Origin of the sequence: Mucilaginibacter rigui (assembly GCF_014773275.1) — a bacterium.
Taxonomy (GTDB): domain Bacteria; phylum Bacteroidota; class Bacteroidia; order Sphingobacteriales; family Sphingobacteriaceae; genus Mucilaginibacter; species Mucilaginibacter rigui_A.
Genome location: NZ_JACWMW010000002.1, coordinates 115,344 through 171,256, shown reverse-complemented (window position 1 = coordinate 171,256; position 55,913 = coordinate 115,344). Strand labels below are relative to the sequence as shown.

Sequence of the window (55,913 nt, the reverse complement as noted above, 5' to 3'; positions counted from 1 at the left end):
ACCAGTTACCGGTTGCCGCTTCGCGATCAATGACAATTCTACTTGGTGCTAATAATAAAGTGGAATGGTTTATAGGAGAGCCCGGTAAATCGGCCCCCGAAACTATTAATTACGGTAAGGATGGGTTACGCAAAATCCTGATCGAAAAAGGTAAGGAAATACAAGCAAGTACAGGTAAATATATGGTTGTGCTGATTAAGCCAAGCGATAAATCAAACTATAAAAATTTGGTTGACGCGCTTGATGAAATGGCTATAACCAAAATAGAATCTTTCGCGATTGTAGATATTTTACCCGCTGAGGTTGAGTTGCTTAAACGTGACGGGAATTATTAAGAACTATTAAAGTAAAAAATTAACGTTATAAGATAATGTTTGGATCAAAATTAGACATACTTAACCAGCAATGGATTGACGTTGTTTTTTCAGGCCGTAACAAAAATTATGGTGCGTACGAATTAAGAAAAAATAACCCTCGTAATACAAACAGGGCACTTTTAATTGGTGTAGCAGCATTTGTTTTACTTATATCCTTTAAAACAATACTCAATGCAATAGATGGGTTTATACCCAAAGCTGATGAGAAAGTAAAAGTAACCGAAGTGGTTTTACCACCACCACCGGTGAACGAAGAGGTAAAACCACCGCCACCGCCACCAGAGCCGCCTAAACCAAAGGTAGATCAGGTACGTTTCCCACCTCCGGTTGTAAAACCCGATAACGAGGTGCGCGAAAAAGAACCGCCAACCGTAAAAGAGTTGGAAGTTGCCGATCCGGGCCCTAAAGACCAGAAAGGTGACCCTAACGCCGCTATCACAATTGATGAGCCGGTAGGTAATGCGGATGTTAAACAGGTAGTTGAAGAAAACCCTAACCAGATCTTCACGGCGGTTGAGCAAGTGCCAACCTTCCCGGGTGGTGAGTCAGGTTTCAACAAATACCTTCAAAAGGCAATCCACTACCCTGCTATTGCAAGGGAAAACAACGTACAGGGACGTGTAATTGTACAGTTCGTAGTTGAAAGAGACGGTTCTTTAACAGATATTAAAGTTGTTAGAGGTATTGGTAGCGGTTGTGATGAAGAAGCAATGCGCGCTTTAAAAGCGTCTCCGAAATGGAAACCAGGTATCCAGAATGGCCGCCCGGTACGTGTACAATACAGTGTACCAGTAGCCTTCGCTTTGGCGCAAGAATAAAAATTAATGTTATCAAATAACAATGAGAAGCAAAAATCGCCCAAAAGGCGGTTTTTGCTTATTTTAGGAGTTACTGCATTTGTTGGCCTGTTGGTATTTGGCCTGCTCATCATATTCCGGGATAGTTTCCTGGAGCAATTACCAAAGCCACAAAAAACCATATTTGGTTGTGTTGTAATTGTTTATGCAGTTTTACGCTTTGCGCGTTATTTAAGAAAGGACCCTAATGAAAATGAAGTTTAAACAGTTGTTATTAGGGGTTACTGTTTTAGCGGCTTTACAAAGCTGCCAGCAAAACACCAAAAAAAATGCACCGCTTGATGGTTTTACATCGGGCACAGCTAATTTTGTGGGCGATGAATCGTTTTCGCCTATAATAGAGGAAGAGTTGTATGTTTTTAAGGCTATTTATCCCGAAGCTAAACCGGTAATTACTTACAAGCCCGAAGCTGAGGTGGTAAACAGTTTAATGAATGATAAAACAAGGCTAATTATACTATCGCGTAATTTAGATACTGCCGAGCTTGGCGTATTAAAAAGGCGCGCCCTGGTTCCCGACGTGAATAAATTTGCAATAGATGCGGTAGCAATAATTGTAAACCAGGCATCGAACGACACCACAATTTCGGTGGGGGAAATTAAAAAGATGCTGATCGGGCAGTCAAAAACAGATAAAAATATTGTATTTGACAACCCCAACTCAAGTTTGGTAAGGTATTTGAAGGCCTTAACCGGAAGCAAAGAGTTTAAGCAAAAAAATATTTATGCGTTAAGTTCAAGTAAAGAGGTTATAAAGTACGTTAGCACGCACCCCAATGCTATAGGAATAACCGGCTTTAACTGGCTAAACGACCCGGATAAGGACTACGCTGAGGCTGTTGATAAGGTTAAAATTGTAGGCGTTAAGGATGAGGGCAGTAAAACCAGCCCTAATGAATACTTTAAACCTTCGCAGACTACGCTTGTCCAACATACGTATCCGTTAAGCAGGTCGTTATATGTAATAGACTGCACAGGCAGGAAAGGGTTAGCTGCAGGCTTTGCATCATTTTTAGCCAGCGAACGCGGACAAAGAATAATACTAAAATCGGGCTTATTACCTGATTCTATCCCCTCAAGGGAAATAAACATAACACACTAACTATACATAATTTAGAAACTAAGATGAAAATGATCAGTAAGATAAGTAAGATAGTACTGGCTCTGACGCTTGTAGGCTCATCATCGGTTTTTGCGCAGAGTTTAGCCGATGCCAAGAAAGCGATTGATGCGGAGCAGTTTCAGAAAGCTAAATCAATGCTTAAAAATTTAACAGTAACACAGGCTAATAAGGATGAAAACTTCTTTTACTTGGGTTGGGTGTACATTCTTCAGGAATACCCGGATTCTGCAAAAGCAGTGTTTCAAAAGGGTATTGCTGTAAACCCAAAATCGGCCTTAAACTATGCGGGTTTAGGCGCGGCCGCTTTTGTTGATAAAGACAAGGCAACCGCTACTACTAACTTTAACCAGGCGGTATCTTTAGCAGGTAAAGACAGTAAGCCATATCTATATGTGGGCGAGGCTTACCTGTTAAATGATGTTGATGGTAAAGTACCTGCGGCAGATGCAAACGCTGCTATAGCGGTATTAACGAAGGGTAAAACCGTTAACCCTAAGGATGCCGAGATATTGGTTGCTTTAGGTGATGCTTTACGTACGCAAAGCAAAAATACCGAGGCGCTGGGTAACTATCAGGCTGCTTTGGATATCGACCCTAAGCTGGCACACGCTAAAGTGGCAACCGGTGTTATCTGGAAATATGCCAACAACTTTGAAAGCTCAGAAACTGAGTTTAAAGCAGCTTTGGCTATCGACCCTAATTATGGCCCTGCTTACCGCGAGTGGGCTGAAACAGATGTACGCTGGGCGTTTGCCGACCCTAAAATGGCATCAGCTAAGATCAAGGAAGCAACAGACCAGTATAAAAAATACCTGTCGCTAACAGACCTGTCTATTGAGTCGCGTATGCGTTATGCCGACTTCTTGCTACTGTCTGGCGATTTTAAAACCCTGCAAACAGAAGCTGCTGCATTAGCAGGCGCTGCAAATGGTAACCTAAAAGTTTACCGTTACCTGGCTTATGCTGCTTATGAGAATAAAGATTATCCTGCTGCGTTAACAGCCATGAATACCTGGATAACTAAAGCAGATCCAAAACGTATCATCCCACGTGACTATGTTTACCTGGGCCGTATACAGATCGAATCAAAACAGGATTCATTAGGTATTGGGTCATTACGTAAAGCAATAGAATTAGATACCACCAACGTGGCTGTTTATTCTGAAATTGGTAAGGCACTTTATGGTCAAGGAAAGTACATGGAAGCAGCCAATGCTTACAATATTTATACACAAAAATCATCTAAAGCTACTTTAAATGATTATTTATCAAAAGGCTTGAGTTACTATAAAGCATTTACAGACCAATATTATAGTAAAGCAACACCAAAACCAATACCCGACACCACATTATTAGTTAAAGCTGATTCTGCATTTGCTCACATTCAGCAAAAGGCAAGTGCACCTGTACCAATAGTTGCATTATATCAAGCTCGTGCTAATGATTTTAAAGAGCCAGATAGAAATACATCAAAAGGTTTAGCAAAACCTTTTTACGAGCAATACATTCAGTTACAAACTGCTAAAGGCGTAAAAGATACCGATAAGGCTTTTATGGCAGAAGCCTATGCATATTTGGGCGTATATTATGAGTATAAAGAAAAGGACGATGCTAAAGCATTAGAAAACTACTCTAAAGCCAGAGAATTTGATCCAACAAATAAAACTGCTGCAGCTTACTTCTCACGTAAAGGTGGAGCAGTAAAGGGTAAATAGCCTTAAGCTGATAATAATAAAAGAGCCCCTTTAAAAAGGGGCTCTTTTATTTTATAAAGGTTCTGGTATCTCAACATATCGTGATTCGCAATGTGACCGGCTGTGGTCAAAAGCAGGAATAACGCACTCGCAAGCATCCGGGCATGTTCCCATTGAGCAAGGTCCATCAATTGATGAACATTCATCATTCTTTGGCCTTAATCCACCAGTTACACTTTTCATCTCTTCTCTGCTAAGTCGGTTAAATTTTTTCATATAAATAAAGATTAATTGGTTAACATGATTACACCCATGCATTTAGGCGGCATTTATAAAGTGTATGCTCCTTTAATACAAGTTGGAGAATATTTTTTAAACTTGTATTAAGGTGCCTGAAAATGAACAGAATGAATAAATAACTCATTGCCATTTAACATAAAAAAGCCCCTTCAAAAAAGGGGCTTTTTTATTATGCACTCATTTGTATATTTGCAGCATGGAATTACAAAGTTTACCGGTTAATTATTTGCCAATCATATTCCAGATGCTGGTAGCCCTGGGGTTTGTTGTTACAACCATGTTTGTAACCCACAAAATAGGCCCTAAACGCGTAACAAAAGATAAGCTCACCCCGTTCGAGTCGGGTATTGAGGTTATTGGTAACGCCCGAACGCCAATGTCAATTAAATACTTCCTGGTAGCAATACTTTTTGTGTTGTTTGATGTGGAGGTTATTTTTATGTACCCGTGGGCGGTAAACTTCCGCGATCTGGGCAGAGACGGCATGATAGAGATGTTTATCTTTATGGCTACGCTGCTTGCAGGTTTTATCTACATCATCAAAAAAGGCGCTTTAAACTGGGATTAGTTTAGATTGATTCTAAATATATTTCAGAAACCTTCATAGTGTATTTGTTACAACGTATTTATTGTAAATTTGCCTATCGGTTTTAACCGATGAGTTAATTTTATTTGATAAGAATTAATGAGTGATATTCAAATAGTTGATGCTCCGGCCGGTGTAGAAGGAGTTGGGTTTTTTGCCACATCGCTTGATAAGGCAATAGGCGTAGCTCGTGCAAATTCATTATGGCCACTGCCATTTGCAACTTCATGCTGTGGTATCGAATTTATGGCTACCATGGGTTCGCATTACGATCTGAGCAGGTTTGGTGCCGAGCGTTTAAGCTTTTCGCCACGCCAGGCCGATCTGTTGATGGTAATGGGCACTATATCTAAAAAAATGGGTCCGGTTTTACGCCAGGTTTATTTGCAAATGGCCGAGCCCCGTTGGGTAATGGCTGTAGGTGCCTGTGCATCAAGCGGTGGTATATTTGATACATATTCTGTTTTGCAGGGTATTGACGAGGTTATACCGGTTGATGTCTACGTGCCCGGCTGCCCGCCACGCCCCGAGGCAATTATTGATGGTTTTATGGCAATACAGGAATTGGTACGTACCGAAACATTGCGCAGGCGCAGTGAGCCGAAGTACCAGGCATTACTGGCTAAATACGGAATTCAATAATGGGCAAAATATCAAACGAAGAACTTGTACAAAAGCTGACGGATAAATTTGCCGGCCAGGTTACACAAACAGGTGCCGATTACGGCCTGCTTACTGTTGAAACCAGTAAAGAACTGATACATGATGTGCTTGCTTATCTGAAAACAGATGCAGCTTTACAGTTCATCTATTTAACAGATATTACCGCCATCCATTATCCCGAACAGGAAAAGCAGATAGGTGTAATATATCACCTGCATAGCTTAACAACCAATACACGTATCCGTATAAAGGTTTACCTTACTTTAGAAGACCTGCACATCCCTACAGCAACAACCCTGTGGGATGGCGCCAACTGGATGGAGCGTGAAACATACGACTTTTTTGGGGTGATATTTGACGGGCACCCCGACCTGCGCCGGATACTGAATGTTGATGACATGACGGTATTCCCGATGAGGAAGGAATTCCCGCTGGAAGATCCAAACCGTATTGATAAAAAAGATTACTTTTTCGGGAGATAACATACATGCAGAACCACCCGGTATATACTGATAACGATCCGCAAACGGAATACTCCACGCTAAACCTGGGGCCAACTCACCCTGCAACACATGGCGTGTTCCAGAATGTATTGCAGTTGGATGGCGAACGTATTGTTAGCGGCGTATCAACCATAGGCTACATTCACCGCGCATTCGAAAAAATTGCCGAACACCGCCCGTTCTACCAGATAACACCACTTACCGACCGCCTTAATTATTGCTCATCGCCCATAAACAACATGGGCTGGCATATGACGGTTGAAAAAATGCTGAATATACAAATGCCAAAACGTGTTGATTACATGCGTGTAATTATCATGGAACTGGCCCGTATTGCAGATCATATTGTGTGTAACGGCGTATTGGGTGTTGATACAGGTGCCTTCACGGGTTTCCTTTACATGATGGAGTACCGCGAGGAGATCTACGAAATTTATGAAGAGATATGCGGCTCGCGTTTAACAACAAACATTGGCCGCATTGGTGGTTTCGAGCGTAATTTCAATACCATCGCCTTTAACAAGATCCGTAAGTTCATTCAGAAATTCCCGCCGGTATTGCGTGAGTTTGAAGCTCTTTTTAACCGTAACAGGATATTTATTGACCGTACAAGGGATGTAGCGGCGGTTACCCAGGAGCAAGCCTTAAGCTACAGTTGGAGCGGCCCGATATTGCGTGCTACAGGTGTTGATTATGATGTAAGGGCCATGGAGCCGTATTCATCATACGAAGATTTTGATTTTGAAGTGCCGGTTGGCGAGAACGGCGACGTTTACAACCGCTTTTTGGTACGTAACGAAGAAATGTGGCAGAGCCTCCGCATTATTGAGCAGGCGCTGAACAAGATAGAAAAAGAACCGTCGGATATATTCCACGCGGATGTGCCGGCCTTTTACCTGCCTCCAAAAGAGGAAGTATATAATAACATGGAAGCTTTGATCTATCACTTTAAAATAGTGATGGGCGAGGTAGAAACCCCCAATGCCGAGGTTTACCACGCGGTTGAAGGAGCAAATGGTGAGTTAGGATTTTACTTGGTTAATGATGGTGGCCGCTCGCCATATCGTTTGCATTTCCGCAGGCCAAGCTTTATCAACTACCAGATGTATGCGCCAATGAGCCGGGGGATGTTATTATCTGATGCTATTATTAACATGAGTAGTTTAAACGTTATAGCCGGAGAGTTAGATGCTTAGTGTACAGGATACCAATACACCGGTAACATTTTCGCCGGAATTGCTCAGCAAATTTGCTGATGTGGTGAGCCGTTACCCCGAGGGAAAACAAAAATCGGCCTTGCTGCCTATACTGCATTTGGTACAGGCCGAGTTTGGCTGGGTAAGTGCACCCGCAATGGATAAAGTTGCCGAATATCTTTCTATCCAGCCGATAGAGGTTTACGAGGTAGCATCGTTTTACACCATGTACTTTTTAAAGCCCCAGGGCAAGTACATGCTTGAAGTTTGCCGTACAGGTCCCTGCGAAATTGTTGGCGCAACCCCAATAATGGAGCATATAGAAAAAACGCTTGGTGTTAAAGAAGGTGATGTTACCCCCGATGGTTTATTTAGCTGGAGAGGTGTTGAATGCCTTGCTGCCTGTGGCTATGGCCCGGTACTGCAAATTGGCCCCGAGTACACTTTTTACGAGAACTTAACCACTGAGTCGGTTGACAAACTGATTAGTGACCTAAAAGGAAAGGCGAACAACTAATGGCACGTAAATTACTTTTAGAACATATAAACGTACCCGGCATCAATACATTTGATGTTTACCGCTCAAAAGGCGGTTACGCTGCTGTTGAAAAAGCCCTGAAAACCCTCACCCCTGATGAAGTGGTGGAAGAGGTTAAAAAATCGGGCTTGCGCGGCCGTGGTGGCGCAGGTTTCCCTACCGGAATGAAATGGAGCTTTTTGGCTAAACCGGAGGGTGTTGCCCGTTACCTGGTTTGTAATGCTGATGAATCTGAACCCGGTACTTTTAAAGACCGTTATTTGATGACCTACATCCCTCACTTATTAATTGAGGGGATGATAGTAGCCAGTTTTGCGCTGGGTGCAAAAACATCATTCATATACGTGCGCGGCGAAATGATGCCGCAGATCCGCATCCTTGAAAAAGCCATTGCCGAAGCAAAAGCAAAAGGCTTTTTGGGTAAAAATATTTTAGGCAGCGGTTACGACCTGGAGCTTTACGTACAACCAGGCGGTGGCGCTTACATCTGTGGCGAAGAAACCGCTTTGTTAGAATCACTGGAAGGTAAACGTGGTAACCCGAGGATAAAACCCCCGTTCCCGGCTATTGCAGGTTTGTATGGCTGCCCAACGGTGGTAAACAATGTTGAATCAATAGCGGCAGTTGTGCCTATCATTAACGAAGGTGGCGACGAGTACGCAAAAGTTGGTATTGGCCGCAGTACCGGTACAAAACTGATCTCGGCAGGTGGTAACCTGAAAAAACCGGGTGTTTACGAAATTGACCTTGGCCTGCCTGTTGAAGAATTTTTATATAGCGATGAATATTGCGGAGGCATTGCCAACGGCAAACGCTTAAAAGCAGTTGTTGCGGGTGGTTCGTCTGTACCGATCTTACCGGCTAACCTGTTCATGAAAACTATTAACGGCGAAGGCCGCCTGATGAGCTACGAATCATTGGCTGATGGTGGTTTCGTGAGCGGTACCATGATGGGATCAGGTGGTTTTATAGCTTATGATGAAGACCAGTGTATTGTACGCAACACCTGGAACTTTGCAAGGTTCTATCACCATGAAAGCTGCGGACAATGTTCGCCTTGCCGCGAAGGTACCGGCTGGATGGAAAAAGTTTTACACCGCCTGGAATACGGCCACGGTAAAATGAGCGACATGGACCTGCTGGTTGATGTATCCAAAAAAATTGAAGGTAATACAATTTGCCCGCTGGGCGACGCGGCAGCATGGCCGGTGGCCAGTGCTATCCGCCACTTCAGGGACGAGTTTGAATGGCATGTAACGCATCCGCATGAAGCAACAACCCGTAATTTTGGGTTAGCGCATTATGCAGACCCGTTGCCTAAATTGGAAGAAGCGGCGAGTTAAATAAAGTATCTAATAAACTATGTCATTGCGAGGAACGAAGCAATCTCATAGAATAGTAGGATATGCTAAGATTGCCGCGCTACGCTCGCAATGACATACAAGAATAATAATCGCCGGTAACGGTGATAGAAAATATAAAAAGGACGATAAGTCAATGAAAGTAACAATAGACGGATTTCCTATTGAAGTAGAAGCCGGGACAACCATCCTGAACGCCGCAAGGATGATAGGTGGTGACATTGTCCCGCCGGCTATGTGCTATTACTCAAAGCTAGAAGGCAGCGGCGGTAAATGCCGTACCTGTTTGGTGCAGGTAACAAAGGGTTCTGAAAAAGACCCGCGCCCTATGCCAAAGCTGGTAGCCAGCTGCCGTACAACGGTAATGGATGGCATGGAAGTGAAAAACATCACTTCGCCGGAGGTTATTGAGGCGCGTAAAGGTGTGGTAGAAATGTTATTGATTAACCACCCGCTGGATTGCCCGGTTTGCGACCAGGCTGGCGAGTGCCATTTACAGGATTTAGGCTACGAGCACGGCGCTGCTAAAACCCGTTATGAGTTTGACCGCCGTACATTCGAGAAGATAGATATTGGTGATAAGATACAACTGCACATGACGCGCTGTATTCTGTGCTACCGTTGTGTTTTTGTTGCCGACCAGATAACCGATCACCGTATCCACGGCATCTTAAACCGCGGCGATCATTCAGAAATTTCAACCTACATCCAAAAGGCTGTTGATAACGATTTCTCAGGCAACGTAATTGATGTTTGCCCGGTAGGCGCATTAACCGATAAAACCTTCCGCTTTAAAAACCGTGTTTGGTTCACCAAACCTGTTGAGGCGCATCGCGAATGCGAGAACCCTAAATGCTGCGGTAAAGTAACCTTATGGTATAAGGGCGAGGATGTTATCCGTGTAACCGCGCGTAAAGATGAGTACGGCGAGGCAGAAGAATTTATTTGCAACACCTGCCGTTTTGATAAAAAGAAAACCAGTGACTGGGTGATAGAAGGCCCGCGTAAAGTATCGCATAAATCTGTTATCAGCTCAAACCACTATGATACGCTGCACCCACTGCCGGTTGTAAAAACCAACCCGGTATTGATAGAAGCGAATAAAGAACAATTTGAAAGGGAGACACGCCTGTAATGGAATTAGCAGACATTGCCATAAAATTTGGCCTCATCATTATTATATTTCTGATAAGCCTGGTAATAGCCATGTATTCTACCTATGCCGAGCGCAAGATAGCGGCATTTTTTCAGGATAGGGTTGGCCCTAACCGTGCTGGCCCATGGGGTATTTTACAGCCACTGGCCGATGGTGGCAAGATGTTTTTGAAAGAAGAGATCATCCCAACTAATGCAACGCCGTTCCTGTTCATCGTTGGCCCTTCGTTAGCTATCCTTACCGCATGTATTGGTTCGGCAGTTATACCATGGGGGCAAAATATGGTGATAGGCGGCAAGGTTATCCCCCTGCAGGTTACAGATATTAACGTAGGCATCCTGTACATTTTCGGCGTGGTATCGCTGGGTGTATACGGTGTAATGATAGGTGGCTGGGCATCAAACAATAAATACTCTTTATTAGGTGCTATCCGTGCGGCATCGCAAAACATCAGTTACGAAATTTCAATGGGGCTTTCTATCATCGCCCTGTTATTGGTTACGGGTACTTTAAGCCTTGGCGAAATTGCCCAGCAGCAACACGGCTGGCACTGGAACGTGCTTTACCAGCCAGTAGGGTTTATCCTGTTCCTGGTTTGTGCCTTTGCCGAAACCAACCGTACACCATTTGATTTACCTGAGTGCGAAACCGAGCTTGTTGGTGGTTACCACACCGAATACTCGTCAATGAAACTTGGTTTTTACCTGTTTGCCGAATATATAAACATGTTCATCTCATCGGCAGTAATGGCCACCTTATATTTTGGTGGCTATAATTACCCGGGGATGGATTGGGTTGCCGCACACGTTGGCCCTATTGCAGGCCCGCTTATTGGTACCGCGGTGTTCTTCGCAAAAATATTCCTGTTCATCTTCTTCTTTATGTGGGTACGCTGGACAATCCCGCGTTTCCGTTACGATCAGTTGATGGACCTGGGCTGGAAAATATTGATACCATTGGCTATAGCAAATATTGTTGTTACCGGTGTAGTAATCACTTTACTTAATTAGTTTGAGAGGTAGTAAATGGAATCATTAAGTAATAAAAAGAAACAATTAACAGTTAAACCGCTCAACTTTTTAGAGCGTGCTTACCTGCCTGCTATTGTGAGCGGCCTGGCCATCACAATGAAGCACTTCTTCAAAAAACCGGTTACTATACAGTACCCCGAGCAAAAGCGCGAGTTTTCTGAAAACTTTCGTGGCATGCACTCGCTAAAACGCGATGAGAATGGTGCGGAGCGTTGTACTGCCTGTGGCCTTTGCGCACTATCGTGCCCGGCCGAGGCTATTACCATGCAGGCTGCCGAGCGCCAGAAAGGCGAAGAAAACTTATATCGTGAAGAAAAATACGCAGCAGTTTACGAGATAAACATGTTGCGCTGTATTTTTTGCGGCTTATGCGAAGAGGCTTGCCCTAAAGAAGCAATATACCTGGATGGCGATATCGTTCCTTCGGATTACCTGAGGAAAGATTTTATATATGGTAAAGACAAATTAGTAGAGGCACCTTTAAATCAATAACCAAAGTTTTATACCTTTGCCCAACTCTTTTTAGTAGGGCAAAAGTATTTTGTAAAATATAAACATGAGTACATTTTACTTCATCGCGTTTTTATCCATATTCTTTTCAATACTGGTTATTTCTGCAAAAAACCCGGTGCATAGCATACTGTACCTTATACTTACCTTCTTTACTTTCACCATTCACTATATATTAATGAATGCCCAGTTTTTGGCCATTGTAAACTTTATTGTTTACATGGGTGCTATACTGGTGCTGTTTTTATATACGCTGATGCTGATAAACCTGAATAAGGAAAGCGAGCCGGTTAAGCCGTTTATGGTGAAGATAGCCGCGGTGTTTGGTGGTGGTATACTGGCGGTAGCGCTGGTATCGTCATTGAAATCGTTAGGCGTGTCTGATCCGGTAGTGTTAAAGAACCCCGAGCTTGGCCTGGTAAAAAACCTGGGTAAAGTATTATTCAACGAATTTTTATTGCCGTTTGAGGTATCGTCGGTATTGCTGTTATCAGCAATGGTTGGTGCGGTACTATTGGCTACAAAAGATAAAGAAACTAAAGCAACCATCTGATGGAAAGTTTAACCCATACCATTCAAGCGGTGCCGCTTAACCATTACATTTTATTAAGCGCTATCATATTTTCGATAGGCGTAATGGGCGTTTTGTTACGCCGTAACGCTATCGTAATATTCATGTCGGTTGAGCTGATGCTTAACTCGGTTAACCTGTTGCTTACTGCATTTTCGGTTTACCGTGGCGATGCAGCCGGGCAGGTTTTTGTGTTTTTTATTATGGCACTGGCCGCCGCAGAAGTTGCAGTAGGCCTGGCTATTATAGTAATGATATACCGCAACACCAATTCAATCGATATTAACGTATTGAACAGGTTGAAGTGGTAAGCTGATTTCGAATTTCGTCCCGATAGCTACGGGATTTGATTTCGGATTTATAATGAACTAAAAACAAAGCGTCATTGCGAGGAACCAAGTAATCTCCTGATAAGCATACGACGTAAGAAATAACAACATAAATGGACAATTTGATCTGGCTTATTCCTGTACTACCCTTAGCCGGTTTTGTTATAAACGGACTTGGGCGTAATACCCTGTCTAAAGGTATTATTGGCGCTATCGGCAGTTTACTGGTATTGGTTGCATTTGGTTTAAGTGTGGCTACATTCTTCCAGATAAAACAATCGGGCGTACCTGTTAACGTAACCATATTCGATTGGATAAGCGTAGGCAATTTCCATATCCCGTTCGCATTTTTGATAGATCAGCTGAGCTCTATTATGCTGTTGATCATCACGGGCGTAGGTTTCCTTATCCACCTGTACTCTATTGGCTATATGCACGATGATAAAGGCTTCGGTAAGTTCTTTGCTTACTTAAACCTGTTCGTTTTCTTCATGCTGCTGCTGGTAATGGGTAGCAACTATGTGGTGATGTTCATTGGCTGGGAAGGCGTGGGCTTATGCTCATATTTGCTTATCGGTTTCTGGTACAGCAACCCAAGTTATGCCGATGCTGCGAAGAAGGCTTTTGTGATGAACCGTATTGGTGACCTTGGCTTTTTGCTGGGCATCTTCCTTTTAGTAAATTCATTTGGCAGCGTTGCTTTCGCGGATATCTTCCCTAAGGCGGTTAGCGTAGTAGGCGGCGGTGCACCTATAGTATTGATCACATTGTTGCTATTTGTTGGCGCGGTTGGTAAATCGGCACAGTTGCCATTATTTACCTGGCTGCCCGATGCGATGGCCGGCCCAACCCCGGTGTCGGCACTGATCCACGCGGCAACGATGGTTACAGCAGGTATTTATATGATAGCGCGCTCAAACATCCTGTTTACGCTTGCGCCGGATACGATGGAAGTAATTGCCATTGTTGGTTTAGCTACCGCGGCGTTTGCAGCATTGATAGCGCTTACCCAAACAGATATTAAAAAAGTACTGGCCTATTCAACCGTATCGCAGTTGGGGTATATGTTTTTAGGTTTAGGCGTTGGCGCTTACACAGGCGCTTTCTTCCATGTATTAACACATGCCTTCTTTAAAGCGTTATTATTCCTGGGTGCGGGTTCTGTTATACACGCTATGGGCGGCGAGCAGAATATGCGTAAAATGGGCGGATTGAAAGGCAAGATCAAAGTAACCTTCATCACCATGCTGGTGGGTACCATCGCCATTGCGGGTATCCCTCCGTTCTCGGGTTTCTTTTCAAAAGACGAAATTTTGGCCGCGGCCTTTGCGCATAGCACAACATTTTATGTAGTGGGTGTTATTACCGCAGGTTTAACATCTTTCTATATGTTCCGGATGATGTACCTTACCTTTTGGGGGAAATTCCGCGGAACGCATGAGCAGGAACACCATCTGCATGAGTCGCCTGCTAACATGACCATCCCTTTGATCATCCTGGCTATATTATCGGCCATTGCAGGTATGATAGGCGTACCGGCAGTATTAGGTGGCCACCACGAACTTGGCGCTTACCTTGCGCCGGTGTTTGAGCAATCAACAAAATTGCTGGGCGAGCATGAGCTTAGCCATAACACCGAATGGATATTAATGGGTACATCAGTACTGATAGCATTCTTAGCCTTAGGGTATGCTTATAGTAAATACGTTAGCAATAGCCATGTGCCTGTTTCTGATCAGGAAGAACGCCCGGCTTTGGCCAACCTGTCATACCATAAATTTTATATTGATGAGTTGTATGATAAGGTGATCCGCAAGCCGCTGGATGCTATATCGGTATTCTTCTACAAAGTGGTAGAGCAATTAGGTATTGATGGTTTTGTGAACGGCCTTGGTAAAGGTGCTTTAGATACAAGTAAAGGCTTGCGCCTGTTGCAAACAGGTAATGTAGGTTTCTACATATTTATGATGGTGGTAGGCATTATTGCCATTTTGGTGTACAGTTTAATTAAAATAGGCGCTTAAGCGTTAACATATAAAATGACGGTTAGCATTTTACTTTTATTACCGGTAGTAGCAGCCCTTTTAGTGCTGTTGTTTAAGAACGAGGCAGCCAAGCACGCGGCCCTGTTATTCTCGCTTATTGAGCTTGGGATAGTTGTGTATTTCCTTATAGGTTTTCTACCAGATGCATCTGTGCAATATGGTATTGATGTGCCCTGGATAGCACAAATGGGCATTTACTTCAAAGCCGGTATTGATGGCATCAGTATGGTGATGGTATTGTTGACCACGGTGCTTGTGCCGCTTATTATACTAACCACTTACAAACACGAGTATAAAAATGCGAAAGCCTTTTATGCGCTGATATTGTTTATGCAGGCCGGTTTGTTAACCGTGTTTACAGCTTTGGATGGTTTCCTTTTCTACGTAGGTTGGGAAGCTGCGCTGATACCTATTTACTTTATCTGTGCGCTTTGGGGCGGCGAAAACCGCATCCGCATCAATATTAAATTTTTCATTTACACGTTTGCCGGCTCGTTATTTATGCTGGTGGGTATTATTTACCTATACCTGCAAACCCCGGGTAAGATCTACGATCTTCACTCATTTTATGACCTTAGCCTAAGCTTAACACAACAAAACTGGGTGTTTTGGGCGTTCTTTATAGCTTTTGCTATTAAGATGCCGTTATTCCCTTTTCATACCTGGCAGCCGGATACTTATACCGAAGCCCCATCGGCAGGTACCATGATGTTATCGGGTATTATGCTAAAAATGGGTATTTATGGTGTTATCCGCTGGCTTATACCAAATGCGCCTGCGGGTTTCCTGCAATGGCAAAACCTGGTGATGATATTATCGGTAATTGGTGTTGTTTACGCTTCTCTTATTGCCTTTAATCAAAAGGATGGTAAACGCCTGGTGGCTTATTCATCTATTGCTCACGTAGGCCTTATAGCTGCCGGTATATTTGCCTGGACGGTACAAGGCGTACAGGGTGCTATGATACAAATGCTGAGCCACGGTATAAATGTGGTGGGTATGTTCTTTATCTGGGATATTATTAGCCGCCGTTTAAATACCCGCGATATCAGCCAGATGGGTGGTATTGCCAAAGTAGCGCCAAATTTCTCAATCGCATTTCTGATCATCGTTTTAGGTACAGTGGCCCTGCCGTTAACCAATGGGTTTGTAGGCGAGTTCCTGTTGCTGAAAGGTGTATTTAATTATAACATTTGGTTTGCCGCAGTTGCGGGTTTAACCATCATATTTGGCGCAGTATATATGCTACGTATGTACAAAAACGTAATGCAGGGCGAAACCAACGAACTAACGGCACTATTTGCCGATATAAGCGGTTCAGAGAAACTGGTACTTGGGATTATTTGCGTGCTGATCATCGGCATCGGTGTTTATCCGCAGCCTATACTGCACCTGTCTGAAGCGGCAGTTACCAATTTGGTAAATACCGTGAGTGCCAAATTTGTAAATGCAGGCTATTAAAATTCTAATCTCTAATTTCTAAATCCTAAAAAGAAAAGAAAATGGAGGTTGATAAAGCAAATAGTAAGCGGTATGATCTTGAAGAAAGAACATACTTGTTTGCAAACAGTACAAAGGAGTTTTTGAAAGGCATAGATAAAAATATTCATAATGTTGAATATTACAAGCAGTTAATACGTTCTTCGGGATCAGTAGCTGCCAATTTAATAGAAGCTATAGAGAGCTTCAGCAGAAATGATTATTCGCATAGAATTAAGATTTGCAGGAAGGAAGCCAAGGAAAGTATATTATGGCTTAAACTGATAGACGTTACACAAGCAACAGAAGCATTCAGAGATGCACAAATACAGGAGGCTACTGAATTAATGAGAATATTTGGAGCCATACTTGAAAAGATGAAAGCAAATAATCTGTAGATTTTGAACAACTTAAGTTTGGGATTTGGTTCTTAAAGTTTTAGAGTTTAGAAATTAGGATTTAGAATTTATATGAAATGATTACTCTAATAATTATATCTGTTTTACCCATTGTGCTTTTGTACCTGGGTTTATATAAAGCCCAAAAAGCTTTATTGCCTGTAACTATTGTTGGCTTACTGGCTGCTTTAGCCGCAGCCGTTATGCAATGGAATACCAACGCACTGCCAATTTATCATGGCATGATGTTGTTTAACAACTTCTCGGTTGCGTTTTCTGTAATAAGCATTATATCTACTATACTTATCCTGTTACTTTCTAAAGGATATTTTGAAAAGATAAGTAGTCATATAGCCGAGTATTACGCTATTATATTGTTCTCGCTTGCCGGTATTATTGTGATGGTATCGTACCATAATTTAACCATGCTGTTTATCGGTATAGAGATCATGTCGGTTAGTTTGTATATCCTGGCCGGGATCCGTAAAAGCGATTTCGCATCAAATGAGGCGGCTTTAAAATACTTTTTGATGGGTGCTTTTTCAACAGGCTTCCTGTTGTTTGGTATCACGCTGATCTATGGTGCATCCGGCTCATTCGATCTGGATGTTATCCGCGACTGGGTGGTTACCCATCCCCGCAATATCGACCCATTGTTTTATACGGGCATTATGCTGATCATCGTTGGCCTTTGCTTTAAGGTTGGTGCCGCGCCATTCCATTTCTGGACACCGGATGTTTACGAAGGTGCGCCTTCGCTCATTACCCTGTTCATGTCAACAGTGGTTAAGGTAGCAGGTTTCGCGGCATTCCTGCGTTTATTCTCTGCCTGCTTCTCATCAATCGCCGATTTTTGGACACCGGTATTATTGGTTATCACCATCATTACATTGTTTATCGGTAACATAACTGCACTGTACCAGCAAAGCTTTAAGCGTATGATGGCTTTCTCCAGCATATCACACGCAGGCTATTTGTTATTTGCTATTGTGGCATTAGGCGCGGGTTCTGCAAATTCAATATTTGTATATGCTACGGCTTACTCAATCGCATCTATTATTGCATTTGGCGGGTTAATATTAGTAAGGCAGCAAAGTGGCAGTGACAATTTTGAAGGCTTTAACGGACTGGCGAAGAACAACCCATTCCTGGCATTGGTATTAACTATCAGTATGCTATCATTAGCAGGTATACCGCTTACGGCAGGCTTTATTGGCAAATTCTTCATGTTCAGTGGGGCATTGGCACACTATAATGTGTGGCTGGTAATAATTGCGGTGGTAAACGCCATCATCAGTATATTTTATTATTTCCGCATTATTATTGCCATGTATTTCCGCAGTGCAGAGCGTGCCGAAGTTGAAGTGCCAGCTTACTATAAGTTTGTTTTGGGTTTCTCGGCAATCGTAACTGTCGTTATTGGTGTTTACCCTGCATTGATATCCACCCTTATTTAATAAAAAAGAGTTTTGCTTAAACCTTTACGTATGGCGTTAAGCAAAACTCTTAAAATAGCTATAAAGCATTTTTTAGCTACGATAATTATGAATTATTCGCTACACAAACTTGTCCTTCGCGGCCATTACAACTAACTGTTGCGCAATAGCCGTATATGGTGTTACCCTCATTGCTATATAAAGCGCATCGATTTGCTGCATCTGCCAGGCAGATTGGGCATGGTACACCACCACCCATAACACTTTTCATTTCGGTTCTGTTTAATTTCTTTAGCTTCAACATAACTTTTATTTAAATTGTGAAATTAAAGTTAATAAATAATACATTCAATAGTAGGTATTTATACATTTTATAAAGGATACATCGTTATACTTAAATATTGAGTATATCCTTATTGTTTACAGTGCACTAACTACAATTTGATTTAATATTTGTAGTTTTACGGATATAGTTAATGGAAAACTTTTGGGAATACCTTCAAAATTTAACCGACGCACAGTCTATTTTAAGCAGTGGTGGGTTTTACCTGTTGCTTATTGTAGTATTTGCCGAAACCGGTTTGTTTTTCGGCTTCTTCTTACCCGGCGATTATTTGCTGTTCCTGGCTGGCTTATTAAGCGCCGCTGGAATAATCCATGTACCTATTTATACACTTGTACTTTCGCTGATAGCGGCAGGTATTTTGGGTAATTATACAGGCTATTGGTTTGGGTACCGAACGGGGCCGGTACTATTCAGTAAAAACGATTCCTTCTTTTTTAAAAAGCGCTATATAACCGTTGCCGAAGAGTTTTATGCGAAATACGGAGGCATGGCACTGATTTTAGGAAGATTTTTCCCTATAGTTAGGACATTTGCCCCTATATTTGCAGGTATTGTACGGGTTGACCTTAAAAAGTTTACCGTTTACAATATTGTAGGCAGCGTGGCCTGGGTAACAACACTAACCTTAGCCGGTTATTTTTTAGGCAGGCGCTTCCCCAATTTAAAAGATTATCTGCAGTACATTGTACTTGGTTTGATAATTATTACAACAATTCCGCTGATTATTGCTTTTGTGAGAAGACGGATAGCAAAATCAAAAGAACAGTAATTAATATAATATAGAATACATGAGCACACAACATCCCTGGCATCAGGTTTCACCGGGCGATAACATTCCTGAGATAGTAAATGCAATAATTGAGATCCCAAAAGGCTCAAAAGCAAAGTATGAGATAGATAAAGAATCGGGCCTTTTAAAGCTCGATCGGGTATTGTTCTCATCGGTAATGTACCCGGCAAATTATGGCTTTATACCGCAAACCTATTGTGATGATAATGACCCCCTGGATATTTTGGTACTTTGCTCGATAGATGTTTTCCCGATGTCTATCATAGAGGCAAAAGTAGTGGGCGTTATGCACATGGTTGATAACGGAGAGCAGGATGATAAGATCATAGCGGTAGCAAAGAATGACATGTCGGTTAATTACATTAACGACCTTGCCGAACTGCCCCCACACGCAATGAAAGAAATTGTACGTTTTTTTAGCGACTATAAAGTACTTGAAGGTAAGAACGTAACTATCGAGCATTTGCTGGGTGTACGCTATGCCCATAAGGTAATCCAAGAAAGTTTAGAGTTATATAAGTCTACTTTCCCCAATAACCAATAATTTTAATTAATGGACCCCGAACATTACGAAATTAGTGCCTTTTATATTTTCCTTACCATTTTCCTGGTATTGTTAAATGGCTTTTTTGTGGCAGCAGAATTTGCCATGGTAAGAGTTAGAGGATCACAAATTGAAATAAAAGCTAAATCAGGCAGCGGGGTTGCAAAAGTAGCAAGGGGTATATTACACAACCTTGATGGTTACTTGGCGGCTACCCAACTGGGTATCACCATAGCGTCACTGGGGCTAGGTGTTGTGGGCGAGGGCGTAGTAACCAATATTGTGTTACGCGCTTTTATGGCTGTAGGTATAACGCTTACACCGGGCTTTATAACAGCCAGCCATGTACTTTCGTTCGTAGCTATAACGGTACTGCACATTGTATTTGGCGAGCTTGCACCAAAATCATTAGCTATACAAAAATCGGTACGCACCACACTGGCGGTTTCATTACCGCTTAGGTTTTTCTTTGTGGTGTTCCGTCCGTTTATATGGCTGCTTAATGGCTTTGCTAATTTCATATTAAAGTTATTCGGCATCACTACCTTAGAAGGCGGCGAAACCCACCACTCATCCGAAGAGCTGCAATACCTTTTAGAGCAGGGTAAGGAAACCGGCGCGATCGACTCGAACGAGCACGAACTGATCCAGAACGTGTTTGATTTTAACGAACGCGTTGTAAAGAACATTATGGTGCCACGTACCAAAATATCGGGTATTGAACTTGATACCAGCAAGGAAGTGCTTTTAGAAATATTGATAACTGAAGGGTACTCGCGAATGCCGGTGTTTGATGAGGTGATAGATAAAATTGTAGGTATAGTACACGCTAAAGATATTTTGCCATTACTGGCACGTGGCGAGGAAATAATACTGAAAAACATAATCCGTAAACCTTATTTTATCCCCGAAACTAAAAAGATAAACGATTTGATGGCCGAGTTGCAGCAAAAGCGCATCCAGATAGCCATTGTATCTGACGAGTTTGGCGGTACAGCGGGTATGGTTACGCTGGAGGATATTGTGGAAGAATTGGTTGGCGAGATACAGGACGAATTTGATGAGGAAAAGCCAATTGTTGAAAAACTAAACGACCGCGAATTTGTGGTGAATGCCCTTGCGCCGATATACGACGTGAACGAGCACCTGCCGCATGACTTGCCTGAAGACGGCGACTTTGATACCGTATCAGGATGGTTGGGCCATATTTTTGGTAAGATACCAGACGTGGGCGAACAAAAGGAAAGTAACGGCTACAATATCACGGTACTAAAAAAATCTGATCAGAACATTGAATCGGTAAAGCTGGAGCTGCTGATTAATGAAGAGGACGCTGTAGATCTGCATTAATAGCTATCTATTATCAGGAGGCTGCGGTGGAGCCAAACTAAACTACTTATTTCTGTAAACACGAAACTCCTACGGAGTTCGAAAGCATGATTAGCATTTTCGCCGTTGTTGGTGTTGTCACCAACAATATTTAGGACGGCTTTGAAATTTCGCCATTGTTGGTGTTGTCACCAACAACATTTAGGACGGCTTTAAAAGTTGCATTGGCATTTTCTTTAAACTCGGGCATGGTGTAATATTGTTTAAACATACAGAGTTAGTATATTCGTAAGCTCCGTAGGAGCACCCTGTTTATAGAAAAACAATATATAATGTACTGCTCCGTAGGAGCCTCCTTTAATAAAATGCAGCTTTTTTACACCCCAGATATTGACCCATCATTATCCCAGTACTTTTTAAGCGAGGAAGAGAGCAAGCACGCTGTACGTGTACTGCGCCTTGTTGTGGGCGATGAGGTAACACTGATTGATGGGAAAGGAGGCCTGTACAAAGCCGAAATAAAAGATGCGCATCCAAAGCGTACCATCCTGCAAATAAACGCTGTTACTACCGGGTTTAATAAACGCAACCATTACCTGCACATTGCCATAGCGCCAACAAAAAACCTGGATAGGGTAGAGTGGTTTTTAGAAAAAGCTACCGAAATAGGGATTGATGAGATAACACTCATCATCTGCCAGCGATCGGAGCGTAAAGAGGCCAAGGCCGAGCGTTTAAACAAGATCATTACATCGGCTATTAAACAATCTATAAAAGCATATCACCCGGTATTGAACGGGCCGGTTGCGTTGAGCCAGTTTTTAAAGCAGCCTTTTGAGGGGCAAAAGTTTATTGCCCATTGTGACGAAGGCGAAAAGATAAGCCTCGCACAATCTATTGAAAAACAAAATCGTTATTTAATACTAATAGGCCCCGAAGGCGATTTTACCCCTGCCGAGGTGGATACCGCTTTGCAGAACGGATATAAAGCCATAACTTTAGGGGAGAGCCGCCTGCGTACAGAAACGGCTGCGCTCGAAGCCTGCTTCGAGGTGAATTTTTTAAACCGATAGTTTTATGAGAAGCCCCGTTTTGTTTACTGCCTTTATAGCCCTTGTGTTTTGCATCAGCAGCTTTACCGCGCCATCATACAAAATGGGCAGGCTTAAATATAACGGCGGCGGCGATTGGTACGGTGACCGTACCGCACTAATAAACCTCATTAAGTTTTGTAACGAAAACCTGAAAACCAATTTTCAGCCCGAAGAAGAAGTGGTTGAGGCAGGCAGCGAACAGATATATAATTACCCTTTTATATTTATGACCGGCCACGGTAACGTAATATTCAGCGACCAGGAAGCACGTAACCTGCGTAAGTATTTAACCGGGGGAGGGTTTCTGCATATCGATGATAACTACGGGTTCGATAAATTCATCCGTCCGCAAATGAAAAAGGTATTCCCCGAACTTGATTTTGTGGAACTCCCAACCAATTACGCCATCTATCACCAAAAATATAGCTTCCCTGCAGGGCTGCCAAAAATTCATGAGCATGATGGCAAACGGCCGCAAGGTTTCGGCCTGATATATAAAGGCAGGCTGGTATGTTTTTACACCTACGAATGCGACCTTGGCAACGGGTGGGAAGATTATGGCACCTATGCAGGTGATACGCAGGAAGCACGTTTAAAAGCCTTAAAAATGGGGGCAAATTTAATTCAGTATATATTCACCAAATAAATATGTATAACATAAAGGTTAACAATAAGCACGATTTTGAAGTAGACAGGAAGGGCGATAGCCTGCTTGTTAACGATAACACTATTAATGCCGATATAAAACAGCTTAATGATCTGTTATACCACATCATCAATGATAATGGCTCGTACAATGCCGAAGTAGTAAGTTTTAACCGCGAAGCAAAAACGGCCGAAATAAAAGTGAATAACAATATTTATACTATTACAGCCAAAGATAAATTTGATGTACTGCTCGATAAAATGGGGCTTAGTAATTTAATGACCGCTAAGGTAAGTGAGATAAAAGCCCCCATGCCAGGCCTGGTATTAAAAGTATTGGTTGAAGAAGGCACAGAAGTTAAGAAAGGCGAAAACCTTTTTGTGCTGGAGGCCATGAAAATGGAGAACATTATTAAAGCCCCGGCTGATGTTAACATAAAAACAATCAAAATTAAACCCGGCGATAAAGTTGAAAAAGGGCAGATATTGATGCATTTTTAACACTAATATTAAATATTTACAACAAAAGGCATAATTTATTATGCCTTTTGTTGTTTGATAACATTTTTATTACGAACTTATATACATTTTCCACAAAACCCATAGACTATGAAGAAAATTTTACTTTTATTTCTGTTGTTATTTACAGTTACAGTAGCCATCAGTCAAACAAAAGTGGTGACAGGTAAGGTAACAGATCAGAAAGACGGTTCTGCGTTACCCGGGGTAACAGTAGCCGTTAAAGGTTCGCCTACTATTGGTATACAAACAGATGTTAACGGGAGCTACCGTTTATCCGTACCTGTTGATGCCAAATCATTAATTTTTAGATTTATAGGATACAAAGATGCCGAATTGCCTATAAATGGTACGGTAATAAACACCCAGCTGGTTGTGAACCCGAAACAACTTACAGAAGTTGTAGTAGTAGGTTATGGTACGCAAAAGCGGCAAAATATTACCGGGTCTATATCTTCTATATCATCAAAAGAAGTGGAAGGGACTCCGGTTACATCCCTTGAACAAGCCATACAGGGGCGGTCGGCGGGTGTAAACATCCAGGCAAATAATGGTAAACTGGGGCAGGGTATTAAGGTGAGCATACGTGGGCAGGCGTCTATATCAGCCGGCACACAGCCCTTAGTTGTGCTGGATGGTATAGTTCTTAACCAGGGTAACCTCTCCGGTATATCGGCAGATAGTAACCCGCTGGCGGATATCAACTTTAATGATATTGATTCATATGAAATATTAAAAGATGCATCAGCATCGGCTATATACGGAGCACGCGCCTCAAACGGGGTTATCCTCCTTACTACGAAAAAAGGAAAAGCAGGGAAATCGAAAATTAACTTTTCTGCACAGTTTGGTTCAAGCAAGCCATCAAGGCATAAGCAATTTTTAAACTCCGATCAATACTTACAGATCCTGCGCCGTGCAGCTATTGGTGCCGGAAAGCTGGATTTTGCTAACCAGGATCCTACCGACCCGGATTACGCAACGGTTGAAGATGCAATTGCTGATGAACAGGATTTTGTTGAAGGCAGGTTTACCCGTTATGCAGCAGGGAGCACCAATTATAACGCAGTAAATACTAACTGGGAGAAATTGGCCTATCAGGATGCCCCGCAGTCGCAATATGATTTAAATATCACCGGTGGTAATGATAAAACCACCTATTATATAGGCGGCCAGTATCTCGATCAAAAAGGGATACTAATAGCTAACTCGTTAAAAAGGTATTCGGGCCGCATGAATTTAACTACCAAGGTTTTCAACAACCTCGAGATGGGAATGAACCTCAACTTTACCAGTAGCTTAAACAAGCGTTTATCATCAGATAACCAGTTCTCTACCCCAATGCAAATTGTGGCCTTATCGCCAATTACCCCCGTTATCGATCCGCGCAGCGGCTTATTGAGCGGCAGCTTACCCGGGGCGGCAAGTAGTTACCCTGTATACTATAATCCTTTATTAGATGTTGACAATGCCTATTACCATACAACTATATACAGAACCCTGGGGAATATTTATGCTAACTGGCAAGTACTTAAACACCTTAGCATACGCTCGGAATTTGGTGTTGACCAAACCAACCAAAATGAGGATAGCTATTACGGAAGGTTAACGTTTCGTAATACCACACAGGAAAACGGCTCAGGTGAAAACACCAACAGTAGTATTATTCATTACACGGTAAATAATTATGCTACCTATAAAAACACATTTGGCGACCATTCACTTGATGTAACAGGCGGTATGAGTTATGAGTACAGCCATTTTGTAGGCAATGATGTGCAAGGGCAGCAGTTTCCATCAGATGCATATAAGCAGATCCAATCGGCTGCTGTGATCTCAGCAGGTTCTTCTACACAAAACGAGTATAGTTTTGTATCGTACTTTGCAAGAGCCAATTATGCTTATAAAAGTAAATACCTTCTATCTGTAAGTGCCCGGACGGATGCCTCTTCCAGGTTTGGGGCAAACAACAGGTATGGCTTTTTCCCGGCCGCTTCAGCAGGATGGATACTGAGCCAGGAAGATTTTTTAAAAAACTCGAATATCTTAAGCAATTTAAAGCTTAAGGCTAGTTATGGTTTAACTGGTAATGCCGAAATTGGTAACTACTCGCCATTAGGGCTGTTTTCAGGAGATGCCGGTTATAATGGCGCAGCCGGCCAGCGTTACTTTCAAATAGCTAACCCAAACCTTAAATGGGAAACAACCGCTCAGATTGATGCTGGCGTTGAGTTTGGTTTCTTCAATAACCGCTTTTCTGGCGAGTTTGATTATTACCGCAAAAATACCCGCGACCTGCTGTTGAATGTGAATATACCCGGCACACTTGGTATCGCAACACAAACCCAAAATTTAGGAAAACTATATAACCAGGGCGTAGAGCTCACCCTGTCGGCTGATGTATTGGTTGGGAAATTTAAGTGGACAACCAGCATTAACGGGGCATATAACAAAAACGTTGTAACCGATGTTAAAGGGCAAATTTTGGGCACTAATGATTTAAACCGCGTTATTGAGGGGCAACCTATTGGTGTGTTTTATGGCCGTGAGTACGCGGGAGTGGATCCAAACAACGGCGATGCACTGTATTATGTTAATACAAAAGATGCTAACGGTAATTTAAACAGGGGCACAACTAATGATTATAACGTTGCCCAAAATGTGGTATTAGGTAACCCTACGCCAAAATTTACAGGCGGCTTTACCAATACCTTTGCATTTGCCGGGTTTGATCTTTCGGTTACATTACAAGGCGCCGCCGGTAATAAAATATTTGCAGGCGGTGGCCAGTATATGAGTGCAAGTTCAAGTAATGGGTTTGACAACCAAACCGTTGACCAGATGGATTATTGGGACCACCCCGGGCAGATAACCAATGTGCCTGAACCCCGGTTATTTTATTCAAACGGTACCAACGCATCAAGCCGGTATTTATCAAGCGGTTCATATATCAGGTGTAAAACAGTAATGTTTGGTTACAATATCCCTAAAAACATCTTGTCGAAAATTAAGCTGGAGCGCGCACGTGTGTTCATGAACGCGTATAATTTATTCCTGATAACCAAGTATAAAGGCTGGGACCCCGAAGTAAACGCCGACTACCAGGCAAGCAATATCAATTTGGGGGTTGATTTTTATTCGGCACCACAACCCCGTACCATTACATTTGGAGTGAACGTAGGATTATAATATTATAAAAACTATAGCGATGAAAAAAAATAGATCAATATATATAACTGCTATATGCACTGTGTTAATGTTAACTGCATGCAATAAGCAGCTCGACCTGAAACCACATCAGCAAATTGAACAGGATCAGGCCATACTTACGTCAAGAGATGTGCAAATAACGCTGGTGGGAGCTTACAACCGCCTGGGTCAGTCGGATCTGTATGGAGGGGGCGTTGAATTATATCCAGACCTGCTTGCCTCGCAAAGCGTAATGAGGTGGCAGGGTACCTATCAGGAACTAACCCAGATAGTTGGACAAACCATCCCTAATGATAATACTTATACAGCGGCACTATGGCTCGACGCTTATGAGGTGATAAATCAAACAAACAACGTATTGGCTAATATTGAAAAAGCTGATGAGGATATTCGCGCAGATATTTCAGGCCAGGCAAAGTTTTTACGCGGTTTGGTTTATTTTGATCTGGTAAGGCTTTTTGGAAGGTCATATAATGATGGCAGCCCAACTGTAAATTTGGGTGTACCAATTGTATTGACGCCTACAAAGGTTGTAGATGAGTCTTCAAAAGTATCCCGGGCAACTGTTGAACAAGTTTACCAGCAAGCAATAGCTGATTTAAAAGATGCGGAAGCTACTATGGATAAACCATCGCAGGCTTCGGCAATATTGGCCAGGCTTTACCTGCAAAAGGGTGATTATGTGAATGCGGTTATCGAGGCGGATAAAGTTCTGGGATCAGGCGATTATACCTTGGTTAAACCCTATTCTGCTGAATTTCCTAATACCGGGGGCCATGTAGATAATACTTCTGAAGATATTTTTTCTTTACAAGTTACCACTCAGCAAGGCAATAACTCGCTTAATACGTATTATGCATCTGCTGACAATGGTGGCAGGGGCGATATTATTATCAGAGACAGTTTTTTAGAAGAATTTGAAACCGGGGATGAGCGCTTAAATGTTTACAATTTAGATAGTGACGACATCTTGCGCGTAAGTAAATTTGATAACCTGTACGGTAACGTGCGTGTAGCGCGGCTTGCAGAAATGTATTTGATACGGGCCGAGGGCAACCTTCGCTTAAACACGGCTACGGGCGATACCCCCAAAAACGATGTGAACGCTATCCGTAACCGCGCCGGTTTGGGCGATTTAGCAACAGTTACCATTGCAGATGTTTTAGCCGAAAGGCGGCATGAGCTTGCTTTTGAAGGCGGATTTTTTCTGCACGATGCAAAACGTTTAGCACTTAACGTTGGCGTATTGCCATATAATTCCCCAAAGCTTGTATTTCCTATCCCATTGCGCGAGATAAACGCCAATCCTAATTTAAAGCAAAACGAAGGCTACGGCCAGTAAACAAAAAGCCCCCGATCATCGGGGGCTTTTATTAATTACCAACCTAATATTTTGTTAAAATAGATTTTAAAGAATTTAATTTGGTTTTTGACGGGCTGTTAAGTAACTTACAATACAATTTACCTAACAAGCCTATGAAATTTATTTTAACCACCACAATTATTTGCTTTACCTTATTTGCTGTAAATGCGCAGGATAAAGGGATTGAATTTCAAAATGGCTTAAGCTGGGCACAGGTAAAGCAAAAAGCGAAAGCAGAGAATAAATATATTTTTGTGGATTGTTATACTACCTGGTGCGTACCCTGCAAAGTCATGGCTACCGAGGTTTTCCCTCAGAAAGAGGTATCGGATTTTTTCAATGATAAATTCATAAGCGTAGCGCTTCAGTTTGATGAAACCAAAAAAGACGATGCAAATACCAAGCGCTGGTATAAAGAAGTAAAACAAATAGAGAAGGATTACAAGGTGAACGCCTATCCAACCTATTTATTTTTTACCCCTGATGGTGCGTTGGCACACAGCATAGTAGGAGGTTGGGATGCCAAAACTTTTATAAACAAAGCAAAAGAAGCTTTAGATCCTAAAACACAATTGGTAAACCTTAAAAAACAATATGCGGATGGCAACCGCTCCCCGGAGTTTTTAAAAATTTTTATTGACGCGCTTGGCAGGTCGTGGGATAGTCAGGTAACAGAGGTAATAAATGTTTACCTGCCTACACAAAAGAACCTGCTGACGAAAGAGAACCTACAGCTTATAGCAAGGGGCACGGCCAGATCAACAGATCCCGGTTTTAAAACAGTGCAGCAACATAGTAAAGAGTTTGACGCAGCAAATGGCCCGGGCCGAAGTGGCGGATTAATAGGAGACATCGCTTTTGATGAGCTTGTGTTGCCTATAGTGCGCATAAATGGTGCTAAGGTTACTAATGGTGGTATGTATTACTATACCGGTGAGATTAATAAAAATGTGAACTGGGACGAAGTAAAAGCAAAGCTTGATGCACAATATCCGCAGTTGGCCGATGAAATAGTAGCGAAATCAAAAGTAAGGTATTATCGCGACCTTGAGAACTGGCCAAAGTACACGGAACAAGCCGCAGTTTACGTTAAACAGTATGGTAACGATAACCACGATCAGGTAATGACCTACGCAAATGATATTATGCTTTTTACAGATGATAAGGCATGTTTACGGCAGGCCGCTGATTGGTCTAAAGAGGTTTTAGCAACGCCCGATGGAGCTAATACAAGCTGGTATGTAAACGTATATGCAAGGTTGCTTTACAAGTTGGGGCATACAGATGAGGCACTGACTGTTATAAACGATGCCATTACCAAACTGGGCGATAAGGCTTACGGACTAAAAGATACGCAAGAGAAAATGAAAAAAGGCGGAGACCTATAATTCTCCCAGCTTCATTAAAGCATAAAACAGCCCGGTGCAATGCAGTGCCTGGGCTATTTTATTATCAGCCAGCAGCTGTTTTACTTCGGGTATAGTGTACTCTTCAACTATAATTCGTTCGTGTTCATCAAGCTGTTGGTCCTGCACCTTTTTGCCCCCTTTGGCCAGGTAGCAAAAAGTTTTATTATTAGCGGTAGATGGGTTGGCGTAAACGGTGCTTATCAGCTCAACATCATTAAACTGGTAGCCGGTTTCTTCCAGTAACTCACGGCGCATACCCTCTTCCGGGTTTTCACCGTTCTCAATCACACCACCCGGAATTTCAAGCGATACAATATTGGCAGCATGCCTGTACTGGCGTACCATCAGTATCTTATTATCTTCTGTTAAAGCTACGGCATTGGCCCAGTTGGGGTATTCTAAAACATAATAGTCGTCTACAATAGTGCCATCGGGCATTTCGCATTTATCACTGCGCAGGGTGGCCCATGGGCCTTTATGTATGTAAGTTGATGAAAGGGTTTTCCAGCTAAGTTCGCTCATAGTTCTTATTAAAATATTGATAGATAACATTTCGCCTGGTAATGTTATCAAACGACTCGTAGTGATGCTCTTTTTCCAGCAGGTTAAATATTACCATCACTTTTTTTAGTAAGGCCGATGTTTCTTCATCCGCGCTAAAAGGTTCGGCAAATACATATAGCATCTGGCCCAGGGCATTCAGTTTCTCGGCCGTGTAGCCGGTAACAGCAATGCGTTTTTTAAAATCCTCTTCATCCAGTTTTAAAAGCTCCTCCAATTCGGCATTGTATTCTTCATCCAAAACCTCGTTAAAGTATTTTAAATACTCATTGTATTCACCTTCGGCTTTAAGGCCTAAAAGTTTGGCCAATATAAGGGCGAATTTACGCGCCTCATTCATGATGAAATCTCGTTGAAACATGATGGTTAGAGATCAGTGACTTGTTATTTGTGATTAGGAAGCCTTTTTAGAATTTAGTTTTTAGCGCTTTAGAATTTACCAGCTACCGCTGCTCCCACCGCCGCCGCCGCTTCCGCCGCCAAAGCCGCCGAACCCACCACCGCCGCCGCCGCCGAAGCCGCCACCGCCACCGGAGAATCCTCCCCAGTCGCTGCCGCTGCTACGGCCGCCGCCGCCAAGCAAGTTGCCTGCCAGGAACCACCAGAACGGGCTTGCACCGCCACGGCTGCCAATAATACGGCCACCACCACCGCCACCGCCGCGCTTACGGAAAATAATGATAAGCACAACAATTACAATGATAACTATAAAACCGATTGGGCTGCCATCGCCTTTACCTTTAACGTTTTTTGCATCCGCTTTGTACTCACCCTTCATGTATTTGATAATGTCGTCAGTAGCTGCGTCAAGCCCGCCATAATAATCATTATCTTTAAAATGGGGTTTCATGTCATTCTGAATGATCTGCTGGGTAATAATATCCGGCAGAGCGCCCTCGGCGCCATACCCCGTCTGTATAGCCATCTTTCGGTCTTTTACAGCAACAAGTATTAAAATACCGTTGTTTTTTTCTTTAGTGCCAATACCCCATTTGCGCAGCAAACGTGCACCATAGTCATTTATATCATAATCCCCTGTCGACTCAATAATTGCAATTGCTATTTGGGTGGATGTAGAGTCGGCAAATGCTACGAGTTTTCTTTCAAGTTGTAGTCTGGAAGTTTCAGACAGGCCGATCTTAGTATAATCATTAACCAGCGTATTTGGTTTTTCAGGGATATCTTGCGAAAAGGCTGTATTGATGCATAGCACCAGGGCAAGCCATAAAATTGTTCTTTTTAACATCACTTGTTGTTAATTGCCATCCATAAAGGCGATATCGTCGGGCAGTTCGTTCTTATCGTTAAGCAGGTGGGGGAAGTATTTTTTTAACTGTTCGCCGGCCTGTGTAATGCCGGTAACAATACCTTCAACCAGGTTGCCGTATTTAAAATGGCTCAGCATGGCCTCTTTGGTGCTATCCCAAAAATCAGCCGGCACAACGCTGTTTATACCCGCATCGCCAATAATGGCAAACTTACGGTCAACAGTGGCTACATAAATAAGTACGCCGTTGCGCAGTTTTGTTTTATGCATTTCCAGTTGTGCAAAATACTTGGCGGCGCGGTCAAGCGGGTTGTCGCTGCATGTTTTTTCCATGCAAACGCGTATCTCGCCCGATGTGCTTTTTTCGGCAGCGGCAACAGCCTGTTGTATGCGCTGCTGTTCGTCTTCGGTAAATACGGACATCTGAAATTAATTAGTGATTTGGTGAATTTTTTAATTAGTGATTTAAAGGATAAGTTAGCGAATAAGCGACCCTCAAATCACTAATTCGCTAACTCAATAATTCATTAATTAAAACTGAACTTTGGGTGCTTTATCAGAACCTGCTTCGCTCTGGAAGTAGCCTTTTTCGGAAAACCCGAATAATTTGGCAGTTATATTGGCCGGGAAAGTGCGGATCTTGCTGTTATAAGCCTGTACCGATTCATTAAAATCGCGGCGTGCTACAGAGATGCGGTTCTCGGTGCCTTCCAATTGCACCTGTAAGCCCCTGAACGCTTCATTAGCCCTAAGTGTAGGATAGTTTTCTGATGCTACCAATAAGCGGCCTAAGGCAGTACTTAACTGGCCTTGCGCCTGTTGGTATTGCTGTATAGCTTCGGGGGTTAACTTGGTTGGGTCAACCTGTATGGAGGTAGCCCTTGCGCGTGCATTGGTTACTTCGGTTAATGTTCCTTTTTCAAAATTAGCTTCGCCTTTTACGGTTGATACCAGGTTAGGGATCAAATCGCTGCGGCGTTGGTACTGGGTCTGAACTTCGCCCCATTTACCTTTTACATTCTCGTCAGACTTTACCATGCCATTGTAACTGCAGCCACCCATCAGGGCTAATACTACAACAACAGCTATTACGATCAATAAATTTTTCATTTGTGTTTGTTTGTTTATGGTGATGTGAATTTACGAATTAGATTACAAAACGCATACCGTTGTTACAAATGGTAACATTTACGCCATAATGGCAATAATTGGCTGTGTAAATGTAATTAAATACAGCTTACATGGTATATGATTTTATATTTGCATGCGTAATACATTTACTGATAAGCATTATTAAGTCCCTTTAATGAATAAAATATTTGCCGCCCTTTTAATTTGCACCGGCCTGCAGGCAGCCGCGCAAAACACCCCTCACGAAAATTTAGTGCAATACGTAAAGCCAATTATTGGCACGCAACGCATGGGCCACACCTACCCGGGTGCAACTGTTCCCTTCGGGATGGTGCAGCTAAGCCCCGAAACCGATACGGCCAGTTATGAGCTTAACGGGAAGTATAACCCCAAGGTTTATGAATATTGTGCAGGCTACCAGTACGAGGATAAAACTATTGTAGGGTTTAGCCACACACATTTTAGCGGTACAGGCCACTCTGATCTGGGTGATTTTTTAATTATGCCAACTGTAGGACCCTTAAAATTAAACCCCGGCGTGGCAGATGTACCCGGCAGCGGTTACCGCTCGGCATTTTCGCATGCTAATGAAGTAAGCGCGGCTAACTATTACAAAGTAAAGCTTGATGCATCAAACATCACTGCCGAGCTAACCACCAGCGCACGCGTTGGTTTCCATCAGTACACCTTCCCTAAATCAGACCAATCGCACGTGATACTTGACCTGATGGCAGGCATCTATAATTATCCTGACAAAACCGTTTGGACATACGTGAAACTACTGAACGATAGTACGCTGGTAGGTTACCGCCAAACCAACGGCTGGGCGCGTACCCGTACTTTGTACTTTGCCATGGCGTTCAACAAAAAATTCATTCAGCATGGGTTTAAGAAATATGATAAACGCGAAGTTTACGGCGGTTTTTGGGGCAAGTTCAATCAATCAAAAAACTTCCCCGAGATAGCCGGTAAGCAGATCCGTGCTTACTTTGATTTTAAAACCGAAGAAGGCGAGAAGATCAAGATAAAATTTGCCCTGTCGCCGGTGAGCATGGATGGCGCCTTAGCCAATATGCAGGCCGAAGCTCCCGGATGGGATTTTGATAAGGTAAAAGCCGACGGACAAAAGCTATGGGAGACCGAATTGGAAAAAATCACAATTAATGCGTCTGTAGAGCGCAAACAGGATTTTTATACCGCCATGTACCACACCATGATAAACCCAACCGTTTACATGGATGTTGACGGGCAATACAAAGGGCTCGACCAAAACGTGCACAAGGCTGATGGGTTTACCAACTATACCACTTTCTCGTTATGGGATACCTACCGTGCGCTGCACCCGCTGTTTAACATTATACAACCGCAGCGCAATGCCGATATGGTAAGATCAATGCTGGTACATTTTGACCAAAGCCCGGAGAACATGCTGCCGGTTTGGAGCAACTCGGCAAACGAGAACTGGTGCATGAGCGGTTACCACAGCGTTGCTGTTTTGGCTGATGCCGTTGTTAAAGGCAATGCCCCGTTTGATGCCAATAAAGCTTTAGATGCCGCAGTTACTACCGCCCGCCACCGCAGTTACGAAGGCATTGGCGAATACATGGATAAAGGCTACATCCCTGATGAAAAAACAGGCGTATCGGTATCAAATACTTTAGAGTATGCTTATGATGATTGGGCTATTGCACAGATGGCAAAAAAGTTGGGTAAAACAGATATCTACAACGAATTCATCAAACGCAGCGAGAACTACAAAAATGTGTACGATGATAAATCGGGCTTTATGAGGCCGAGAAAAGCGGATGGCACTTTCCGCGCCAAGTTCGACCCGTTAAGCACCATTAACGAAGGCTTTATTGAAGGTAACGCCTGGAATTATACCCTCTTCGTTCCGCAGGATCCAACCAGCCTGATCAAACTGATGGGGGGCAACAAGCGTTTTGTAGGTTATCTCGATTCGTTGTTCACCATGAACCTGCCCGATAAATACTTTGCCGAAACGGAAGATATTACCCGCGATGGTATCATTGGTAACTATGTGCATGGTAACGAACCATCGCACCACGTGGCTTACCTGTACAACTGGACAGACAAGCCATGGAAAACACAGGAACGCATCCGCATGATATTACCACGTATGTACAAACCAACACCTGATGGTTTGGGTGGCAATGACGATACCGGCCAAATGAGTGCCTGGTATATCTTCAGCTCGATAGGTTTTTATCCCGTAGCGCCGGGCTCGGTTGATTACTCGATCGGCAGCCCATCGGTAAACAATGCAACCATACAGGTTGGTAATGGTAAAACGTTTACGGTGAACGTAAAAAACCAAAGCGAGAAGAATGTTTATGTGCAGAAAATGACACTGAATGGCAAGCCTTATAACAGCCTAACTATTACCCACCAGGATATTATGAATGGCGGCGAACTGGTGTTCTATATGAGCAGCAAACATCGTTAGAGAATAGTGATTGGTGATTAGTTGAACGATTGAATATCGGACACTGAACTCTGAATAAAGAATATTGAATGATAATTGAAAGGTGGGTAGCGAAAGTTGCTCACCTTTTGATTTATTGATTAACCTGGCGGGCTTGCCAGCGGGTAATCAATAAATCATGTGAAGTAGGTTGGTAACGGGGCTTTATTACCCAGCCATGCAGTGGCGCTCTCTTACAGCTAAGCTGTTCAGTTTTTCTTTAAGGATAGTGCGGGCGCGGTGTAGGGTAGTGCGCGATAATAGTTCGCTCATACCTAATTTGCTGCCAATTTCCTGGTGAGAGAAACCTTCTATAGCGTACAGGTTAAATACCGAACGGTAAGTAGCGGGTAACTCCTGTACCATGTTCATCAGGTCGCGGGCTTCAAGGCCGTTATCGTTATAGCTGCTGCTAACGGGGATGTTTTGTTCGGCAAAATCATCAATCAATACCATGCTTTTTGCTTTACGGTAGCGTGATATGGCGCTGTGTACCATTATCCGGCGGATCCACCCTTCCAGGCTGCCTTCGCCACGGTAGTTCTCCATGTTTTTAAACATCTTGATAAAGCCTTCCTGCAGGATGTCCTGTGCTTCGTCTTTATCTTTCGCATAGCGCATGCAAACCGCAAGCATTTTTGGCGCTAAAGCTTTGTATAATAATTCTTGTTGCTTTCTGTCGTTACGCATGCAACCTTCCCAAAGTGTTTGTAAGCGGTTATCAACGGTAGTCATCATCTTATTGTTTTTTAATCTACAACACCCTATGCCAAAATACAGCCGCATTTTTAATTTGCTGATAATCAGTTAAATAATTTTTATCTTGTTTTAAAACTGTACGATAGCGGACGGTCAACCGTTCTGTACCGTACGCCCGTAAGTGTATGTTGTACACTATGATTGCACGTGGCTTTTTAGGCTTTAACCACAGAGGGCACTGAGGTTTTCACAGAGTTTGATTTCAATTAATAAATAAACACTCTGCGTACTCTGTGCTAACCAGTCAAGCTAATTCTCCGTGTCCTCTGTGGTTAAACAATCACACAAACAGCCCGCTTAAAATATTATCTTTGCACCATCCGGGATAAAAACCCGGCATCACATTATGATAAAAGAAGCAGAAATTGTTTGCCAACCCGGGCAACAGGAAGATGAAGCAATTTTAACAGGTCTGGTATCTGCCGCCGTTAACATTCCGCAAAAAAGAATAACCGGCATTAAAATATTAAAGCGCTCGATAGACGCGCGTGGCCGCAAGGTATTGTACCGCATGCAGGTACGCATATTTATAGACGAGCCTGTACAAACCGAGATCTACACCCCTCAATATAAAAACGTAAAGGACGCCTGGCGTGTTATCATTGTTGGCGCCGGCCCGGCCGGGATCTTCGCTGCCCTGCAATGTATAGAGCAGGGATTAAAACCTGTAATATTAGAGCGTGGTAAAGACGTAAAACAACGCCGCCGAGATCTGGCTAACATCAACAAACAAGGCCTGGTAAACCCCGAAAGCAACTACTGCTTTGGCGAAGGCGGGGCAGGCACCTACTCGGATGGCAAGCTTTATACCCGCAGCACCAAGCGCGGCGATGTGAATGGCGTATTAAAAACCTTTGTGGCCCACGGCGCTACCGAAGATATTTTGGTAGATGCCCGCCCGCATATTGGTACCAACAAGCTGCCGCAAATTATCACCGCCATGCGCGAAAGCATTTTGGAAGCAGGCGGCGAGGTGCTGTTTGATACAAAAGTTTCGGCATTATTAGTTGAGTTTGGTAAGATAAAAGGCGTGCAGCTGGCCAACGGCGAAAAGCTATTAGCCGATGCCGTGATATTGGCTACCGGCCACTCGGCGCACGATGTTTTCAGGATGCTGCATAGTCAGGATATATTGATTGAGGCCAAACCCTTCGCTTTGGGTGTGCGTATTGAGCACCCGCAGGAAATTATTGACCGCGCCCAATACCATTGCGAATACCGTGGCCCCGACCTGCCGCCATCTTACTATAATTTAGTGGAGCAGGTAGAGGACAGGGGCGTGTTTTCCTTTTGCATGTGCCCTGGTGGTATCATAGCCCCCTGTGCCACTGCTCAGGACGAGATCGTAGTTAACGGATGGAGCCCGAGCAAACGTAACAACCCCTTCGCTAACTCGGGTACTGTAGTGCAAATAAACATGGAAGATGTAAAAGGCGATATGAACGACCCTTTCCGGATGCTGAACTTTCAGCAGCAGGTAGAGCATCTGGCCTTTAAAGCCGGTGGCGGTAACCTGGTTGCCCCCGCACAGCGCATGGTTGATTTTGTGGAAGGCCGGGTATCTGTCGATCTGCCAGAGAACTCGTACCTGCCCGGTTGCAAAAGTGTAGACCTGAAAGAGGTACTACCTCACTGGATCCACAACCGCCTGCGCAAAGCGCTGCCTGCCTTTGGCCGTAAGATGAAAGGCTACTATACCAACGAGGCGATATTGGTAGGTGTAGAATCGCGCACATCATCGCCCGTAAAAGTGCCCCGCGATAGGGAGACTTTTCAGCATCCGCAGGTTGCCGGGCTGTTCCCTTGCGGGGAAGGCGCAGGATATGCTGGTGGGATTATCTCCGCAGCTATTGATGGGGTTAATTGTGCTGATGGGGTGGTTAGGTATTTTGGATAATCTCTCCAATGCGTTAAATAACTATGTCATTTCGAACGAGCGTAGCGAGGAGAAATCTTCTACAAGCAGTAAGTAATCGCCATGCAATTTCGCAGCGCGTCATTGCGAGGAACAAAGCAGTCTATTTAGGACGTATAGAAATTACGCTTGTTTCTGTATCTCTCATGCTAAGTGTACCACTGTATTAATCCGCCGCTCATTACCGCGGAGGCTACTTTTTCTCTTGATAGAAAGAAGCAAAGATCAAGACAGAAAAAAGCTTCCCCGCACAGGCCTTTACCTTTGGCCCGCTTTTCTGTCAGGCCGCCGCTCGTTCATTGCCTGTCCTAAATCGTGGTAATCAGGAAAATCCTACGAAATCAAGGTTCAGACACCCGCGTTAGGGATTGCAGCGGATACCGGCCCTGCGCCTAAGGCCTGTGCAGTATGAGCGGAAAGCCCGGGCCGCAGGCAACGCCATAAAACGGTATCAGTTACTGCAATATCGTTACCCATCCCCTCTAAATTTTTCCTATTTTTGCTTCATCATGAGCGAAGAAAGATCACTGAACTTTATAGAGGAAATTGTTGAAGAAGACCTGGCCGCCGGCAAAAACGGGGGTAGGGTGCTTACACGTTTCCCGCCCGAGCCTAACGGTTACCTGCATATTGGCCACGCAAAATCCATATGCCTTAACTTTGGCCTGGCAAAAAAATATAACGGCAAAACCAACCTGCGTTTTGACGATACCAACCCCGTAAAAGAAGACGTAGAATACGTTGACAGTATAAAAGAGGATGTAAAATGGCTGGGTTTTGACTGGGCCGAAGAGCTTTACGCGTCTGATTATTTCGACAAGCTGTATGAGTTTGCCGTTACACTGATAAAACAAGGGATGGCTTATGTTGACGATAGCACAGCTGAAGAGATAGCTGCCCAAAAAGGTACGCCAACCGAACCGGGTAAAGGTAACCAATACCGCAACCGCAGCGTGGAAGAGAACCTGCAACTATTTGCGGATATGAAGGCTGGTAAATTCCCTGATGGTGCTAAGGTTTTGCGCGCCAAAATTGACCTGGCATCGCCAAATATGCTGCTGCGCGACCCATTGATGTACCGCATTAAGCATGCCCACCACCACCGCACCGGCGATGCATGGTGCATTTACCCGATGTATGATTTTGCACACGGACAAAGCGATGCCATTGAGGAGATAACCCACAGTATTTGTACGCTGGAGTTTGTTCCGCACCGCCCGTTGTATGATCTGTTTATCGAAAAACTGAACATCTTTCCGAGTAAGCAATACGAGTTTGCGCGTTTAAACCTCAACTATACTGTAATGAGCAAGCGCAAGCTGCTGCAACTGGTAGAGGAGGGGCATGTTGATGGATGGGATGACCCGCGCATGCCTACCATTAGCGGCCTGCGCCGCCGTGGTTATACGCCTGCCAGCATCCGCGAGTTTTGCGAACGCATTGGTGTGGCCAAGCGCGAGAACATGATTGACGTTGGTTTGCTGGAGTTCTGCATTCGCGAGGACCTGAACAAAACCGCATGGCGCCGTATGGCCGTGCTTGACCCGGTTAAACTGATCATTGATAACTACCCGGAAGGCCAGAAGGATGTTTTCCATGGAGAGAACAACCCGGAGGTTGAGGGTGGCGATGGCAGCCGCGAGTTTCCGTTTAGCCGCGAGCTTTGGATTGAGCGCGACGACTTTATGGAAGAGCCAACCAAAAAATATTTCCGCCTGGGTATTGGCCTGATGGTAAGGTTAAAGAACGCTTATATTATAAAAGGCGAAAGCATTGAGAAAGATGCCAACGGCAACATCACCGCCATACATTGCTCGTACATTCCCGAATCCAAAAGCGGGAACGACACCAGCGGCATCAACGTAAAAGGTACCATACACTGGGTGAGCGCCGACCATGCCAAAACTGCCGAAGTGCGCCTGTACGACCGCCTGTTCCAGGTGGAAGACCCGAGCAACGAGGATGGCGATTTTAAGGATTACATAAACCCTAACAGCCTGCAGGTATTAAAAACCGTTTATGTTGAACCCGACCTTGCAAACGCAAAGCCCGGTACACCAGTGCAGTTTATGCGTAAAGGTTATTTTACTTTAGATAAAACCTCGACGCCCGATAACTTGGTGTTTAACCGTACGGTTACGCTGAAGGATAGCTGGGTTAAGAAAGGCTAAAGCTGAACGGTAAAAGCTAAAGGGCGAAGGGTTTAAAATTCTTCGCCCTTTTTTGTACTATTATTGTTGCAGATAAAAGTTTAAGAGCTGTTAAACCCGTGCTATTATTTAGCGCTCTTACTGATATGAAAAAATTATTCCTACCCTTATTACTCATATTGCTGATGGGCTGTAGCATGCCAAAGATGGTTGTTATAAACATGTCTGAAGATGAATTTAAAAAAGAACATGAAGGCGCCAAAGTGGTAGAGCTATCCGAACGGCGCACTGTTTATTATCAGTCTTTCGATGGCCTGCACGGAGGTGGGGAGAAATTCTATTATTTTAAAAATGGCAAGCTTGTTTTAATGGACGAAGGGTTTCACCCTCTCGGAGCAGCCTTACCGGTGCCTACTCCCGAGCGGTAAGCTCGCCCCCAGCCCCCTAACCCATCATCACGGAGAAGCTATTGGGCAGCTCAATCCCTCCTTGGGGAGGGGCGCGATGGTCTGTGTAGTAGCAGGGAGGGGTTTATACGCGAAGCATATCGCATAAACCCCTCCCTGCACCCTCCCGTTGGGAGGGAATCGCACTGGCCGATATTTTTAAAATTATTCCTGTCCTTTGATTGATCAATACTTTTTATAAACGTTAAACAACACATCCAGATCAAACTGGGTTAACGTGGTGGAGTCTTCGCGCTGCACAAAGTGGCGTTTAAATGCGCCGATGGCGGCGGGAAGGTTGCGGGTATCGTAGCCAATCAGTCGCAGGGCGGTGGCGCTGTCAAAGTTGGCGGGTGCGGGTACAATAATAATGTCGGAGTAATAACCAAAACCTTTGTTTGCAAGCAGCTCCCAGGGGAAACGGATACCCGGGTCGGGTTTGCGGCCCGGGGCAATATCGCCATGGCCAATAAAGTTTGCAGTAGGGATGTTATAATCCTTTTTTAGTTTGGCCAGCAGTATCAGCAGGCTGTTCATTTGCGCCGTGCTGAAAGGCTCGTTGCCTTTATTATCCAATTCGATACCTATCGAGCAGCTGTTCATATCGCTGATGGTGCCCCATTTGCTAATGCCTGCATGCCAGGCGCGCATATAATCGTTAAGCATGTGTATCACTTTGCCATCCTTGCCAATTACGTAGTGCGCGCTTACCTGTGGTTTTACTAAAGTGAAGGTACGCAGCGTTTGCCCCACCGAATCCTGTGCGGTATAGTGGATAATAACATAGTTTGGCTTGCGCAGGTTAAAGTTAACCGTGCCCACCCATTCCGACGGGATGGGGCTGCCCAGGCTATCCGTTAACATAGCGGGGTTCTCGGCCAGTAAAGTTTGGCTCAGCGAATCGGCATGCTGGCTGTAAACCTTATTGGTAGCAGCATAACGGCCGGGGATAGTCTTTAGCTTTTTAGAACAGGAAGATATAATGGCTGCGGCAAAAAGCAGCAATAGCAGGCGTTGTTTCATAGTTGATGCTAAAGTAGCAAATTTTGTGCCTTGATGTGCGGTATCGCTTAACCTCGCGTCTTAACCACCCTGTCATTTCGAACGAGCGTAGTGAGGAGAAATCTTCTACGAGCAGTAAGTAGTGAATATATTGGTTCGCTATTAATATCGCCGCTCAGTCGCCGCGGAGGGCTGTTACTTTGTCTTGATACAAAAGGAAGCAAAACCGAGCGTAGCGAGCTCATGAACGCCCCTTTAATAAAAAAAACAAGTGAATAAATCAAGACAAAAAAATCCTTCCCCGCACATGGCCTTTACCTTTTGGCCCCGGTTTTTTGTCGGGCCTTTACTCGCGTTCGATACTTAGCACCTGAGCCGTTCTGACGAGTAATCCGATGCGTTGTAACATGGGGCGACCATTTTCGTGACGTCACGAAAATGATCCTCAGCGTCGTATAAGGTGTTTTCTACTTGTTCTTCTTATAAAAATCCTCCAGCGCATCCTTATACTCTTCGCGGCTGAATATGTTAACCAGATCAAGGAACGATTTGTAGTTGGTGGTGTACTCAAAAGCATATTTGGCCGCGGCCAGTTTAGAGTCGTCGGTCAGGAACTGGTTCATGAGGGTAGCCAGCTGGTTAATGGTAAGGCCCAATTGTTTATCAGTTAGTTTGGCCTTTATTACCGCAATCTTCTCCTCATCGTTACGCTGTTGCTGCATTTCTTTCAGGATGGCTTTGGCCTGCTCGGCAGTCATAGCTTTTTCCGGGTGCTTGAGTTTTTGGTAAGCCATGGTGGGGGCTATTGGTTTAGCACTTACAGGATTTACCAGCGCGGTGGTTGCGGTTAGCAGGAGAATGGGTAATAGTTTCATTATGGGTTAGGGTTATTGGGATTAAATGTAAGGAGAATCACTTTTGTTTAGAGTTTGTAAACGAAATAAAGCCTTCTAAACTAAAAATCTTTTCCTGATACTCTTTTGGGAAACTACTGATATAAGGCTTCGGGACAACAAGCCTAACTCCTTCTTTATACATTTCATTCAGCTGATTTTTAGAGATTCCCTGTTGAAGTGTAAAGAGGTGTTTTATTTCGATTCTGTCAGCCTCGTTTATAATTTGCCTCCACCGATCTTTACAAGTAGTTTTTGATGCAAGGAAAACTAATTTGGCTTTATCATAATTGTTATCATGATATTGTTTTTTTCCCGGAAATATAAAGTCTGGCTTCTTATAATCTTCCGTAATACATTGCGGTTCGAACTTTAAATCAAAAATCTTAAAAACCTCTGCTAAATGATTTTCTAAAGACTTACCGGCTCTACTTTTTCTTCTATTAAGAATAGTGTTTGCAAAATTGATTAAAGTATCAAGATTATTAAACGGAACATTAATATTCTCGGAGTAAACTTCTAATTCAATTGCTTTGAATAATTGATATTCTGCATTCAACCACTGTAATAAACCTTTGTCAGGTTCAGCAATCACCTTTTTATTAGTTATACCATATGCGGTATTAAAGCAAGTTCTTGAAGTATTAGCTAAATCTATTGTAGATGGGAACGATTTATTTAGAAGGGCAATAAATCCGTTAAAACACCCCAATAGTTTATTTTCAGCACTTACCGATATAGTCTTGTTGATTAATTTATTGGTTTCATTTGACGTTAGATCAAAGGCTGTGAAGAAATCTTCTATATCGTCATCATTACTCAATACATATCCTTCATATTGATCTGCTTCAATATGTGACAAAATAAATAAATCACCTACATTATCATCATTTAAAAAAGGGAAGCCTTTGCCAAATCTTGTAAGCCTGTATTCATTTCTCGTACCTGTTCCATAATAAATCGCTCGACTAATAGTATCAAAATCGTTTTGCCATTTAATATTAATTGTTTTGTCCTTGTTCTCTCCTTTAGTCCCGGGAGTATCAAAGAGTAGTTCGGCCGATCCCTTTGGTATGTAAAATCCACTTTGATGTGAGCCTGTTGCGCCCACATCATTTGCAGAAATAAATCGACAAAATGATTTGTTAGCCTTTTGAACAGACAGGATTGCTAATTCGACAGTTTCATTCATGTTGAAGTAATGTTACTATTTCTTTTCCAACGGCTTGAATCAGAGGCGTTACCACCGAGTTTCCAAACTGCTTGTAAGCCTGATTATCCGAAACAGGTATTCTGAAACTTTTATTTCCCTTATTTACAGGATAGCCCTGCAATGCAGCACTCTCATCTGGCGTCAATCTCCTTGGGTTTTTACCAACTTGTGGGATAAGAATTTCTGCACCGTCTTTATAATACCGCGCACTCATCGTTCTACTTATTCCCTCTAAATTTACTAATCCAAAACCAAAGCCGTTACCTTTAGCTTTATGTTTCTTAGCATACTCCTGTAAGTAGTTCCATAACTTATCTGATAAGGTAAATTTGGGATCAACTTCATCTTTTAAAATAGATTTTATAGGATGGTTAGCTTCTGGTAATTTGACTAAATCAAAATCAAATTTCATATCCTCACCGTATACACGTTTATCAAAGCCAACCATTATAGTTCTATCTCGATGTTGGGGTACAAAGTGCTTGCCATTGAGCACCCGATGATCAAATGAATAATCTAAATCAAGGAGGGTCTTTTTAATTACTTTAAATGTATTTCCTTTATCATGGGAAACAAGGTTTTTTACATTTTCGAGAAAAAACGCTTTAGGCCTGTGTTTCTCTATTATTTCGGCCACATGAAAAAAGAGATTGCCTTGTTTCTCATCTTCAAATCCATGTTTCCTGCCTAAACTATTTTTTTTAGATACACCTGCAATTGAAAAGGGCTGGCATGGAAATCCTCCACATAGTATGTCAAATTCCTTGGGGATAAAAGACTTTGTTATTGGTTTTGTTATATCTCCAAATGGAGTTTCACCGAAATTTGCGAAATACGTTTTTTGGGCAAACTTGTCATATTCTGAACTATATACACATAGTCCGCCTAAATTTTGTAGGGCAAGACGAAAGCCACCAATTCCGGCAAATAAATCAATGAATTTGAATTTCTCTTTGCCTTCTTTTGGCCCCGGGAACGGAATGTCGGTTACATCAAAAAGGCTCTTTTGTACAGCTTGATAGAGTAGCTTCGGTTCCTTAAATTCGTCTGGCGCATTTTCAACAATATGGTATGCTTTTTCTTTATAAACAGGGTTTTTAGTGACAACATAATGAGTGAGTACAGCCGAGTCTAATTCATTTGGTAACAAAGGTGAATTAGCTTTTGAGGATTTTAACGCCATTAGTTAGATCCTCCGCTAAAAGCTTCGCTGTTAAAGAAATCTTTTACAGACGCATCAAGTGCACTAATTAACTTCTCAAGATTGATTACAGAAATATTGCGTTTTCCGTTTTCAACCTCGTTTACATAAGTCTTATCTATCTCAGCTTTAAAGGCTAAAGCTTCCTGGGTGAGTTTTAAATTTGTTCGGTATTCCTTTATGCGCAGACCGATTTTCTTCCGAATATCCATCATGCAAGCTATCTCCAATTCGACTATAAGTCAATCGGATATAAGTGAACTTTTGAGAATTATTGAGGAGTAATTGTGACTAATAAATTTGAAAATGTCGCATCAATTGTGGTCTTTTTCAACTCACATTCCCATAGATTAATAATCTTCCAGCCTTCAGCCTTTAGCAAGGTTTCGGTCTTGCTATCAGTAGCAATATTGCCATTAATTTTATTCAGCCACCATTCCGTTCTTGTTTTGGGAACCACATAGTATCTGCATCCCACATGCCCATGCCAAAAGCAGCCATGTATAAAAATTACAGTTTTGTATTTGGGTAATACTATATCCGGTTTACCGGGCATATCCTTTACATGCAGCCGGTAACGGAAACCATTTTTATGCAGAAACTTACGCACCAGCAATTCGGGCTTAGTGTCCTTGCTTTTTATGCGCGACATGTTATAGCTTCGTGTTTCCTTACTGTGTACGTCTGCCATATATTATCAACCTGTAATTTACAGAGTTTGTTTCAGAGTTTAAACCTTCCCGCCCACATCTCCCAAACTCTTGTTCTATTTTACCCCGAATCGGAAAAAACGGGAGAAGCCCAAAATTTTAATCATATAAAATCAATTGTTTAAATAGCCCTATCCGGCTTGCTCCTTCTTAATCCAAACCAAAAGGCCGTTTTAAGGTCGAAAAAGGACGAAAAAAATCCCTGTTTTCGCCAAATCTTGCTACACTCATTTTTGTTCCATTTTACCAAAAAACGGTACAAAATGCATTTTCAATAAGGCGCTGATTGTTAGTCACTAAGGCAAAATCAGTAATATATGTGTTCATCTAATGAAAAGGTCTTGTCAGTATTAATATATTGATTGTCAGGTGTTAATGAATGTTCACGGTGTTCACGTGTGTGAACGTGAACACCGTGAACAAAAGGGGAGCATGGCTGTTCAATCTATATGCGCCAACCTTGTTTACTTACGCTGTTTTTATTGCTTTCCTGCGGCGCGCCCGATAAGCCCACCTACACCATTACGGCTGCGGATACGGTTACAGATTCGGCAGGCCGCAAAACGGTGATCCTGGCACCTACAGATGGCACCGACCAGATGAATAATATCAATACAGGCAAAACCACTGCTGCCGAGCTGATCAGTTTTGCACGTACTTTCCTCGGTATCCCCTACAAATATGCCTCTACTGACCCCAAACAGGGGTTCGACTGCTCGGGCTTTATTACCTATACCTTTAACCATTTCGGCATAGCGGTGCCGCGTACCTCTGCCGATTTTACGGATGTAAGCCATGAAGTGCCACTAACCCAAGCCCGCCCCGGCGACCTGATCCTGTTCACCGGTACCGATAGCAAGGTGAGGATAGTAGGCCATATGGGCATCGTGGTAACCAATCCCGGCGAGGAGCTGCAGTTTATTCACTCCACATCGGGCCGCGACAATGGCGTAACCATATCAGGCATGACCAAAGGTTACCAAAAAAGGTTCGTTAAGGTTATCAGGATATTTCCCGAGTATAAATAAGCAACTTGCCATCCTGAGCTTGTCGAAGGATTTGCGTTCAGTGCTTCGACAAGCTCAGCATGACACAATTATGGGGTTAATATTGGCCTATGCTCAATAGTACCAGCGTGCAGGCGTATTCTGTTTCTATCCCGTTCTCATGGGCCATACGGCGTAGTTCGCTGTTTTCGGTACCGGGGTTAAATATGATGCGTTTTGGCTTTGTTTTAAGTATGTAATCGTACAGATCCTCCTGATGCTGCGGGCCAACATACAGCGTAATGGTATCAATATCGGTATGGATAGTTTCGGGTTTTTCTATAGCCACACCGGCAACCTCGCCGGTTTTTATTCCCACATTAACAATGCTGTGTCCGCTACCTGCTAAACGGTTGGCGGCAAGGTATGCATAGCGGCCAGCGTTAGGCGTGGCGCCAAGTATCAGTGTTTTTTTATTGGCCATGTTATAATAACGTGCAAGATAGTTGTTTGGTTTGCGATTAGCCGTGTGCAGCTTGCTTTTTACATGGTTGTGATTTTATTTTTTACCACAAAGAACACAGAGGAAAATCACAGAGCACACAAAGAATCAATAATAGCTAAATGGGGTTTAATCTCTGTGCCTCTCTGTGAAACCTTCGTGCCCTTTGTGGTTAAAATCCTACAGATGTTTAAAAATTAAAAAATAATTTAAAATGTTTTAAAAGCACAGTCGTCTTTATATTTATAAACAATAAAAAATTGACAGTAGCCGCAATGCCCCAGGATAAAAACAGCCACATCATACAAACAATTGCATCGTATGGTAAAAGCTTGCTGGGCTTTATTCGTAAAAGGGTAAAAAACGATGCCGATGCTGAGGACATTCTGCAGGATGTTTGGTACCAGTTTAGTAATGTGGTGAATGCAGGGCCTATTGAGCAAACCAGTGCATGGCTTTACCGGGTAGCTAAAAACAAGATCATCGACAAACATAAAAAACGCAGCGAAACGCTTATTGATGATATGCTGCCGGCAGGCGATGATGAGGATGACGACGCACCCGATTTTAGGGCTATCCTGCTTACCGAAGCCACCACGCCCGAAACACAGTATCTGCGCAACCTTTTTTGGGAGCAGCTTTTTGTAGCGCTTGATGAGCTGCCCGAAAACCAACGCCAGGTATTTATTTGGCAGGAGCTTGATGATATGCCTTTTGAGGAGATTGCCCAAAAAACCGGCGAAAACATCAACACGCTGGTATCGCGCAAACGGTATGCTGTGCTGCACCTGCGCAAGCGGCTAAAACAATTGTATAAAGAGATAACAGAATATTAAAAAATTTAAGAAAATAAGACAATGAGAAATACATTTTATAAAGGGAGGTTCTTTTTTATCCCGATAGGCGTAGCAGCTATTTTAGCGCTGGTAAGCTTTGTAGTAATGCAGCTTTGGAACAACCTATTACCCGATATTATACACGTTGGCACTATCACCTTTTGGCAGGCCATGGGCATATTTGTTTTGTGTAAAATACTGTTCGGCTTTGGGCCAAAAGGGGGAGGCGGTGGGCCATGGATGCGCCGCAAGCAAATGATGCAGGAGCGCCTTGCCGGCATGACTACCGAAGAGCGCGAGCGTTTTAAAGAGCAAATGAAAAGCCGCTGTGGCTGGGGTGGCCGTGGCCGTAACGACTGGCGCGAGGCTTGGAAAGAAGCCCCGATAGCCGAGAAGGAAACAAAAGAATAAAGATTGATCATAATGTCAGTCTGAGCCTGTCTAAGACTTAGCGTATAAGATGCTTCGACAGGCTCAGCATGACATCGATATAATACATCAACCACACCTACAAAACCCTACTACTATGGACGTGCTGATATTTAAAACAAGTGTTGCCAGCAAACAGGAGGTAAACCGCATCCATCCGCTGTTAACCTCACTGGCCGAGATAAAGCAATACAATTTCGACCTGGAGGATTGCGATAATATATTGCGGATAGTAAGTAATGGGGTTGAGCCGCAAACCATTAACCACATGCTGCAAATAGCAGGGTTTACCTGTGAGGAACTGCCGTATTGATAAATACTTCCCCTAGGAAGGAATCGCACGGGCCTCATTCTTCCTTATCCCCCCACTATCCTGTTCAGCAGTGCTATTTGCCCGCTATGGTAAATATGATGTTGTATTAAACCCTCTATTAATGCTTGGTAAGATACGCCGGTACCCAGTTCCCGGTTACGTTCGTCATTAATGGGTTCGTTCCATTTATCATCAGGGAAATTTTGGATGATTCCGGTAAGGGTAACATTGCTCAACTTAAAATCGGCTATGAGTTGTTTCCATTTGTTTTCATCGGGCGTACCGGGGTCTGGCCAGTCGCCTCCCAAAGGTTCGCCGGCGGTTTGTCCGTCCATTCGTGCGGCAACTTCCTGCGCCCAGCCTAACATGTGCAGTAAAATTCCAGCTATGTTATGTACAGATCCGGGCGGCTTTTCGTAAGCCGCCTCAAAAGATACGCTATCAATGATATCATAAGTAGCCGGGCCGTACCATGGGTCGTGCGCGAGGATCTGGTTAAGGGATGCCTGGAGTTTTTCTGCAATGCTCATAATATTTAAACGTGCGGCACTGTACTTTGGTTTTAAAACAAGAAAGCCGCAACGGATATACGGAGCGGCTTTCTTGCAGGGGGGGACTTTATTTATGAAGCATTAACATAGTTATTGATCACTTTAATGGTTTCTTCTTTGTTTTTGTTAGAGCTCCATTTTTCTTTTTCTGATTTTTCTGCCAGGGCAAACAGTTGCTCATAAAGCAGTTTCCCATCTTTTTTACCGGCTAATTTAATAGTAGCGTTTTTCGCGAATACGGCATCCCATGCAGTGCGTGCATCGGCCCAGTAACCTTGCTGGCTGGCCCACCATTTTTTGGCGTAAGCAAATTTGGCTTCATCAACCTTGGTAAATTCTTCATAGCCCTTTTCCTGGGCTATTATTTTGTCGCCATCGGCACCACGTACTACTTTGTTGTTATCCTGCTCATACATCCAACCGTTTGCGGTTAGGTAAATGCGGTTACCACGGTTCAATACGTTGTAATCGCTGCGTTTGGTAAACTCGCGGCGCGGCAGCGGCGAATCTGTTTTACTTTGCCATTCGTGGCGGCCGTCAACATGTACCCAGGTACCAATGCTCTCGTAACGGGGGCTGTCATCAACCTGGTAAACCTTTTGGATCCAGCGGCCTTTTACATCGGCTGCTTTAAGGGTAACCTTTTTCCAGGTGTTATCTTTTTCATAAGCCAATATGGTTGGCTGCTCATACACCCAATCTTCGCGCCAGTGTTTTATCACCATGCTATCTCCAACAACCAATAAGTGTTGTATCGCTATTTTTTTTGGTGAATCTTCCACTACAATAGCCCACTCATACCCCCATGAATGGTAACGCGGGTGAAACTTATAAGCAGTGTCGGGCGCGAAAGTTTCTGCATAATTAAAGGTTACTTTATAATACCCGGCTAATGACTTGATGGCTTGCCTGTCCTGTTCAAATTTGGATTGGGCAGATACGCTGATTACACTGTTGCAAAGCGCTAAAAAGAATATGATTTTTTTCATTGTGTTTATTTAGATTAAATCTAAACAAAGAAAAGCATTATATTTTATTTTACAATGCGTCAGTAATAAAAAAATCAATTAACTGTTTGAGATCAGGCACTTAATAGTGTACTTTTGTTTAATGATGAAAAAGGCAGGTGTAGTATTTTTGGTTTTGATGTATGTAATTACATCAACCGGCTTTGCCCTGAACTTACATTACTGCGGTAACCATGTTGCCGATATTAAAATTAATGCCCCTGCCAAAAGCTGCATTAAGCCAATGGCTAAAAGCAAAATGAAATGCTGTAAGGACACTAAATTTGATGTAAAAGTTAAGGATAGCCATGAAAGCCAGCCCGTTTCATTTTTAACAAAAGTATCACCGGTAAATGTACCGCGATCAGCATTTGAGGATTTTATACTGCCGGTACACCAAATGTTACTGGATGTGTTTTTTGATCGCGGCCCGCCGGATGCACCTGTCGGAAAGACCCCAACGTTCATTAAAAATCGAAACTTGAAAATTTGATCTGTTGCCTGTTGCCAAACAAGTTTTAACCTATCAGTTCAAATTCAATTTTTAAAAACATGAAATTACTTAAAATATCTATCATCCTATTTATAGCAAGTGTAACCGTTGCAAAAGCACAATTTACAAAAGCCGAACTACAAGTTAGCGGCCTTACCTGTTCACTTTGCGCCCGTACTACCGAGAAATCATTAAAAGCGCTGCCTTTTGTAAGCGAAATAAAACCCGACCTGATCCGTAATGTTTACTTTATCACTTTTAAAAATGATGTGCCTGTAAATTTCGAGGAGATCAGCAAAAAGGTAAAAAGCTCGGGTTTTTCTGTAAGTTATTTAAAAACCACTTTCAACTTTGATAACACCAAGGTTGCCGACAATACTTTTACCTACGGCACCGATACCTATAAGCTGCTTAACGCCGATAAAGCACTAACCGGCCCTGTATCAGTAACTATTGTAGATAAAGGTTTCGCGCCAAACTCGGTTACCAAAAAGCACCTTGGTAAAAATCCTGAAGAGGCCACTACAGCTACAGGGCGTACCTATCACTTAGCAATTTAAGCGCCTTCTTAAAAACACTTTTATGAAGGTTATTTTATTGGCTTTTTGCCTTATGGCATTGGCATGCTTTGCGCACGCGCAAGAGCTTTATGTTAATACGGAACCGGCCAGCAATATGGCAGCCCACTCTTTGGGTATCAGGCTGGAGAATCAGGGGTACACCTCGCCCGTATTTAAAAACAGAACCACGTTAGAGGCCATGTACGGCGCTACGGGCACGCTGATGCTGCATGGTGCATTATACACCTCTAACTTTTATCAGGATAATCAAAGGTTTGAAGGTGGCAGCTTTTATGCCAAGTACAGGTTCCTGTCGATAGATAGCGTACAGAAGCATTTCCGTGGTGCAGTATTTGGTAAAGTTGGTGCAAGCCGTAACCCATATATGATGCAGGAGATTGCTTTAGAGGGCGATAATTCCGGCATACAGGGTGGCCTTGTTTTCACCCAATTGCTGCATAAACTGGCTGTATCCGGTTCGGCGAGCTACCTGCGTGGCTTAAATAGCGATAACAACTTTGGCGCCATTACGGGCGCTAAAGAGGCTGTTGCCTATACTTTATCTGCCGGGTATTTATTGCTCCCTAAGCGTTACACCAGTTACGATCAGGTGAATCTTAACCTGTACGCCGAACTGCTTGGTAAAAGTAACCCTGGTTACAATCAAAGCTACCTTGATATAGCCCCGGCTATTCAGTTTATCTTTAACAGCGTTTGCCGGCTGGATTTTTCGTACCGTACCCCGCTGTACAATAATATGCAACGCAACAGCGCCAACATGTATCTGGTGCGTTTTGAGTACAATTTTTTTAATTTATAAGATATCATACACAACGAAAAGATATACTTGCTGTGTTGATACTGGCCGCCGCAGGCAAGCAACGCTCAATGCTTCGCCGAAGGCTTTTAGGCCGTTGTATAGCGCGGCACCAGAGGTTCCCAGGTTTACCTGCGCATTATTCCAAGCCTCATGAAAATGGGTGGCAGCAAAAGCACACTGGATCATGATAGGATGGATATGTAAACATTGTTTTATTTCACTACAGAGAATACGAAGAATAAGCACAAAGGGCACAGAGAATATTAAATCTCTGTGCCCTTTTGTTTAAAAGATCTCTGCTAACCCTGTGGTTAACTTTAAATACTTTTATTTCGCAGCTTTAATAGTAGCGGTAACCTTGCCGCAGTCAAGCATATCATCACCATAGTATGGATTGCGTATATCTTCCGATTCGCTTAACCAGGCTGCCTTTTTCATGGGGCAATATTGCTGGTAAACGGTGGTACTGTTTAGCTTTAAGCCAGATAGCAGGCTGTACATGTTTTTAGACAAGCCTTCGAAATACTCGCGTTGATGATCAATAACGGTGGTTTCGCTGATGTGGCGGCTATCAAATTTTAGCTTATCAAGATAAGTGCTTAATAGTTTTTGCTGAGCCGGCTGCAAACCTTTTACCGGTGCAGAAAGCGCCGCTAACAAACCGGCCGATCTGCTTTTTGCCAATGCGGCATTGCTGACAACCAATGCGTTTTTTACACCAATGTATGATGTAGTTATTTTATCGATAGCTACGTTTTGGGCTTTTGCCATTACTATAGATAACACAAGCACCAGGCTTAAAAGTGTCTTTTTCATAATTTATAAAACGTTAATGTATAAAATTTAATATACGGTATTATTTATGCCTGCGTATTTGGGTGGCGATTAAATAATAGCGCAAACACAATAGCAAACAACGCGTAAATACCGGCCAATACCCAAATAACCACGGGCATGTTAGCATCTGCTAATACAGCTTTTACTAAGGCAATGCCCCCGATAAAGAAATGGGCAAGATTACCAATAACAAGCGGCCTGTTATATATGCCACCGATAAGGGTGCCTTTGGCCATCCAGTTGATCATTGCAAAACCAAAATAAAGCCCTCCCAAAATCTGAATAACAAGGGCGAAATATTTGTTTGACCCTATACCAATATAGGTGTTTAGTTCTTGCGGAAAAAACATGAGGCCCACACCGGCTATCGCCAGGAATAAGGCGCTCAGGATCATAACTATCTTAGTATTCATTATTACAAATAAGGGGGTAGGTTTAATGCCAAAACTAAATTTATGAATATTCTTTGATGATCTCCTTACATCCGGCCTCTATCAGTTTAAAAACCGGGGCAAATTGGGCATCATCATAATATGGGTCGGGCACTATTCTGTCACCTAATAACATTTTAACTTTATTGTGGTGTTCATCGTTACCGGCCATGGCAAGTACATTGCTTAAGTTGCTCTGGTCCATTACAAATATCAGGTCAAATTCATCAAAATCCCGCGTGCGGAATAAACGGCAAACCTGTTTGCTGATATCTATGCCTTCGTTAGCTGCTGCTTTAACAGAGCGCCTGTCCGGGCCTTGCCCAACATGCCAGTCTCCGGTGCCGGCCGAGTCGACCTGCCAATCCAGGCCTGCTTTATCTGCCAGATGCTGCATAATACCCTCCGCCAGCGGCGAACGGCATATATTGCCCAGGCAAACCATTAGTATTTTCATGATGCGGATGTGCAGATATGTAAATGTGCAAATATGCAGATGACAGGAATTTGCACATTTGCATATCCCCGCACCTGCACATCGGGCTACGCCCCAAAAATCTGATTAAGCAAACCGGCCAGCCTAACCCCACCTTTTACAAGCTGATTGTTTAGTGTAGCGATGTAATCAAAGTTGTATTTGTAAACGTTGATCTTGTCGCCATCTTTAACCCCGGCATAAATTTTTGTGGCTATCTGGCTCGATTCGTATAACCACTGGCTAATGGGCGCTTTTTGCCATTCGGCACGCTGCGCAACGGTAGGATGGTTTATCCAGCTAACATATTCGGTATAGCTTAATTGTTGAAAATCTATCAGCTGGCTATCCCATATAGAGTGCAGGTTGGTTTGGTTGTTAAACCAGGTAAGCTTAATATCGTTACCTCCTTTATCATCAGTATGGGCGGTGTGCATAGGCTGGTGAACATCCTCAACAATGTGGATCAGCATACGCAGGGCAAGCAGTTTATTTGCTTTAGGCAGGTTTTTCTTTTTCAGTTCGCCAATTAAAAAATTAAGCTTAGTGTAAGCGTCTGTGGTAGTATCCTGTTTCAGGAATGCCTGCATCTCGGGGTAACTGTATTCCTTATCAAAATCAATGTAATGCCATGATGATAAGTACTTGTACTGCGGGTCTGATTTGATAAAATCGGCCCAGTTACTCGTCATGGCAATTGATTCATTACCCAGGATAGCTTTAATAGCAGCACGGGCTTTTGGGGTAAGGTAACTATCGGCAATTTGCCCGCTGATGCGGTGGCCGTTGGTGCCCCAGGCCATAGTTTGTACCGGCAGGTAAATAATGGCTATGCCTAATAAGAGTTTTTTGAAAATGCTGATTTTCATTTTTTACAATGGTTTTGGTGTACAGGTACTTCTTTTTATTAAACGCGCGCTAAATGCTATAACGCTTGATGTTGGATTGAATTGAACTACAGAATCGGTTTTTTTGACCACTTTAAAACTTTCTTCGTAAACGCCCGAGCGGAAACAACCCGTTGGGTCTTTATAGCTATAATCGGGGTTGCAGAACAAGCCGCGTACATGCAGGGTATCCTCCTTCTGGTCATACACGCCTTTGGCATATTCTGTCCACTGGCCGCTTTTAGTGCAGCTGTCGGCACCGTTATTTACTTTGCTGAAAGTTTTGATCTGCACAAAAAACGAATCGCAATTAAACTTAAGGTTATATAAAGAATAATTTATCAATTGCTTCTGCATTGTTACACTATCCTGCTGCCATTCGCCCTGCAGGTAGCTCTCGCCCGGCGTTTGCATGTCGGGGTTAAACTTACACGCAGTTAGCAGTAAGCAGTTTGCGGTTAGCAGAATGGCGAAAGCTAAGAGATAAAAAGCGAAAGGTTTTTTCATAAACCGTATCAGATAATTTGGAAGCCCCTCCCGGTTGGAAGAGGCTATATTCTGCTCCCCTTTCAGGGTGTCGGGGGCTTACTTTAAGCTCCCTATCATGTCTTCGGGGCGCACCCATTGGTCAAATTGCTCGTTGGTAAGGTAACCCAGGCCAACGGCAGCTTCGCGAAGCGATTTGTTTTCTTTTAATGCTGTTTTGGCAATTTTTGCCGCGTTCTCGTAGCCAATATGCGGGTTAAGCGCGGTAACCAGCATTAATGAGTTTTCAAGGTGCTTTTTAATACCGTCATAGTTCGGCTCTATACCAACGGCGCAATGGTCGTTAAAGGATACGCAGGCATCACCAATTAAACGTGCCGATTGCAGAAAGTTTGCCGCCATAACCGGTTTAAATACATTCAGCTCGTAATGGCCGTTTGAGCCACCTATGCTGATAGCCACATCATTCCCCATTACCTGCGCGGCAACCATGGTAACCGCCTCGTTTTGGGTTGGGTTAACCTTGCCCGGCATAATAGATGAACCCGGTTCATTATCCGGGATGTGGATCTCGCCGATACCCGAGCGTGGGCCAGAGGCCAGCATGCGGATATCATTCGCTATTTTCATTAATGAAACGGCTATCTGTTTTAACGCACCGTGGCTTTCTACAATAGCATCATGCGCGGCCAGGGCCTCAAATTTATTTTCGGCAGTGATGAAAGGCAGATTGGTAAATTTGGCAATATATTCGGCAACCTTAACATCATAACCTTTTGGCGTGTTGATGCCTGTACCTACAGCCGTACCGCCAAGGGCAAGTTCGCTCAGGTGCTCGAAGGTGTTGCGCAGGGCTTTAAGGCCATGGTTAAGTTGTGATACATAACCCGAAAACTCCTGGCCCAGGGTAAGCGGCGTAGCATCCATTAAGTGGGTACGGCCTATCTTCACCACACTTTTAAACGCTTCGCTTTTTGCCTGTAAAGTATCGCGCAGTTTTTCGATTCCGGGAATAGTTACATCGATCAGGATTTTGTAGGCCGCAATATGCATAGCCGTTGGGTAGGTATCATTTGATGACTGCGATTTGTTCACGTCATCATTTGGGTGGATGAAGGTTTTGCCTTCGCCCAGTTTGTTGCCTTGTAAAACATGCGAGCGGTTG

62 protein-coding genes (2 of these 62 cut by a window edge) are annotated in these 55,913 nt (G+C 43.3%); 40 read left to right on the top strand and 22 right to left on the bottom strand.

All coding sequences use genetic code 11. From position 1 onward, the window contains the following. The 5 genes in view from IDJ75_RS07805 to IDJ75_RS07785 are tightly spaced (at most 35 nt apart) and all read left to right on the top strand, a layout consistent with a single transcriptional unit that may run on beyond the window. A protein-coding gene (locus IDJ75_RS07805) for an ExbD/TolR family protein (RefSeq protein WP_191175073.1) crosses the window boundary here: on the top strand, window positions 1-335 show its 3' portion. It extends 196 nt beyond the left edge of the window; only the last 335 of its 531 coding nucleotides appear in the window; its start codon lies beyond the left edge, outside the window; the stop codon is at window positions 333-335. A 35-nt stretch (window positions 336-370) separates the two neighbouring features. Then, window positions 371-1,195, top strand: coding sequence for an energy transducer TonB (locus IDJ75_RS07800; protein ID WP_191175072.1), 825 nt, complete (start codon window positions 371-373; stop codon window positions 1,193-1,195). A gap of 6 nt (window positions 1,196-1,201) precedes the next feature. Next, on the top strand, window positions 1,202-1,438 hold the full coding sequence (locus IDJ75_RS07795; protein WP_191175071.1) for a hypothetical protein: 237 nt from the start codon (window positions 1,202-1,204) through the stop codon (window positions 1,436-1,438). After that, window positions 1,422-2,336 (top strand): PstS family phosphate ABC transporter substrate-binding protein, encoded by a 915-nt coding sequence (locus IDJ75_RS07790; protein WP_191175070.1) that lies wholly within the window; start codon window positions 1,422-1,424, stop codon window positions 2,334-2,336. Before IDJ75_RS07795 ends, IDJ75_RS07790 begins: the two co-directional genes overlap by 17 nt. 23 nt (window positions 2,337-2,359) lie before the next feature. Next, complete coding sequence (locus tag IDJ75_RS07785) at window positions 2,360-4,072, top strand: tetratricopeptide repeat protein (protein ID WP_191175069.1); 1,713 nt, start codon at window positions 2,360-2,362, stop codon at window positions 4,070-4,072. Window positions 4,073-4,123: 51 nt separating this feature from the next. Here IDJ75_RS07785 and IDJ75_RS21540 read toward each other — a convergent pair whose 3' ends face one another. After that, the gene (locus IDJ75_RS21540) at window positions 4,124-4,327 is read right to left on the bottom strand and encodes a bacteriocin-like protein (RefSeq protein ID WP_449560057.1); all 204 of its coding nucleotides are present in this window, start codon (window positions 4,325-4,327) and stop codon (window positions 4,124-4,126) included. 220 nt (window positions 4,328-4,547) lie between these two features. Here IDJ75_RS21540 and IDJ75_RS07780 point away from each other — a divergent pair, with 220 nt between their 5' ends. From IDJ75_RS07780 to IDJ75_RS07665, 24 genes are all read left to right on the top strand, one after another. Further along, window positions 4,548-4,919, top strand: a complete 372-nt coding sequence (locus tag IDJ75_RS07780; protein WP_191175068.1) for an NADH-quinone oxidoreductase subunit A — start codon at window positions 4,548-4,550, stop codon at window positions 4,917-4,919. A 117-nt stretch (window positions 4,920-5,036) separates the two neighbouring features. Beyond that, window positions 5,037-5,579, top strand: coding sequence for an NADH-quinone oxidoreductase subunit B (locus IDJ75_RS07775; protein WP_191175067.1), 543 nt, complete (start codon window positions 5,037-5,039; stop codon window positions 5,577-5,579). Further along, window positions 5,579-6,082 (top strand): NADH-quinone oxidoreductase subunit C, encoded by a 504-nt coding sequence (locus IDJ75_RS07770; protein ID WP_191175066.1) that lies wholly within the window; start codon window positions 5,579-5,581, stop codon window positions 6,080-6,082. The genes IDJ75_RS07775 and IDJ75_RS07770 overlap by 1 nt, the downstream gene beginning before the upstream one ends. A 5-nt stretch (window positions 6,083-6,087) precedes the next feature. Further along, window positions 6,088-7,299, top strand: a complete 1,212-nt coding sequence (locus tag IDJ75_RS07765) for an NADH-quinone oxidoreductase subunit D (protein ID WP_191175065.1) — start codon at window positions 6,088-6,090, stop codon at window positions 7,297-7,299. After that, window positions 7,292-7,816 (top strand): NADH-quinone oxidoreductase subunit NuoE family protein, encoded by a 525-nt coding sequence (locus IDJ75_RS07760; protein WP_191175064.1) that lies wholly within the window; start codon window positions 7,292-7,294, stop codon window positions 7,814-7,816. Before IDJ75_RS07765 ends, IDJ75_RS07760 begins: the two co-directional genes overlap by 8 nt. Next, the gene (gene nuoF / locus IDJ75_RS07755) at window positions 7,816-9,180 is read left to right on the top strand and encodes an NADH-quinone oxidoreductase subunit NuoF (RefSeq protein WP_191175063.1); all 1,365 of its coding nucleotides are present in this window, start codon (window positions 7,816-7,818) and stop codon (window positions 9,178-9,180) included. Before IDJ75_RS07760 ends, nuoF begins: the two co-directional genes overlap by 1 nt. 154 nt (window positions 9,181-9,334) lie before the next feature. Next, complete coding sequence (locus tag IDJ75_RS07750) at window positions 9,335-10,333, top strand: 2Fe-2S iron-sulfur cluster-binding protein (RefSeq protein ID WP_191175062.1); 999 nt, start codon at window positions 9,335-9,337, stop codon at window positions 10,331-10,333. Next, a complete protein-coding gene (nuoH, locus tag IDJ75_RS07745) occupies window positions 10,333-11,364 on the top strand; it encodes an NADH-quinone oxidoreductase subunit NuoH (protein WP_191175061.1) in 1,032 nt (343 codons plus the stop codon). The genes IDJ75_RS07750 and nuoH overlap by 1 nt, the downstream gene beginning before the upstream one ends. A gap of 15 nt (window positions 11,365-11,379) precedes the next feature. Next, on the top strand, window positions 11,380-11,877 hold the full coding sequence (locus tag IDJ75_RS07740; protein ID WP_067056857.1) for a NuoI/complex I 23 kDa subunit family protein: 498 nt from the start codon (window positions 11,380-11,382) through the stop codon (window positions 11,875-11,877). 64 nt (window positions 11,878-11,941) lie between these two features. Further along, complete coding sequence (locus tag IDJ75_RS07735) at window positions 11,942-12,448, top strand: NADH-quinone oxidoreductase subunit J family protein (protein ID WP_191175060.1); 507 nt, start codon at window positions 11,942-11,944, stop codon at window positions 12,446-12,448. After that, the gene (gene nuoK / locus IDJ75_RS07730) at window positions 12,448-12,777 is read left to right on the top strand and encodes an NADH-quinone oxidoreductase subunit NuoK (RefSeq protein WP_067056863.1); all 330 of its coding nucleotides are present in this window, start codon (window positions 12,448-12,450) and stop codon (window positions 12,775-12,777) included. The genes IDJ75_RS07735 and nuoK overlap by 1 nt, the downstream gene beginning before the upstream one ends. A 131-nt stretch (window positions 12,778-12,908) precedes the next feature. Then, window positions 12,909-14,819 (top strand): NADH-quinone oxidoreductase subunit L, encoded by a 1,911-nt coding sequence (gene nuoL, locus IDJ75_RS07725; RefSeq protein WP_191175059.1) that lies wholly within the window; start codon window positions 12,909-12,911, stop codon window positions 14,817-14,819. Between the two features lie 15 nt (window positions 14,820-14,834). Next, entirely contained in the window at window positions 14,835-16,301 is a 1,467-nt protein-coding gene (locus IDJ75_RS07720) for a complex I subunit 4 family protein (protein ID WP_191175058.1), read from the top strand. Window positions 16,302-16,342: 41 nt separating this feature from the next. Next, window positions 16,343-16,717: a four helix bundle protein gene (locus IDJ75_RS07715; RefSeq protein ID WP_191175057.1), complete on the top strand. Its 375-nt coding sequence runs from the start codon at window positions 16,343-16,345 to the stop codon at window positions 16,715-16,717. Between the two features lie 77 nt (window positions 16,718-16,794). Further along, on the top strand, window positions 16,795-18,174 hold the full coding sequence (locus tag IDJ75_RS07710) for an NADH-quinone oxidoreductase subunit N (RefSeq protein WP_191175056.1): 1,380 nt from the start codon (window positions 16,795-16,797) through the stop codon (window positions 18,172-18,174). A gap of 455 nt (window positions 18,175-18,629) precedes the next feature. After that, the gene (locus IDJ75_RS07705; RefSeq protein ID WP_191175055.1) at window positions 18,630-19,268 is read left to right on the top strand and encodes a DedA family protein; all 639 of its coding nucleotides are present in this window, start codon (window positions 18,630-18,632) and stop codon (window positions 19,266-19,268) included. A gap of 19 nt (window positions 19,269-19,287) precedes the next feature. Then, window positions 19,288-19,833 carry an inorganic diphosphatase gene (locus IDJ75_RS07700; protein ID WP_191175054.1) on the top strand — a complete coding sequence of 182 codons (546 nt, stop codon included), beginning with the start codon at window positions 19,288-19,290 and terminating at the stop codon, window positions 19,831-19,833. Window positions 19,834-19,842: 9 nt separating this feature from the next. Further along, window positions 19,843-21,183, top strand: coding sequence for a hemolysin family protein (locus tag IDJ75_RS07695; RefSeq protein ID WP_191175053.1), 1,341 nt, complete (start codon window positions 19,843-19,845; stop codon window positions 21,181-21,183). Between the two features lie 344 nt (window positions 21,184-21,527). Next, window positions 21,528-22,235: a 16S rRNA (uracil(1498)-N(3))-methyltransferase gene (locus IDJ75_RS07690; protein WP_191175052.1), complete on the top strand. Its 708-nt coding sequence runs from the start codon at window positions 21,528-21,530 to the stop codon at window positions 22,233-22,235. Between the two features lie 4 nt (window positions 22,236-22,239). After that, entirely contained in the window at window positions 22,240-22,902 is a 663-nt protein-coding gene (locus IDJ75_RS07685) for a DUF4159 domain-containing protein (protein ID WP_191175051.1), read from the top strand. A gap of 2 nt (window positions 22,903-22,904) precedes the next feature. After that, complete coding sequence (locus tag IDJ75_RS07680) at window positions 22,905-23,402, top strand: acetyl-CoA carboxylase biotin carboxyl carrier protein subunit (RefSeq protein ID WP_191175050.1); 498 nt, start codon at window positions 22,905-22,907, stop codon at window positions 23,400-23,402. Between the two features lie 108 nt (window positions 23,403-23,510). Next, entirely contained in the window at window positions 23,511-26,609 is a 3,099-nt protein-coding gene (locus IDJ75_RS07675; protein WP_191175049.1) for a SusC/RagA family TonB-linked outer membrane protein, read from the top strand. A 67-nt stretch (window positions 26,610-26,676) separates the two neighbouring features. Continuing rightward, entirely contained in the window at window positions 26,677-27,972 is a 1,296-nt protein-coding gene (locus tag IDJ75_RS07670) for a RagB/SusD family nutrient uptake outer membrane protein (protein WP_191175048.1), read from the top strand. 134 nt (window positions 27,973-28,106) lie between these two features. Continuing rightward, on the top strand, window positions 28,107-29,381 hold the full coding sequence (locus IDJ75_RS07665; protein WP_191175047.1) for a thioredoxin family protein: 1,275 nt from the start codon (window positions 28,107-28,109) through the stop codon (window positions 29,379-29,381). On the opposite strand, the gene IDJ75_RS07660 is transcribed toward IDJ75_RS07665, so the two are convergent. From IDJ75_RS07660 to IDJ75_RS07640, 5 genes are all read right to left on the bottom strand, one after another. After that, window positions 29,376-29,924 carry an NUDIX hydrolase gene (locus tag IDJ75_RS07660; RefSeq protein WP_191175046.1) on the bottom strand — a complete coding sequence of 183 codons (549 nt, stop codon included), beginning with the start codon at window positions 29,922-29,924 and terminating at the stop codon, window positions 29,376-29,378. The two genes, IDJ75_RS07665 and IDJ75_RS07660, sit on opposite strands and share 6 nt — an antisense overlap. Continuing rightward, a complete protein-coding gene (locus tag IDJ75_RS07655) occupies window positions 29,911-30,324 on the bottom strand; it encodes a hypothetical protein (protein WP_191175045.1) in 414 nt (137 codons plus the stop codon). The genes IDJ75_RS07660 and IDJ75_RS07655 overlap by 14 nt, the downstream gene beginning before the upstream one ends. Window positions 30,325-30,399: 75 nt before the next feature. Then, window positions 30,400-31,209, bottom strand: a complete 810-nt coding sequence (locus tag IDJ75_RS07650) for a TPM domain-containing protein (protein WP_191175044.1) — start codon at window positions 31,207-31,209, stop codon at window positions 30,400-30,402. Between the two features lie 9 nt (window positions 31,210-31,218). Continuing rightward, a complete protein-coding gene (locus IDJ75_RS07645) occupies window positions 31,219-31,653 on the bottom strand; it encodes a TPM domain-containing protein (RefSeq protein WP_191175043.1) in 435 nt (144 codons plus the stop codon). Window positions 31,654-31,761: 108 nt separating this feature from the next. Then, complete coding sequence (locus IDJ75_RS07640; RefSeq protein WP_191175042.1) at window positions 31,762-32,340, bottom strand: LemA family protein; 579 nt, start codon at window positions 32,338-32,340, stop codon at window positions 31,762-31,764. A gap of 196 nt (window positions 32,341-32,536) precedes the next feature. Between IDJ75_RS07640 and IDJ75_RS07635 the strand changes: the two genes are divergently transcribed. Beyond that, window positions 32,537-34,828, top strand: coding sequence for a GH92 family glycosyl hydrolase (locus IDJ75_RS07635; protein WP_191175041.1), 2,292 nt, complete (start codon window positions 32,537-32,539; stop codon window positions 34,826-34,828). Window positions 34,829-35,014: 186 nt separating this feature from the next. On the opposite strand, the gene IDJ75_RS07630 is transcribed toward IDJ75_RS07635, so the two are convergent. Then, complete coding sequence (locus IDJ75_RS07630) at window positions 35,015-35,584, bottom strand: RNA polymerase sigma factor (RefSeq protein WP_191175040.1); 570 nt, start codon at window positions 35,582-35,584, stop codon at window positions 35,015-35,017. A gap of 367 nt (window positions 35,585-35,951) precedes the next feature. Between IDJ75_RS07630 and IDJ75_RS07625 the strand changes: the two genes are divergently transcribed. From IDJ75_RS07625 to IDJ75_RS07615, 3 genes are all read left to right on the top strand, one after another. Further along, window positions 35,952-37,502, top strand: a complete 1,551-nt coding sequence (locus IDJ75_RS07625; protein WP_191175039.1) for an NAD(P)/FAD-dependent oxidoreductase — start codon at window positions 35,952-35,954, stop codon at window positions 37,500-37,502. A gap of 527 nt (window positions 37,503-38,029) precedes the next feature. Further along, window positions 38,030-39,691: a glutamine--tRNA ligase/YqeY domain fusion protein gene (locus tag IDJ75_RS07620; protein WP_191175038.1), complete on the top strand. Its 1,662-nt coding sequence runs from the start codon at window positions 38,030-38,032 to the stop codon at window positions 39,689-39,691. Between the two features lie 125 nt (window positions 39,692-39,816). Continuing rightward, window positions 39,817-40,098 (top strand): hypothetical protein, encoded by a 282-nt coding sequence (locus tag IDJ75_RS07615; protein ID WP_191175037.1) that lies wholly within the window; start codon window positions 39,817-39,819, stop codon window positions 40,096-40,098. A 204-nt stretch (window positions 40,099-40,302) separates the two neighbouring features. On the opposite strand, the gene IDJ75_RS07610 is transcribed toward IDJ75_RS07615, so the two are convergent. The 6 genes from IDJ75_RS07610 to IDJ75_RS07585 form a co-directional block, all read right to left on the bottom strand. Further along, window positions 40,303-41,139, bottom strand: a complete 837-nt coding sequence (locus IDJ75_RS07610) for an N-acetylmuramoyl-L-alanine amidase (protein ID WP_191175036.1) — start codon at window positions 41,137-41,139, stop codon at window positions 40,303-40,305. 446 nt (window positions 41,140-41,585) lie between these two features. Continuing rightward, complete coding sequence (locus tag IDJ75_RS07605) at window positions 41,586-41,993, bottom strand: DUF4476 domain-containing protein (protein ID WP_191175035.1); 408 nt, start codon at window positions 41,991-41,993, stop codon at window positions 41,586-41,588. 37 nt (window positions 41,994-42,030) lie between these two features. Then, window positions 42,031-43,203 carry a type II restriction endonuclease gene (locus tag IDJ75_RS07600; protein WP_191175034.1) on the bottom strand — a complete coding sequence of 391 codons (1,173 nt, stop codon included), beginning with the start codon at window positions 43,201-43,203 and terminating at the stop codon, window positions 42,031-42,033. Next, complete coding sequence (gene dcm / locus IDJ75_RS07595) at window positions 43,196-44,407, bottom strand: DNA (cytosine-5-)-methyltransferase (protein WP_191175033.1); 1,212 nt, start codon at window positions 44,405-44,407, stop codon at window positions 43,196-43,198. Before dcm ends, IDJ75_RS07600 begins: the two co-directional genes overlap by 8 nt. Beyond that, window positions 44,407-44,640 carry a helix-turn-helix domain-containing protein gene (locus tag IDJ75_RS07590; RefSeq protein WP_224746535.1) on the bottom strand — a complete coding sequence of 78 codons (234 nt, stop codon included), beginning with the start codon at window positions 44,638-44,640 and terminating at the stop codon, window positions 44,407-44,409. The genes dcm and IDJ75_RS07590 overlap by 1 nt, the downstream gene beginning before the upstream one ends. A 56-nt stretch (window positions 44,641-44,696) precedes the next feature. Beyond that, complete coding sequence (locus IDJ75_RS07585) at window positions 44,697-45,116, bottom strand: very short patch repair endonuclease (RefSeq protein WP_191175032.1); 420 nt, start codon at window positions 45,114-45,116, stop codon at window positions 44,697-44,699. A 468-nt stretch (window positions 45,117-45,584) separates the two neighbouring features. Here IDJ75_RS07585 and IDJ75_RS07580 point away from each other — a divergent pair, with 468 nt between their 5' ends. Then, the gene (locus IDJ75_RS07580) at window positions 45,585-46,163 is read left to right on the top strand and encodes a C40 family peptidase (protein ID WP_191175031.1); all 579 of its coding nucleotides are present in this window, start codon (window positions 45,585-45,587) and stop codon (window positions 46,161-46,163) included. Between the two features lie 76 nt (window positions 46,164-46,239). Here IDJ75_RS07580 and IDJ75_RS07575 read toward each other — a convergent pair whose 3' ends face one another. Beyond that, window positions 46,240-46,605: a CoA-binding protein gene (locus IDJ75_RS07575; RefSeq protein ID WP_191175030.1), complete on the bottom strand. Its 366-nt coding sequence runs from the start codon at window positions 46,603-46,605 to the stop codon at window positions 46,240-46,242. A gap of 278 nt (window positions 46,606-46,883) precedes the next feature. Here IDJ75_RS07575 and IDJ75_RS07570 point away from each other — a divergent pair, with 278 nt between their 5' ends. The 3 genes from IDJ75_RS07570 (at window position 46,884) to IDJ75_RS07560 (ending at window position 48,201) form a co-directional block, all read left to right on the top strand. After that, complete coding sequence (locus IDJ75_RS07570) at window positions 46,884-47,459, top strand: RNA polymerase sigma factor (RefSeq protein ID WP_224746534.1); 576 nt, start codon at window positions 46,884-46,886, stop codon at window positions 47,457-47,459. Window positions 47,460-47,480: 21 nt separating this feature from the next. Next, window positions 47,481-47,870: a hypothetical protein gene (locus IDJ75_RS07565; RefSeq protein ID WP_191175029.1), complete on the top strand. Its 390-nt coding sequence runs from the start codon at window positions 47,481-47,483 to the stop codon at window positions 47,868-47,870. A gap of 115 nt (window positions 47,871-47,985) precedes the next feature. Then, window positions 47,986-48,201 carry a hypothetical protein gene (locus tag IDJ75_RS07560; RefSeq protein WP_067063431.1) on the top strand — a complete coding sequence of 72 codons (216 nt, stop codon included), beginning with the start codon at window positions 47,986-47,988 and terminating at the stop codon, window positions 48,199-48,201. A gap of 44 nt (window positions 48,202-48,245) precedes the next feature. On the opposite strand, the gene IDJ75_RS07555 is transcribed toward IDJ75_RS07560, so the two are convergent. Further along, window positions 48,246-48,731 (bottom strand): DinB family protein, encoded by a 486-nt coding sequence (locus tag IDJ75_RS07555; protein WP_191175028.1) that lies wholly within the window; start codon window positions 48,729-48,731, stop codon window positions 48,246-48,248. Between the two features lie 92 nt (window positions 48,732-48,823). Beyond that, the gene (locus tag IDJ75_RS07550; RefSeq protein WP_191175027.1) at window positions 48,824-49,741 is read right to left on the bottom strand and encodes a DUF6607 family protein; all 918 of its coding nucleotides are present in this window, start codon (window positions 49,739-49,741) and stop codon (window positions 48,824-48,826) included. Window positions 49,742-49,862: 121 nt separating this feature from the next. Between IDJ75_RS07550 and IDJ75_RS07545 the strand changes: the two genes are divergently transcribed. From IDJ75_RS07545 to IDJ75_RS07535, 3 genes are read left to right on the top strand one after another with little or no spacing between them, the layout of a single operon-like run. Then, window positions 49,863-50,252: an HYC_CC_PP family protein gene (locus IDJ75_RS07545; RefSeq protein WP_191175026.1), complete on the top strand. Its 390-nt coding sequence runs from the start codon at window positions 49,863-49,865 to the stop codon at window positions 50,250-50,252. A 59-nt stretch (window positions 50,253-50,311) separates the two neighbouring features. Then, window positions 50,312-50,812, top strand: a complete 501-nt coding sequence (locus IDJ75_RS07540) for a heavy-metal-associated domain-containing protein (protein WP_191175025.1) — start codon at window positions 50,312-50,314, stop codon at window positions 50,810-50,812. Window positions 50,813-50,834: 22 nt separating this feature from the next. Next, a complete protein-coding gene (locus tag IDJ75_RS07535; RefSeq protein WP_191175024.1) occupies window positions 50,835-51,632 on the top strand; it encodes a hypothetical protein in 798 nt (265 codons plus the stop codon). Window positions 51,633-51,959: 327 nt separating this feature from the next. Here the strand turns inward: IDJ75_RS07535 and IDJ75_RS07530 are convergent, their stop codons facing one another. The 6 genes from IDJ75_RS07530 to fumC form a co-directional block, all read right to left on the bottom strand. Further along, on the bottom strand, window positions 51,960-52,448 hold the full coding sequence (locus IDJ75_RS07530) for a DUF3347 domain-containing protein (protein WP_191175023.1): 489 nt from the start codon (window positions 52,446-52,448) through the stop codon (window positions 51,960-51,962). 44 nt (window positions 52,449-52,492) lie between these two features. Then, window positions 52,493-52,882 (bottom strand): hypothetical protein, encoded by a 390-nt coding sequence (locus IDJ75_RS07525; RefSeq protein WP_224746533.1) that lies wholly within the window; start codon window positions 52,880-52,882, stop codon window positions 52,493-52,495. Between the two features lie 40 nt (window positions 52,883-52,922). Beyond that, window positions 52,923-53,357, bottom strand: a complete 435-nt coding sequence (locus IDJ75_RS07520) for a low molecular weight protein-tyrosine-phosphatase (protein WP_191175022.1) — start codon at window positions 53,355-53,357, stop codon at window positions 52,923-52,925. An 86-nt stretch (window positions 53,358-53,443) separates the two neighbouring features. Continuing rightward, entirely contained in the window at window positions 53,444-54,244 is an 801-nt protein-coding gene (locus IDJ75_RS07515; RefSeq protein WP_191175021.1) for a S1/P1 nuclease, read from the bottom strand. 3 nt (window positions 54,245-54,247) lie between these two features. After that, on the bottom strand, window positions 54,248-54,769 hold the full coding sequence (locus IDJ75_RS07510) for a fumarate hydratase (protein WP_191175020.1): 522 nt from the start codon (window positions 54,767-54,769) through the stop codon (window positions 54,248-54,250). Between the two features lie 78 nt (window positions 54,770-54,847). Continuing rightward, a protein-coding gene (gene fumC, locus IDJ75_RS07505) for a class II fumarate hydratase (protein ID WP_191175019.1) crosses the window boundary here: on the bottom strand, window positions 54,848-55,913 show its 3' portion. The gene runs 332 nt beyond the window's last position; only the last 1,066 of its 1,398 coding nucleotides appear in the window; its start codon lies off the right edge, out of view; the stop codon is at window positions 54,848-54,850.

What these genes read in the sequence shown, in the direction of transcription:
- IDJ75_RS07785 (WP_191175069.1), top strand. Translation starts at nt 2,360, where the DNA reads ATGAAAATGATCAGTAAGATAAGTAAGATAGTACTGGCTCTGACGCTT.
- IDJ75_RS07760 (WP_191175064.1), top strand. Translation starts at nt 7,292, where the DNA reads ATGCTTAGTGTACAGGATACCAATACACCGGTAACATTTTCGCCGGAA.
- IDJ75_RS07770 (WP_191175066.1), top strand. Translation starts at nt 5,579, where the DNA reads ATGGGCAAAATATCAAACGAAGAACTTGTACAAAAGCTGACGGATAAA.
- IDJ75_RS07545 (WP_191175026.1), top strand. Translation starts at nt 49,863, where the DNA reads ATGATGAAAAAGGCAGGTGTAGTATTTTTGGTTTTGATGTATGTAATT.
- IDJ75_RS07530 (WP_191175023.1), bottom strand. Translation starts at nt 52,448, where the DNA reads ATGAAAAAGACACTTTTAAGCCTGGTGCTTGTGTTATCTATAGTAATG.
- IDJ75_RS07685 (WP_191175051.1), top strand. Translation starts at nt 22,240, where the DNA reads ATGAGAAGCCCCGTTTTGTTTACTGCCTTTATAGCCCTTGTGTTTTGC.
- IDJ75_RS07655 (WP_191175045.1), bottom strand. Translation starts at nt 30,324, where the DNA reads ATGTTTCAACGAGATTTCATCATGAATGAGGCGCGTAAATTCGCCCTT.
- IDJ75_RS07635 (WP_191175041.1), top strand. Translation starts at nt 32,537, where the DNA reads ATGAATAAAATATTTGCCGCCCTTTTAATTTGCACCGGCCTGCAGGCA.
- IDJ75_RS07765 (WP_191175065.1), top strand. Translation starts at nt 6,088, where the DNA reads ATGCAGAACCACCCGGTATATACTGATAACGATCCGCAAACGGAATAC.
- IDJ75_RS07775 (WP_191175067.1), top strand. Translation starts at nt 5,037, where the DNA reads ATGAGTGATATTCAAATAGTTGATGCTCCGGCCGGTGTAGAAGGAGTT.
- IDJ75_RS07695 (WP_191175053.1), top strand. Translation starts at nt 19,843, where the DNA reads ATGGACCCCGAACATTACGAAATTAGTGCCTTTTATATTTTCCTTACC.
- IDJ75_RS07740 (WP_067056857.1), top strand. Translation starts at nt 11,380, where the DNA reads ATGGAATCATTAAGTAATAAAAAGAAACAATTAACAGTTAAACCGCTC.
- IDJ75_RS07790 (WP_191175070.1), top strand. Translation starts at nt 1,422, where the DNA reads ATGAAAATGAAGTTTAAACAGTTGTTATTAGGGGTTACTGTTTTAGCG.
- IDJ75_RS07605 (WP_191175035.1), bottom strand. Translation starts at nt 41,993, where the DNA reads ATGAAACTATTACCCATTCTCCTGCTAACCGCAACCACCGCGCTGGTA.
- IDJ75_RS07565 (WP_191175029.1), top strand. Translation starts at nt 47,481, where the DNA reads ATGAGAAATACATTTTATAAAGGGAGGTTCTTTTTTATCCCGATAGGC.
- IDJ75_RS07660 (WP_191175046.1), bottom strand. Translation starts at nt 29,924, where the DNA reads ATGAGCGAACTTAGCTGGAAAACCCTTTCATCAACTTACATACATAAA.
- IDJ75_RS07665 (WP_191175047.1), top strand. Translation starts at nt 28,107, where the DNA reads ATGAAATTTATTTTAACCACCACAATTATTTGCTTTACCTTATTTGCT.
- IDJ75_RS07585 (WP_191175032.1), bottom strand. Translation starts at nt 45,116, where the DNA reads ATGGCAGACGTACACAGTAAGGAAACACGAAGCTATAACATGTCGCGC.
- IDJ75_RS07675 (WP_191175049.1), top strand. Translation starts at nt 23,511, where the DNA reads ATGAAGAAAATTTTACTTTTATTTCTGTTGTTATTTACAGTTACAGTA.
- IDJ75_RS07710 (WP_191175056.1), top strand. Translation starts at nt 16,795, where the DNA reads ATGATTACTCTAATAATTATATCTGTTTTACCCATTGTGCTTTTGTAC.
- IDJ75_RS07715 (WP_191175057.1), top strand. Translation starts at nt 16,343, where the DNA reads ATGGAGGTTGATAAAGCAAATAGTAAGCGGTATGATCTTGAAGAAAGA.
- nuoH (WP_191175061.1), top strand. Translation starts at nt 10,333, where the DNA reads ATGGAATTAGCAGACATTGCCATAAAATTTGGCCTCATCATTATTATA.
- IDJ75_RS07650 (WP_191175044.1), bottom strand. Translation starts at nt 31,209, where the DNA reads ATGTTAAAAAGAACAATTTTATGGCTTGCCCTGGTGCTATGCATCAAT.
- IDJ75_RS07615 (WP_191175037.1), top strand. Translation starts at nt 39,817, where the DNA reads ATGAAAAAATTATTCCTACCCTTATTACTCATATTGCTGATGGGCTGT.
- IDJ75_RS07735 (WP_191175060.1), top strand. Translation starts at nt 11,942, where the DNA reads ATGAGTACATTTTACTTCATCGCGTTTTTATCCATATTCTTTTCAATA.
- IDJ75_RS07645 (WP_191175043.1), bottom strand. Translation starts at nt 31,653, where the DNA reads ATGTCCGTATTTACCGAAGACGAACAGCAGCGCATACAACAGGCTGTT.
- IDJ75_RS07795 (WP_191175071.1), top strand. Translation starts at nt 1,202, where the DNA reads ATGTTATCAAATAACAATGAGAAGCAAAAATCGCCCAAAAGGCGGTTT.
- IDJ75_RS07555 (WP_191175028.1), bottom strand. Translation starts at nt 48,731, where the DNA reads ATGAGCATTGCAGAAAAACTCCAGGCATCCCTTAACCAGATCCTCGCG.
- IDJ75_RS07640 (WP_191175042.1), bottom strand. Translation starts at nt 32,340, where the DNA reads ATGAAAAATTTATTGATCGTAATAGCTGTTGTTGTAGTATTAGCCCTG.
- IDJ75_RS07620 (WP_191175038.1), top strand. Translation starts at nt 38,030, where the DNA reads ATGAGCGAAGAAAGATCACTGAACTTTATAGAGGAAATTGTTGAAGAA.
- IDJ75_RS07520 (WP_191175022.1), bottom strand. Translation starts at nt 53,357, where the DNA reads ATGAAAATACTAATGGTTTGCCTGGGCAATATATGCCGTTCGCCGCTG.
- IDJ75_RS07690 (WP_191175052.1), top strand. Translation starts at nt 21,528, where the DNA reads ATGCAGCTTTTTTACACCCCAGATATTGACCCATCATTATCCCAGTAC.
- IDJ75_RS07550 (WP_191175027.1), bottom strand. Translation starts at nt 49,741, where the DNA reads ATGAAAAAAATCATATTCTTTTTAGCGCTTTGCAACAGTGTAATCAGC.
- IDJ75_RS07750 (WP_191175062.1), top strand. Translation starts at nt 9,335, where the DNA reads ATGAAAGTAACAATAGACGGATTTCCTATTGAAGTAGAAGCCGGGACA.
- IDJ75_RS07535 (WP_191175024.1), top strand. Translation starts at nt 50,835, where the DNA reads ATGAAGGTTATTTTATTGGCTTTTTGCCTTATGGCATTGGCATGCTTT.
- IDJ75_RS07540 (WP_191175025.1), top strand. Translation starts at nt 50,312, where the DNA reads ATGAAATTACTTAAAATATCTATCATCCTATTTATAGCAAGTGTAACC.
- IDJ75_RS21540 (WP_449560057.1), bottom strand. Translation starts at nt 4,327, where the DNA reads ATGAAAAAATTTAACCGACTTAGCAGAGAAGAGATGAAAAGTGTAACT.
- IDJ75_RS07800 (WP_191175072.1), top strand. Translation starts at nt 371, where the DNA reads ATGTTTGGATCAAAATTAGACATACTTAACCAGCAATGGATTGACGTT.
- IDJ75_RS07590 (WP_224746535.1), bottom strand. Translation starts at nt 44,640, where the DNA reads ATGATGGATATTCGGAAGAAAATCGGTCTGCGCATAAAGGAATACCGA.
- IDJ75_RS07580 (WP_191175031.1), top strand. Translation starts at nt 45,585, where the DNA reads ATGCGCCAACCTTGTTTACTTACGCTGTTTTTATTGCTTTCCTGCGGC.
- IDJ75_RS07625 (WP_191175039.1), top strand. Translation starts at nt 35,952, where the DNA reads ATGATAAAAGAAGCAGAAATTGTTTGCCAACCCGGGCAACAGGAAGAT.
- IDJ75_RS07630 (WP_191175040.1), bottom strand. Translation starts at nt 35,584, where the DNA reads ATGATGACTACCGTTGATAACCGCTTACAAACACTTTGGGAAGGTTGC.
- IDJ75_RS07600 (WP_191175034.1), bottom strand. Translation starts at nt 43,203, where the DNA reads ATGAATGAAACTGTCGAATTAGCAATCCTGTCTGTTCAAAAGGCTAAC.
- IDJ75_RS07510 (WP_191175020.1), bottom strand. Translation starts at nt 54,769, where the DNA reads ATGAAAAAACCTTTCGCTTTTTATCTCTTAGCTTTCGCCATTCTGCTA.
- IDJ75_RS07780 (WP_191175068.1), top strand. Translation starts at nt 4,548, where the DNA reads ATGGAATTACAAAGTTTACCGGTTAATTATTTGCCAATCATATTCCAG.
- nuoK (WP_067056863.1), top strand. Translation starts at nt 12,448, where the DNA reads ATGGAAAGTTTAACCCATACCATTCAAGCGGTGCCGCTTAACCATTAC.
- IDJ75_RS07575 (WP_191175030.1), bottom strand. Translation starts at nt 46,605, where the DNA reads ATGGCCAATAAAAAAACACTGATACTTGGCGCCACGCCTAACGCTGGC.
- IDJ75_RS07700 (WP_191175054.1), top strand. Translation starts at nt 19,288, where the DNA reads ATGAGCACACAACATCCCTGGCATCAGGTTTCACCGGGCGATAACATT.
- IDJ75_RS07610 (WP_191175036.1), bottom strand. Translation starts at nt 41,139, where the DNA reads ATGAAACAACGCCTGCTATTGCTGCTTTTTGCCGCAGCCATTATATCT.
- IDJ75_RS07720 (WP_191175058.1), top strand. Translation starts at nt 14,835, where the DNA reads ATGACGGTTAGCATTTTACTTTTATTACCGGTAGTAGCAGCCCTTTTA.
- nuoL (WP_191175059.1), top strand. Translation starts at nt 12,909, where the DNA reads ATGGACAATTTGATCTGGCTTATTCCTGTACTACCCTTAGCCGGTTTT.
- IDJ75_RS07705 (WP_191175055.1), top strand. Translation starts at nt 18,630, where the DNA reads ATGGAAAACTTTTGGGAATACCTTCAAAATTTAACCGACGCACAGTCT.
- IDJ75_RS07680 (WP_191175050.1), top strand. Translation starts at nt 22,905, where the DNA reads ATGTATAACATAAAGGTTAACAATAAGCACGATTTTGAAGTAGACAGG.
- dcm (WP_191175033.1), bottom strand. Translation starts at nt 44,407, where the DNA reads ATGGCGTTAAAATCCTCAAAAGCTAATTCACCTTTGTTACCAAATGAA.
- IDJ75_RS07515 (WP_191175021.1), bottom strand. Translation starts at nt 54,244, where the DNA reads ATGAAAATCAGCATTTTCAAAAAACTCTTATTAGGCATAGCCATTATT.
- nuoF (WP_191175063.1), top strand. Translation starts at nt 7,816, where the DNA reads ATGGCACGTAAATTACTTTTAGAACATATAAACGTACCCGGCATCAAT.
- IDJ75_RS07525 (WP_224746533.1), bottom strand. Translation starts at nt 52,882, where the DNA reads ATGAATACTAAGATAGTTATGATCCTGAGCGCCTTATTCCTGGCGATA.
- IDJ75_RS07670 (WP_191175048.1), top strand. Translation starts at nt 26,677, where the DNA reads ATGTTAACTGCATGCAATAAGCAGCTCGACCTGAAACCACATCAGCAA.
- IDJ75_RS07560 (WP_067063431.1), top strand. Translation starts at nt 47,986, where the DNA reads ATGGACGTGCTGATATTTAAAACAAGTGTTGCCAGCAAACAGGAGGTA.